The 57,671-nt window shown below is 60.8% G+C and carries 55 protein-coding genes (1 of these 55 running past the window's edge); 27 read left to right on the top strand and 28 right to left on the bottom strand.

Annotated elements, in window-relative coordinates:
- Nucleotides 1-263: the final stretch of a type 1 glutamine amidotransferase domain-containing protein gene (locus GR158_RS23360; protein WP_134651549.1), read on the top strand. Its footprint begins 307 nt before the window's first position; 263 of the gene's 570 nt are visible here — the last part of the coding sequence; its start codon lies off the left edge, out of view; it ends in the stop codon at nt 261-263.
- A 158-nt stretch (nt 264-421) separates the two neighbouring features.
- Here the strand turns inward: GR158_RS23360 and GR158_RS23355 are convergent, their stop codons facing one another.
- Nucleotides 422-1,453, bottom strand: a complete 1,032-nt coding sequence (locus tag GR158_RS23355; RefSeq protein WP_160872797.1) for an alcohol dehydrogenase catalytic domain-containing protein — start codon at nt 1,451-1,453, stop codon at nt 422-424.
- Between the two features lie 5 nt (nt 1,454-1,458).
- Nucleotides 1,459-2,409, bottom strand: a complete 951-nt coding sequence (choX, locus tag GR158_RS23350; protein ID WP_371731779.1) for a choline ABC transporter substrate-binding protein — start codon at nt 2,407-2,409, stop codon at nt 1,459-1,461.
- A 103-nt stretch (nt 2,410-2,512) separates the two neighbouring features.
- On the opposite strand from choX, the gene betI reads away from it, so the two are divergent.
- Nucleotides 2,513-3,139: a transcriptional regulator BetI gene (gene betI, locus GR158_RS23345; RefSeq protein ID WP_134651553.1), complete on the top strand. Its 627-nt coding sequence runs from the start codon at nt 2,513-2,515 to the stop codon at nt 3,137-3,139.
- A gap of 54 nt (nt 3,140-3,193) precedes the next feature.
- Here the strand turns inward: betI and GR158_RS23340 are convergent, their stop codons facing one another.
- Together GR158_RS23340 and GR158_RS23335 are read right to left on the bottom strand one after the other, a co-directional pair.
- Nucleotides 3,194-3,820 carry a hypothetical protein gene (locus tag GR158_RS23340; RefSeq protein WP_160872796.1) on the bottom strand — a complete coding sequence of 209 codons (627 nt, stop codon included), beginning with the start codon at nt 3,818-3,820 and terminating at the stop codon, nt 3,194-3,196.
- A gap of 171 nt (nt 3,821-3,991) precedes the next feature.
- On the bottom strand, nt 3,992-4,429 hold the full coding sequence (locus GR158_RS23335) for an Lrp/AsnC family transcriptional regulator (RefSeq protein ID WP_160872795.1): 438 nt from the start codon (nt 4,427-4,429) through the stop codon (nt 3,992-3,994).
- Nucleotides 4,430-4,563: 134 nt separating this feature from the next.
- Between GR158_RS23335 and GR158_RS23330 the strand changes: the two genes are divergently transcribed.
- Nucleotides 4,564-5,613, top strand: a complete 1,050-nt coding sequence (locus tag GR158_RS23330; protein WP_160872794.1) for an ornithine cyclodeaminase — start codon at nt 4,564-4,566, stop codon at nt 5,611-5,613.
- 8 nt (nt 5,614-5,621) lie between these two features.
- Nucleotides 5,622-6,542: a citrulline utilization hydrolase CtlX gene (ctlX, locus tag GR158_RS23325; protein ID WP_246665767.1), complete on the top strand. Its 921-nt coding sequence runs from the start codon at nt 5,622-5,624 to the stop codon at nt 6,540-6,542.
- Nucleotides 6,543-6,599: 57 nt separating this feature from the next.
- Here ctlX and GR158_RS23320 read toward each other — a convergent pair whose 3' ends face one another.
- The 8 genes from GR158_RS23320 to GR158_RS23285 all read right to left on the bottom strand — a co-directional run bounded on the left by GR158_RS23320 (nt 6,600) and on the right by GR158_RS23285 (nt 14,521).
- Entirely contained in the window at nt 6,600-7,562 is a 963-nt protein-coding gene (locus GR158_RS23320) for an arginase family protein (RefSeq protein WP_160872793.1), read from the bottom strand.
- A gap of 55 nt (nt 7,563-7,617) precedes the next feature.
- Nucleotides 7,618-8,310 (bottom strand): ABC transporter permease, encoded by a 693-nt coding sequence (locus GR158_RS23315; RefSeq protein WP_160872792.1) that lies wholly within the window; start codon nt 8,308-8,310, stop codon nt 7,618-7,620.
- Entirely contained in the window at nt 8,307-8,996 is a 690-nt protein-coding gene (locus tag GR158_RS23310; RefSeq protein ID WP_160872791.1) for an ABC transporter permease, read from the bottom strand. The genes GR158_RS23315 and GR158_RS23310 overlap by 4 nt, the downstream gene beginning before the upstream one ends.
- 4 nt (nt 8,997-9,000) lie before the next feature.
- Nucleotides 9,001-9,798, bottom strand: a complete 798-nt coding sequence (locus GR158_RS23305) for a transporter substrate-binding domain-containing protein (protein ID WP_202402416.1) — start codon at nt 9,796-9,798, stop codon at nt 9,001-9,003.
- Between the two features lie 23 nt (nt 9,799-9,821).
- Nucleotides 9,822-10,592 carry an ABC transporter ATP-binding protein gene (locus GR158_RS23300; protein WP_371731778.1) on the bottom strand — a complete coding sequence of 257 codons (771 nt, stop codon included), beginning with the start codon at nt 10,590-10,592 and terminating at the stop codon, nt 9,822-9,824.
- A gap of 190 nt (nt 10,593-10,782) precedes the next feature.
- Nucleotides 10,783-11,703, bottom strand: a complete 921-nt coding sequence (locus tag GR158_RS23295; RefSeq protein ID WP_160872789.1) for a LysR substrate-binding domain-containing protein — start codon at nt 11,701-11,703, stop codon at nt 10,783-10,785.
- A gap of 316 nt (nt 11,704-12,019) precedes the next feature.
- Complete coding sequence (locus GR158_RS23290) at nt 12,020-13,030, bottom strand: Gfo/Idh/MocA family protein (protein WP_160872788.1); 1,011 nt, start codon at nt 13,028-13,030, stop codon at nt 12,020-12,022.
- Nucleotides 13,031-13,057: 27 nt separating this feature from the next.
- Nucleotides 13,058-14,521 (bottom strand): aldehyde dehydrogenase, encoded by a 1,464-nt coding sequence (locus GR158_RS23285; RefSeq protein WP_160872787.1) that lies wholly within the window; start codon nt 14,519-14,521, stop codon nt 13,058-13,060.
- A gap of 295 nt (nt 14,522-14,816) precedes the next feature.
- On the opposite strand from GR158_RS23285, the gene GR158_RS23280 reads away from it, so the two are divergent.
- The 12 genes from GR158_RS23280 (at nt 14,817) to GR158_RS23225 (ending at nt 27,051) form a co-directional block, all read left to right on the top strand.
- A complete protein-coding gene (locus GR158_RS23280) occupies nt 14,817-15,911 on the top strand; it encodes a substrate-binding domain-containing protein (protein ID WP_160872786.1) in 1,095 nt (364 codons plus the stop codon).
- A 63-nt stretch (nt 15,912-15,974) separates the two neighbouring features.
- Nucleotides 15,975-17,525: a sugar ABC transporter ATP-binding protein gene (locus GR158_RS23275; protein ID WP_160872785.1), complete on the top strand. Its 1,551-nt coding sequence runs from the start codon at nt 15,975-15,977 to the stop codon at nt 17,523-17,525.
- 41 nt (nt 17,526-17,566) lie between these two features.
- Nucleotides 17,567-18,487, top strand: coding sequence for an ABC transporter permease (locus tag GR158_RS23270; protein ID WP_160872784.1), 921 nt, complete (start codon nt 17,567-17,569; stop codon nt 18,485-18,487).
- A 26-nt stretch (nt 18,488-18,513) separates the two neighbouring features.
- Nucleotides 18,514-19,452 (top strand): ABC transporter permease, encoded by a 939-nt coding sequence (locus GR158_RS23265; RefSeq protein WP_371731777.1) that lies wholly within the window; start codon nt 18,514-18,516, stop codon nt 19,450-19,452.
- Between the two features lie 65 nt (nt 19,453-19,517).
- Nucleotides 19,518-20,084, top strand: a complete 567-nt coding sequence (locus GR158_RS23260; protein ID WP_202402419.1) for a DUF1349 domain-containing protein — start codon at nt 19,518-19,520, stop codon at nt 20,082-20,084.
- Between the two features lie 311 nt (nt 20,085-20,395).
- On the top strand, nt 20,396-21,535 hold the full coding sequence (locus GR158_RS23255) for a PotD/PotF family extracellular solute-binding protein (RefSeq protein WP_160872781.1): 1,140 nt from the start codon (nt 20,396-20,398) through the stop codon (nt 21,533-21,535).
- A 116-nt stretch (nt 21,536-21,651) separates the two neighbouring features.
- The gene (locus tag GR158_RS23250; protein ID WP_246665766.1) at nt 21,652-22,527 is read left to right on the top strand and encodes an ABC transporter permease; all 876 of its coding nucleotides are present in this window, start codon (nt 21,652-21,654) and stop codon (nt 22,525-22,527) included.
- A complete protein-coding gene (locus GR158_RS23245; RefSeq protein WP_160872780.1) occupies nt 22,528-23,316 on the top strand; it encodes an ABC transporter permease in 789 nt (262 codons plus the stop codon). It begins immediately after the preceding gene.
- 12 nt (nt 23,317-23,328) lie between these two features.
- Nucleotides 23,329-24,414 (top strand): ABC transporter ATP-binding protein, encoded by a 1,086-nt coding sequence (locus GR158_RS23240; protein WP_160872779.1) that lies wholly within the window; start codon nt 23,329-23,331, stop codon nt 24,412-24,414.
- A gap of 11 nt (nt 24,415-24,425) precedes the next feature.
- The gene (locus tag GR158_RS23235) at nt 24,426-25,106 is read left to right on the top strand and encodes a GntR family transcriptional regulator (RefSeq protein WP_160872778.1); all 681 of its coding nucleotides are present in this window, start codon (nt 24,426-24,428) and stop codon (nt 25,104-25,106) included.
- Nucleotides 25,107-25,176: 70 nt separating this feature from the next.
- Nucleotides 25,177-26,205, top strand: coding sequence for a proline racemase family protein (locus tag GR158_RS23230; protein ID WP_160872777.1), 1,029 nt, complete (start codon nt 25,177-25,179; stop codon nt 26,203-26,205).
- A gap of 66 nt (nt 26,206-26,271) precedes the next feature.
- Entirely contained in the window at nt 26,272-27,051 is a 780-nt protein-coding gene (locus tag GR158_RS23225) for a GntR family transcriptional regulator (RefSeq protein ID WP_371731776.1), read from the top strand.
- A 58-nt stretch (nt 27,052-27,109) separates the two neighbouring features.
- Here the strand turns inward: GR158_RS23225 and GR158_RS23220 are convergent, their stop codons facing one another.
- A complete protein-coding gene (locus GR158_RS23220; protein WP_160872776.1) occupies nt 27,110-28,756 on the bottom strand; it encodes a choline dehydrogenase in 1,647 nt (548 codons plus the stop codon).
- A 318-nt stretch (nt 28,757-29,074) separates the two neighbouring features.
- On the opposite strand from GR158_RS23220, the gene GR158_RS23215 reads away from it, so the two are divergent.
- Entirely contained in the window at nt 29,075-29,983 is a 909-nt protein-coding gene (locus GR158_RS23215; RefSeq protein WP_160872775.1) for a dihydrodipicolinate synthase family protein, read from the top strand.
- A 210-nt stretch (nt 29,984-30,193) separates the two neighbouring features.
- On the opposite strand, the gene GR158_RS23210 is transcribed toward GR158_RS23215, so the two are convergent.
- From GR158_RS23210 to GR158_RS23165, 10 genes are all read right to left on the bottom strand, one after another.
- Nucleotides 30,194-31,177, bottom strand: a complete 984-nt coding sequence (locus tag GR158_RS23210; protein ID WP_160872774.1) for an ROK family protein — start codon at nt 31,175-31,177, stop codon at nt 30,194-30,196.
- On the bottom strand, nt 31,174-31,827 hold the full coding sequence (locus GR158_RS23205) for a ribulose-phosphate 3-epimerase (RefSeq protein ID WP_246665765.1): 654 nt from the start codon (nt 31,825-31,827) through the stop codon (nt 31,174-31,176). Before GR158_RS23205 ends, GR158_RS23210 begins: the two co-directional genes overlap by 4 nt.
- A 49-nt stretch (nt 31,828-31,876) precedes the next feature.
- A complete protein-coding gene (locus tag GR158_RS23200) occupies nt 31,877-32,680 on the bottom strand; it encodes an alpha/beta fold hydrolase (protein ID WP_160872773.1) in 804 nt (267 codons plus the stop codon).
- Nucleotides 32,677-33,516: a sugar phosphate isomerase/epimerase gene (locus GR158_RS23195; protein ID WP_160872772.1), complete on the bottom strand. Its 840-nt coding sequence runs from the start codon at nt 33,514-33,516 to the stop codon at nt 32,677-32,679. The genes GR158_RS23200 and GR158_RS23195 overlap by 4 nt, the downstream gene beginning before the upstream one ends.
- A complete protein-coding gene (locus tag GR158_RS23190) occupies nt 33,516-34,589 on the bottom strand; it encodes a Gfo/Idh/MocA family protein (protein ID WP_160872771.1) in 1,074 nt (357 codons plus the stop codon). Before GR158_RS23190 ends, GR158_RS23195 begins: the two co-directional genes overlap by 1 nt.
- Before the next feature lie 50 nt (nt 34,590-34,639).
- Complete coding sequence (locus GR158_RS23185) at nt 34,640-35,515, bottom strand: NAD(P)-dependent oxidoreductase (RefSeq protein ID WP_202402415.1); 876 nt, start codon at nt 35,513-35,515, stop codon at nt 34,640-34,642.
- Between the two features lie 165 nt (nt 35,516-35,680).
- The gene (locus tag GR158_RS23180) at nt 35,681-36,805 is read right to left on the bottom strand and encodes a Gfo/Idh/MocA family protein (protein WP_202402414.1); all 1,125 of its coding nucleotides are present in this window, start codon (nt 36,803-36,805) and stop codon (nt 35,681-35,683) included.
- Nucleotides 36,806-36,869: 64 nt separating this feature from the next.
- On the bottom strand, nt 36,870-37,886 hold the full coding sequence (locus tag GR158_RS23175; RefSeq protein ID WP_160872769.1) for a sugar-binding protein: 1,017 nt from the start codon (nt 37,884-37,886) through the stop codon (nt 36,870-36,872).
- Between the two features lie 90 nt (nt 37,887-37,976).
- Entirely contained in the window at nt 37,977-38,957 is a 981-nt protein-coding gene (locus tag GR158_RS23170) for an ABC transporter permease (protein WP_160872802.1), read from the bottom strand.
- Between the two features lie 37 nt (nt 38,958-38,994).
- Nucleotides 38,995-39,738: an ATP-binding cassette domain-containing protein gene (locus tag GR158_RS23165; protein WP_160872768.1), complete on the bottom strand. Its 744-nt coding sequence runs from the start codon at nt 39,736-39,738 to the stop codon at nt 38,995-38,997.
- Between the two features lie 283 nt (nt 39,739-40,021).
- On the opposite strand from GR158_RS23165, the gene GR158_RS23160 reads away from it, so the two are divergent.
- Both GR158_RS23160 and GR158_RS23150 read left to right on the top strand, forming a co-directional pair.
- Nucleotides 40,022-41,245 (top strand): ROK family transcriptional regulator, encoded by a 1,224-nt coding sequence (locus GR158_RS23160; protein WP_202402413.1) that lies wholly within the window; start codon nt 40,022-40,024, stop codon nt 41,243-41,245.
- A 184-nt stretch (nt 41,246-41,429) separates the two neighbouring features.
- Nucleotides 41,430-42,014 (top strand): hypothetical protein, encoded by a 585-nt coding sequence (locus GR158_RS23150; protein ID WP_202402412.1) that lies wholly within the window; start codon nt 41,430-41,432, stop codon nt 42,012-42,014.
- A gap of 50 nt (nt 42,015-42,064) precedes the next feature.
- On the opposite strand, the gene GR158_RS23145 is transcribed toward GR158_RS23150, so the two are convergent.
- The 5 genes from GR158_RS23145 to GR158_RS23125 all read right to left on the bottom strand — a co-directional run bounded on the left by GR158_RS23145 (nt 42,065) and on the right by GR158_RS23125 (nt 47,931).
- Nucleotides 42,065-43,096, bottom strand: a complete 1,032-nt coding sequence (locus tag GR158_RS23145; RefSeq protein ID WP_160872767.1) for a zinc-binding dehydrogenase — start codon at nt 43,094-43,096, stop codon at nt 42,065-42,067.
- Between the two features lie 193 nt (nt 43,097-43,289).
- The gene (locus GR158_RS23140) at nt 43,290-44,213 is read right to left on the bottom strand and encodes an ABC transporter permease (protein WP_160872766.1); all 924 of its coding nucleotides are present in this window, start codon (nt 44,211-44,213) and stop codon (nt 43,290-43,292) included.
- A 13-nt stretch (nt 44,214-44,226) separates the two neighbouring features.
- A complete protein-coding gene (locus GR158_RS23135) occupies nt 44,227-45,282 on the bottom strand; it encodes an ABC transporter permease (protein WP_160872765.1) in 1,056 nt (351 codons plus the stop codon).
- On the bottom strand, nt 45,275-46,828 hold the full coding sequence (locus GR158_RS23130; protein ID WP_160872764.1) for an ABC transporter ATP-binding protein: 1,554 nt from the start codon (nt 46,826-46,828) through the stop codon (nt 45,275-45,277). Before GR158_RS23130 ends, GR158_RS23135 begins: the two co-directional genes overlap by 8 nt.
- Nucleotides 46,825-47,931 (bottom strand): BMP family ABC transporter substrate-binding protein, encoded by a 1,107-nt coding sequence (locus GR158_RS23125; protein WP_160872763.1) that lies wholly within the window; start codon nt 47,929-47,931, stop codon nt 46,825-46,827. The genes GR158_RS23130 and GR158_RS23125 overlap by 4 nt, the downstream gene beginning before the upstream one ends.
- A 222-nt stretch (nt 47,932-48,153) precedes the next feature.
- Here GR158_RS23125 and GR158_RS23120 point away from each other — a divergent pair, with 222 nt between their 5' ends.
- From GR158_RS23120 to GR158_RS23085, 8 genes are all read left to right on the top strand, one after another.
- Nucleotides 48,154-49,113, top strand: coding sequence for a LysR family transcriptional regulator (locus GR158_RS23120; RefSeq protein ID WP_160872762.1), 960 nt, complete (start codon nt 48,154-48,156; stop codon nt 49,111-49,113).
- Entirely contained in the window at nt 49,110-50,165 is a 1,056-nt protein-coding gene (locus GR158_RS23115; protein WP_160872761.1) for an isopenicillin N synthase family oxygenase, read from the top strand. The genes GR158_RS23120 and GR158_RS23115 overlap by 4 nt, the downstream gene beginning before the upstream one ends.
- Nucleotides 50,166-50,353: 188 nt before the next feature.
- Nucleotides 50,354-51,340, top strand: a complete 987-nt coding sequence (locus tag GR158_RS23110; RefSeq protein WP_134651597.1) for a BMP family protein — start codon at nt 50,354-50,356, stop codon at nt 51,338-51,340.
- An 8-nt stretch (nt 51,341-51,348) separates the two neighbouring features.
- Complete coding sequence (locus GR158_RS23105) at nt 51,349-52,752, top strand: amidase (protein ID WP_160872760.1); 1,404 nt, start codon at nt 51,349-51,351, stop codon at nt 52,750-52,752.
- Complete coding sequence (locus GR158_RS23100; RefSeq protein ID WP_160872759.1) at nt 52,749-54,269, top strand: ABC transporter ATP-binding protein; 1,521 nt, start codon at nt 52,749-52,751, stop codon at nt 54,267-54,269. Before GR158_RS23105 ends, GR158_RS23100 begins: the two co-directional genes overlap by 4 nt.
- Nucleotides 54,259-55,308 (top strand): ABC transporter permease, encoded by a 1,050-nt coding sequence (locus tag GR158_RS23095; protein WP_160872758.1) that lies wholly within the window; start codon nt 54,259-54,261, stop codon nt 55,306-55,308. Before GR158_RS23100 ends, GR158_RS23095 begins: the two co-directional genes overlap by 11 nt.
- Nucleotides 55,305-56,249, top strand: a complete 945-nt coding sequence (locus tag GR158_RS23090) for an ABC transporter permease (RefSeq protein WP_160872757.1) — start codon at nt 55,305-55,307, stop codon at nt 56,247-56,249. Before GR158_RS23095 ends, GR158_RS23090 begins: the two co-directional genes overlap by 4 nt.
- A gap of 15 nt (nt 56,250-56,264) precedes the next feature.
- Nucleotides 56,265-57,560: an amidohydrolase family protein gene (locus GR158_RS23085; RefSeq protein ID WP_160872756.1), complete on the top strand. Its 1,296-nt coding sequence runs from the start codon at nt 56,265-56,267 to the stop codon at nt 57,558-57,560.
- Nucleotides 57,561-57,671: the final 111 nt, after the last annotated feature.

Below are 57,671 nucleotides of genomic sequence, written 5' to 3'. Positions count from 1 at the left end.
AACAGGCAAAGCCGGTCGGTGTGATCTGCCATGGCCCCTGGCTTCTCGTCGAAGCGGACGTTCTGAAAGGACGCACAGTCACCTCCTATCCGACCGTGAAAACGGACATCATCAATGCCGGCGGCAACTGGGTCGATAAAGAAGTGGTCGTTGACAAAGGATTGGTCACGAGCCGCAATCCAAAGGACCTGCCGGCTTTCTGCGCCAAGATCGTCGAAGAATTCGAGGAAGGGAAACATCCGCAGCAGGCCCGCAGCGCCTGATCGTGCTCAGGCTGAAGGCCGCCCCCTCCGTCGCCTTCCTGCGGCGGCCTCTCTCGCGGCGGCAACCGAAAGCTGGAACGCGTGCCAGAGCGGGTTGGGGCGGAAAAGACGAAGTACATTCTCTGTGCTTCCGAGATGCCCGCCCGGCTTCGGATGTCTCACCCGGCTCTAAACCGTATCACGAAGCGGCCGGGTGCTTTACCCGCTTCCAGCGCGACGAGGGCGTCGGTGGCACGGGATAGGTCAATCTCCTCAATCGGATTGAGAAGCGGCTGTTTGGCGTGCATGGCGACGACCTCGCGCATCTCCTGTCGTGTGCCGACACTGGTCCCGGTGATCGTAACGCCGGTTGCGGTCAGCCATTCCTGCACGAGCGGGACGGGATCGGAGACCAGTGCCGCCGCGACGATGCGGCCCCTCGGCCGGATCGACGCGACGATCGCCGACCAGGTCGCAGTTGTCGGCGCGAAATTGATTGCCGCGTGGAAGCCAGGATTTTCCGCCAGGCGTTGTTCGAGCCCCTCCCCTGCGACTTCCGTTTCGGCCGCACCATAACGCCGGGCATGTTCCAGCTTCGCCGGATCGCGATCGACGGCCACGACGTGAACGCCCATGCGGGCTGCGATCTGCACCGCGTAGAGGCCAAGTCCGCCACAACCGAACACGGCCAATCGTTCACCGGCCGTCACACCCGCCCTGCGAATGGCACCGTAGGCGGTGACACCGGCACACATGACCGGCGCCGTCGCCAAGGGGTCGACATCAGACGGTAGCCGAACGGCGAAGGCAGCATCGACGGCGACATATTCGGCAAAGCCGCCGGGCACGTTCAATCCATGGGCCCGCTGGTGCTGGCAGAAGGCCTCGTAACCATCGCTACATTCATCGCATCGCAGACAGGTGTCGTGCAGCCAGGGAACCCCGATCGTTTCGCCGACCGCCCAGCCCTGCACACCTTCGCCAATCGCCGCGACGACACCGACACCCTCGTGACCGAGGATAAACGGCTCCGGCGCGTGAGGCGGCCGTACGTCGCCTTTCCAGATATGGACATCCGAATGGCAGATGCCGCATGCCTGCAATCGGACAAGCAGCTGGCCGCGTCCCGCTAAGGGCCGCGGTACAAGTTTGACCTGCAACGGCTTCCCATGTCCCGCCAACACGGCGGCACGCATCGACGTCGTCGCCATTGTCGTCACTGGATATCGAGCTCCGCCTTGACCGCGGCCAAGCCCGGCTTGCCGTCTAACGTCTGCACATCCTTGAGCCAGGCATCGAGCTTCTGCGGGTTGGCCTTCAGCATCTTAATCGCGGCGTCGCGCGCTTCCAGTCCGTCTGTCATGATCATGTTCATGCCGGCGTTCTCGTAATCGATGTCGAAGACGAGGTTGCTGAAAAGCTTCGTCACGTTGGGGCACTGTTCGGGATAGCCCTTTCGGACGATCGTGCGCACCGTCGCACCGCCGAAATCGGGTCCGAATTCCGCGTCACCGCCTGCCAGATAGGCCATGTCCATGGTGACATTCATCGGATGCGGCTGCCAGCCGAGGAAGACGATCCACGCGTTCGTTTCGACGGCGCGCTGCACTTGCGTCAGCATTGCCGCTTCGCTGGACTCCACGACCTCCCAAGTGCCATCCAGTCCGTGGGCCTTCTTTTCGACCATGTCGAGTAGCGGTTTGTTGGATCCGGGTTCGATGCCGTAAATCTTGTGATCAAGCCGGTCTGCAAACCGCTGCAAATCGTCGAACGACTTCAAGCCTGCGTCGTGGACATATCTGGGCACTGCCAGCGTGTATTTCGCTCCCGTCAGGTTTGTCGCGACGGGGATGACCGAGCCATCGTCGAAATAGGGCTTGTAGTCGATGTCCTGCACCGGCCTCCAGTTGCCTAAGAACACATCGATATCACCGCTCCGCAGGGAATCAAACGTGATATTGAGAGCGAGAAGCGTCTGGCTGGGCTCATAGCCTAAGGCGCCCAGAATGAGTTCGGCGGTGGTGTTGGTCAAGGCGATGTCCGTCCAGCCAAGGTCTGAGAGACGCACCGCCTTGCATGCCTCGGCCTCACCGGCAAACGCCATATGGGCCTGCATTGGACACGCCACGCCCGCAGCGATGATCATCGCGAAAACTTTCCTGTTCATCAGCGTTCCCCTTTTGGTTTTCCACGAGGATAGGAACGGATATTTTTAAGGCAAGCAAAATTTTGTTAAAGCGTACAAAAAATTGATCTGCTACGGAAAATCCATGCAGCAGAAGCCGAAGAGACCACGTACCCGCATCGAGGACATCAGACGCGTCGAGTTGATCGACGCGGCGCACCGCATCTTCCTCAAGGAAGGATTGCGCGGATTGACGAGCACGAAAATCTGTTCGGAAGCAGGTCTCTCCCAAGGCATCCTCACCTACTACTTCAAGGACAAGGAAGAGGTTCTCTTTGAGATGGTGCGGATGAACAACCGCATCCTGGCCAACGAAATCGTCCTGAACCTTCGTCGTGCGCATTCAGGCTGGGAGAGGCTGATGGCGCTCATCGATGGAAACTTCCCGGCGCAACGCTTCGACAAGCAGGCGGCGAGCGCCTGGGTTTCGCTTTATGCCGAAGCCTCGCATAACGAACGTTACGCCCGCCTGCTACGACCCTATTACCGCCGCCTTCGGTCAAATGTGTCCAGCATCCTGAGACCCTATCTTGAGCAGGACAAGATCGATCACTTCAACCTTGGCTTTGCTGCGATGATCGACGGGCTGTGGCTGCGTCGGGGGCATGCGGACATTGATCTGTCCTTGGCGCAGGCGAAGTCTGTTCTGATCGACTATGTCGAGAAGGCGCTGCCCCATGAGGTCATTCGACTGCTCTCTGAGCCGAATTGAAACGGCGCGGATCGCGCGACCGGAGGGCGCTTACGGGGATGCGCAGTCGACGAACTACCGAAGCAGGCCGTCGAGGTCGAAGTCCTCCCAGCCTCGAAGGGGTGGACTGGGATCGTCGGCGCTCTTGTCCACCGTCTTCGACCGTTTGTTCTTCTTGGACAGCCGCGTCAGCTTCGCCTGATAGGCCGCCTGTAGTCTTTTCTCTGCTTTCGCCTCGGCATCCTCGACCCGCCACTCATCGACCGCGCCACGATTGAGGAGTTCATCCACGACCTTCGGCTCAAAAACGTGGAAGGTAATCTGCCGGGCTCGCCCGGCCAGCCTGACGGTTCTCGTCCCCGCGCTACGAAGACGGCCGTCCGCGAGCCAGCGATGCCGCTCGCTGGTCTTCATGCCAAGGATGTCTTCAATCTCACGCGGGATGACGGGAAGAAACGGAGCATCATCCAGCGCCTTGGACACGACCAGGACCGCAACGTTGAAAACAGCCTTTTCTTCGGCTCGCATCGCCAGAGTAAGATCACTTCCGTCGAGCATGACCGCTTTTTTGGAGATGGCCGGCAGCCGCGCCTGAATCTCCTGTAGGATACCTTTCGCGCGAACGGATGACCCCATCGTCACCGCGACCGGCAAAGTCCATGTTCTAATCAACTCGACGGTGTTCTTCTCGTGTTTTGGCATGCCAACTACATGGTGCGCGCGATATGCGGGGTCAATGGACACAAGCCGGCACTCCATATGAAATGGATTCAGGAATAGCTTCCTTAATCTTCCTTCGCTGAAAGCACCTTCTGCCAAAGCACATGCCGCGCGTCGGTTAACCTCGCTGCGGAGCGATCGAGGAAAGCGCGCTCATACACTGCTTAAGAGCAAGCTCGTCTCGCTGTTGGCGACACCATCGATCATGCGGACCTCACGCAGAACGCGGTCGAAATCCGAGAGGCTTGCGGCACGGATGTTAGCGATGAGGTCCCAATTGCCATTTGTCGTGTGCAGGGAATAGACTTCGGGCAAGCCCCGCATCTTGCGGATGACTTGAGTGGTTGATTTCCCTACCACCTCGATCATCATGACGGCGTGCACAGTCTGCTCGTCATAGTCCTCGCGGACGCGGACGGTGAAGCCGAGCAGCGTTCCCGTTTGCATCAAGCGATCGAGGCGGTTCTGGACCGTGCCGCGCGCGACGCTCAGCGCGTCTGCAAGCTTTGCAAGAGACGCGCGACCGTCAGCGCGCAAATGCGCGATGAGACGCCGATCGAGATCGTCGGGGATGTATTTTGCGATGTTCACGTGACGATTGCCCTTTTTAACAATTCCCGTGGTAATTTTGCACAAAGCTTTACGTAAATTGACACTATTCTGCAATTTTCGCCAGCAAGTTTGACAGCTATCCTGATGTTCGATCACAAGTGAGAGGGTAGCCCATGTCCGCACCGCAACCATCCGCCAAGGCATTCGTGCCCTTTGTCAGCGTCGAAACCATGATGCGACTTGTCCACCATATCGGCATCGAGACGATGCTCGTCGAACTCGCCGGTGCCATTGAAGCGGACTTTCGGCGCTGGGACGTTTTCGACAAAACGCCCCGGATCGCCTCGCATTCCAATGACGGTGTCATCGAGTTGATGCCGACATCGGATGGCGAGATCTATGCGTTCAAGTATGTGAACGGACACCCCAAGAACATGGCGCAGGGCCTCCAGACGGTCACGGCCTTTGGGCTGCTCGCACAGGTTTCCACCGGTTATCCGCTCCTGCTGACCGAAATGACACTCCTGACGGCGCTTCGCACCGCTGCGACGTCTGCCATGGCGGCACGTCACCTGGCGCCGAAGGGCGTGACGACCATGGCAATGATTGGCAACGGCGCTCAAGCCGAATTCCAGGCACTTGCGATGAAGGCCCTGCTCGGCATCAAGACCGTTCGTCTGTATGACATTGATCCGCAGGCCACCGAGAAAACACGCCGCAATCTGACGGGAAGCGGGTTGGAGCTTATTACCTGCAACACCGCGCAGGCCGCAATTGAAGGCGCGGGCATCATCACCACCTGTACCGCTGACAAGCAGTACGCCACGATCCTGACCGATAACATGGTCGGCGCGGGGGTACATATCAACGCGATCGGCGGTGACTGCCCGGGCAAGACGGAGCTGCATAAAGATATCCTTCTGCGAGCCGACACCTTCGTGGAATATTCTCCGCAGACACGCACCGAAGGCGAGATACAGCAGATGGCCGAGGACTATCCGGTGACCGAGCTATGGCAGGTTGTCTCCGGCGCGACGGCGGGCCGGCGTGATCAGAACCAGATCACACTCTTCGACAGCGTCGGCTTCGCCGTCGAGGACTTCTCCGCACTGCGCTACGTCCACCAGAAACTCAGCGGCACCGGGTTATCGCAGGATCTCGACATCATCGCCGATCCGGACGATCCGCGGGACCTCTTCGGCATGCTCCAGCGCGCGAAGTGAGCTCCAGCATGCGCCATTCCATCCAAGCCCCCGCAGCCGTCGTCATGGTTCGCCCCCACCATTTCACCGTCAACACCGAAACGGCGGCAGACAACAGCTTCCAGACTATCTCCGATCGCGGTGAGGATCTGGCCTTGAGAGCTTATGCCGAGATCACCGCCGCTGCGGCGACCCTGGAAAGCCATGGGGTCAAGGTCCATCTCTTCGAGGACGAAGGTACGTCAACTCCGGATTCCGTCTTTCCGAACAATTGGTTTTCCACCCATGCGGGCGGTCATGTCGCGATCTATCCGATGAAGGCTGAAAGCCGGCGTCGGGAGCGGCGATCCGATATTATCGAGATGCTGAAAACGGAATACCGGGTTCAGGATGTCATAGATTATTCCGGACTCGAGCCGGACGCCCTGTTCCTCGAGGGCACCGGCGCCATGGTGCTCGATCACATCGACCGCGTCGCCTATGCCGTTCGCTCGGACCGAACCAATCCGATCGCGCTGGAGCGGTTCTCGACCCACTTCAACTTCGAGCCCATGGCCTTCGAGGCCTGCGACAGCAAGGGTATGCCGATCTATCATACCAATGTGCTGATGTGCATCGGCACGGATTTCGCTGTCATCGGAACCGGGATGATCAGCGATAGACGGCGCCGCGAAGAGGTTGTGGGGCGCCTCGCACGCTTCGGTCGCCGGATCATCGATTTGAGCGAAGAGCAGATCGGTCGCTTCGCGGGCAATGCGCTGGAGTTGCAGGGAACCGAAGGCCGCATCCTCGCCCTCTCCTCGACAGCACTCGATGCGCTCGACGCTGGCCAGCGCGCGGCCATCGAGGAAAGTGTTCGTATTGTCGCGCTCGATATCCCGACTATCGAGCGGGCGGGCGGCTCTGTTCGCTGCACGCTGGCGGGCATCCATCTGACCCCGCGGCACTGATCGCAAGAACAAAAAGGCCCGCCTCTCGCGGGCCTTTCGCTTGTTAGGCGTTTGAACTCAGTCGGCCTGGCGCACAAGGACGCCCAGAGCCGTCGTGATCAGCCGTGCGAAGGTCAACGCACCGATGCCATCGACGTCACGCTCGGGCATGAACTCGACGAAATCCATTGCCGCGATCCGGCCCCGCGTCGCCGCGCCCTTAATGAGATCGACGGCCTGATAATAGCTGAGGCCACCCGGCGCACGGCCGATCACGCCCGGGATAAGGGCCGGGTCGAGCGCATCCGCATCGATGCAGATAATGATGTTGCTGCCGTTGGGAATACGCTCGAGCACCGCTTCGACGCCGTTCTTGTGCACGTCATAGGCCGGGAAAAACTCGGCACCCCATGCCACCGCGTCCTCGTAATCACTGGTCGCGGCCGAGCCGATGCCACGAGCACCGACCTGAATGATGCGCTCGATATGCGGCATTTCGGACGCGCGGCGCATCGTCGAGGAAAGGCCGAGCCGCTCACCCATATGGACCTCACGCCAGTCGATATGTGCATCGATCTGCAGGATGGTGAATTTCGCGCCGTTCGCCTGCGCACCGATTGCCTCAATCATCGGGATAGGGATGGAATCGTCGCCGCCGAGAAGCACCGGCACCGCCCCGCGTTTCAGGAAGGTCGAAACCGCGTCGGCGATCTTCTGCCGGTTTGCCGCGCTGTCCGCCTCATCGAAGGTGAGATTGCCGCAATCGACCGGCCGTAGCTTGGCGCTTGGGAAGACGGGGCCGCCGTGATCGAAATCGTGCCGATCCACATTGGCGGTCAACGAACCGGTCGCCTGGCGCAGGGCGTCCGGCCCGTTGCGGCAATAGGCGCCGACGGCGGCATAGGGCGTCGCGCAGGGCGCGCCGAGGATGGCGACCGGCGCGGTCATCGTCTCAAAATCGGCGCAGGCTTCCAGCCCCAGGAATGTCTTCGTTTCGGCCGCAGCGCCAAACAGCGCGCCGAGATCTGCCTTATTGTCCATGAACGTCTCCTCTGCCCGGCCGAACCGGGTCTCTCACTTTCGGATGGGTGAAGGGTCAGCCGATGCGGCTTTCGAGATAACCGGCCCACCGCCGCTGCACGAGCTGGAAGGCAGACACAAGGGCGAAGGTCAGCACCAGATAGATTGCGGCGGCCGTCACATAAGGCTCGAACTGAATGTAGTAGTTCAGCGTGATGTTGCGCGCCACGCCCGTGACCTCAAGGAGAGTGACCGTGCTTGCAAGCGAAGTGGCATGCAGCATCATGATCATCTCGTTGCCGTAGAGCGGCAGCGAACGGGTCAGCATGGCGGGAATGAGGATGCGGCGGGCTTGTACGAGGCCGGACATGCCATAGGCCCTCGCTGCCTCGATCTCGCCCACCGGGATATGGCGCAGGCCGCCTGCGAAGATTTCGGTGGAATAGGCTGTCGTATTGAGCACGAATGCCGCGATGACGCAGACCATCGGGCTGGAAAGCCATGGCCAGAGCACACTTTCGCGCACCAGACCGAACTGGGCGAGGCCAAAGTAGATCAGGAACAGCTGGACGAGAAGCGGCGTCCCGCGGAATACGAGGGTATAGGCCATAACGGTGTAGCGAAAGGCCGCGTTCTCGCTGTTTCGCAAGAAGGCGAGTGGAATAGCGAGGAAGAAGGAGATGCCGAGCGACGCGAAGGCAAGGATGAGCGTCAGCTTGGCGCCTTCGAGATAGAGCGGCAGGTTTTCGACTATCACATCCCAGTTCATGACAAGACCTTTCGGGTGCCGACGTCGAAGCGGCGCGCGACGAGGAAGAGCAGCAACATGGAGACAAGTGTCACGGCAAGATAGAAGCCGGCGGCGATAAGGTAGAAGGTGAACGGCATGGCGGTGGCTTCCGCCGCCCCCTTTGCGCGGAACATGACGTCCTGCAGGCCGATCAGCGAGACCAGTGCCGTGCCTTTCGCCAGAACCAGCCAGTTGTTTGTGAAGCCTGGAAGAGCGAGACGGACGAGCTGCGGCAGGATGATATGGGTGAACATGCGGCGGCGTGTCAGTCCATAGGCGACTGCCGCTTCGATTTGCCCGCGCGGAATGTTTTGCAACGCCGTTTTGAACGTCTCCGTCATATAGGCGCCAAAGATGACACCGAGCGTCGCGATGCCCGCGACGGTCGGAGAGAACTCGACGCGGAAATCCCAGCCAAGCATCTCTATCCACTGGTTCAAAAGCGCCGGCAGGCTATAGAAGACCAGCAGCATGATGACGAGATCCGGGATTCCGCGCACGACAAACGTATAGATGCCGGCAACCGCGCGAAGGCCGGAACTTGCCGAGAGTTTTGCAAAGGCGGCCGTGAGGCCGAGAAAGGTCGCCACCAGCAGCGACAGGACGGCAACCAGCAGGGTCGTGGACCCTGCTGACAGAATTGCCGCGGCGTAGTCGGCGACCATGCGCTTATTCGCCGAAATACTTGGCGTTGAGCGCGTCGAGCTTGCCGCTTTCACGGACGGCCGCTAGACCCTTGTTGATCTCTTCAACGAGTGCAACATTCTTCTTGTTGATCGCGATCGCGACCCCCTCACCGAACTCCTTGGCGTCCTTACCGGTCAGCTGTGGGCCAACGAGCTCGAAATCCTTGCCGGAATCGCTTTTCAGGAAGCTGTGAATGATCTGTGCTTGATAGCTGATGTGCAGATCCGCGCGGCCCGCTGAGAGTTCGAGATAAGGCGCACTGCCGCTGTCGTAGCGCTTGATGGTCGCCTGGGGGAAGTGGGCCGTGACATAGGCGTCCATCGGAGTGCCGGTCTGCACCGCGATGATCTTACCCGCGAGGCCCTCCGGTGTGATGTCGAGGCCCGCACCCTTTTTGGCGACGAAGCGGAAGGTCGGATGACTATAGATGTCACTGAAGGCAATGACCTGGCGGCGCTTGTCCGTTACGGTCAACTGTGAGATCAACGCGTCATATTTGCCGTCGATGAGACCGGGGATCATGCCGTCCCAAGCGGCATTGAAAATGTTGCAATCGAGCTTTGCGGCTTCGCAGATCGCCTCCATCAGCTCGACGTCGTAGCCTACGACTTTGCCGCCGGCATCGACGGATTCAAATGGTGGAAACGTCGCGTCGGTGGCGATCTTGATCTGATCGGCATGGGCCGGGTTCAGCATCGTGCCCGTGGCAATCAGGGTTGCGAATAGGGAGATGGCTGGCAGTCGCATGGTAGCTCCTCTGGAGTTGTTGTTGTTGGCCAAGATTGAGAGGGTGGGTGCGAAGGCTAGTGCTTGAGGCGCCCGGCAAGGAATTGCTGCAGTCGCGCGCTCTTCGCATCCTGGAAAATTGCGTCCGGCGTCCCTTCCTCCTCGACACGACCCTCATGAAGAAAGAGCACGCGGCTTGACGCGTGGCGCGCAAAGCCCATTTCGTGGGTCACGACGACCATCGTGCGCCCCTCCTCCGCGAGAACCTGCATGACCTTGAGCACTTCGCTGACAAGTTCGGGATCGAGCGCTGACGTCGGCTCGTCAAACAGCATAACGTCCGGATTCATGCTAAGTGCACGGGCGATCGCGACGCGCTGCTGTTGGCCGCCAGACAGATGCGCCGGATACTTGTCGAAAACGGCTTGGCCGAGACCGACCTTCGCAAGATTTGCCTTCGCACGCTCGGCTGCTTGCGCCTTCGAAAGACCGAGCACGCTCATCGGCGCTTCCATGACGTTGGAGAGCACGCTCATATGAGACCACAGGCAGAAGTTCTGGAAGACCATAGCGAGCTTCGAGCGGACCCGCCGCAGTTGGTGGCGATCCGCCGGCCGCAACGTACCATCGCGCTCCCTCACGGTGGCGAGCACCTCCCCATCGATTGCAATGGTACCCGCGCTAGGACGCTCCAGAAAATTGATGCAGCGAAGGAAGGTGCTCTTACCGGAACCGCTCGCGCCGATCACGCTGATGACGTCGCCGGCATTGGCGCTGAGTGAAACACCCTTCAGCACCTCATGGCCGCTATACGACTTGTGAATGTCCGTGGCGGTCAACATCGGCATCTTTCCACTCTAGGCTTTGCGCGTCTGCATAATTATTTGGCTATTTACGCGCTTGACGCAATTTTGCACAATTGATGAATCCTCACGCCAAAGATGACAAGGCATCATCTATCACGTATATATCTCGGCTTGTTCCGCGACACGCCAACAGAAAATGTGAAATTCTTTCATTGGTTTGAGATGTGCCCCGCTATGGAAGCGTCTCAAGCGCGATATCGCGGCCAAAAGCGGTCAAGAGCCAGCGAAGAAAAAGGCGTGCCCCGGCACGATGCATGCTCGCCGTGTTACACACGACGTGCCAACCACCAAAGGCATCGATCGAAAACGGGAAAGGCTTGATAAGAATACCGCGCCTGAAATCACCGCCCGACAAAGTGTCGCTGACAAGCGCCACGCCGGTTCCATGAACGGCGAGATCGATCGCCATGCCGAGATCGCTGCAATAGAGATGGCGCGCCTCCTGGTCGGCGCCCGGAGCCCCCGCCTCGAAGAACCACCGCCGCCATTCCGATCCATCGTCCCAGTGCAGCAGGGTAACGCGGTGAAGATCCGAAGGATGGCTGAGGCTCCCACCGATGCTGTCAAAGAGGACAGGGCTGCAAACCGGCGTGATGTTGACATGCGCAAGAAGCGTCGACCAGCGATCGGCCCATCCCCCCGCGCCGAAGGAGACGCCGACGTCTATATCGCTCAACTCATGCACCCTCTGGTTTTCAACCAGCCGTATGTGGCATTCGATTGCTGGGTGGTCGCGACAAAACTCGTGAATATTCTTGGCAAGCCAAGTGTTGGCGAACATGGGGGGACACGCGATATCGAGCCGCCCCTGAACCTGACCGGCATCCGATAGTCGAAGAGCTGCCCCAATGATATCTTGCATTGCGGCCGAGACCACCTTGGCAAAAATCCGTCCGGCATCGCTGAGCACGACGCTCCGTCCGGACTTTTCGAACAAGCTGCAACCCAGCGCTTCTTCCAGCCTGCGAATCTGGTGGCTGACAGCGCTATCCGTAAGAGCGAGTTCGGCAGCGGCTTTCGTAAAGCTCTGGTGGCGGGCGGCCGCCTCGAACGTTTTCAACGTAGGAAGCGGAAGGTTGCGCAAACTGTTCAACAAGGCTCCTCAGACAAGCGATCTTCCATTTTAGTCAGGCCGTTTGGGCTTACTGGAGACCACGTGACAACTGCGGCCCGCCGTTTGGCAGTCCGGCATCGTGTGTTACAGCGTCTCAGTTTCCGCTTGCAAGTTGTTTCGGGCAAGCCCAAAAAATCGATGGGGCGTGCCACCGCGCAAAGCAGCTCTCGATGGCCCTTGCCACCTGATGGAGCCCACCCTCCTCCACAAGACGCCCATCACCGCCGCCAGGGGAAGCCGTTTGCCTGATGTAGGATCAATCAAACCGCCGGAGCGAGATTAAGACGGAAGCTGACTACCCATTGATCCTGATACGTGTCCCTGTCGCCGCAGATTGCCTTACTGCGTCGAGCAGACGCATGCCGGAGACAGCATTCGAGATCGGCCAGAGCTGCTCGATTTCGCCGCGCACGGATTTTGCGAAAGTTCGGACCTCGTGCTCATACTGATTTGCGGGAGGAAAGCGTATCGTCTCGACACGCTGGTCATAAAGATCGTCGCGGCCGCGCAGGTGAATGACTGTTTCCTGTTGTGCAGACGGCCAAACGGCCACCGGCAACTCCATCCATCCCTCTGTGCCCGTTACCATGATCCAGTGCGACCATGCCTGGAGCAGCGCCCCTGAGAAAAGCAGATTCCGATGGCCCGGAAATTCCAGCATGCCGGCGACGGCGATATCGACGCCATCGTCGGGAGCCTTTTCGAAGGTTGCAGTCACAGCAAACGGCTCATCTTCAAACAGAAAGCGCGCAGCCGTAATGGGATAGATACCGACGTCACCAAGTGCGCCACCGCCCAGTTCCGGTCGGAAGCGGATGTCATCTGGATTGTCGTTCATCACGCTGTAGGTCGCGTGAATCTGGGTGACGCGACCGAGCCGACCGCTGCGGATAATGTCGCGTGCTGCAAGCCAGCGCGGATGGTAGCGCACCATGAAGGCCTCCGACACCTGCAAGCCCGTGGCCAGTTGGGCGGCCTGAAGACGTTCGGCCTCTTTCGCATTAAGACCAAGCGGCTTTTCGCAAAGCACATGCCGGCCCGCCTCCAGCGCCTCGATGGCTTCATCGACATGGCAATTATTGGGCGTCGGAATGTAGACGGCCTCGACGGCGTCATCGCACAGCATCTCGCTCAGCGACGCGTAGTGCCGCGGGATATCGAATGTGGACGCGACGGATGCCGCGCGCGCGGGGTCGCGCGAGGAAATTGCGACGACCTCGCATTCCTCAACCGCCTTCATGGCAGGGATAACCCAATCGCGCGCGATCTTCGCGGTCGAAAGTATGCCGAAACGAACTGGTTTCATTCTTTACGTCCTCAATATCGATGGTGCTTAATGGCCGGCGCGCAAGCGAATGAAGGTCGACTTGGTTTGCATGAACTCCAAGAGGCCTTCCGTGCCATTCTCGCGACCCAACCCGCTCGCCTTTACGCCACCGAAGGGCAGCTGAGGCACGGTTTCCAGATAGCAGTTGACGTAAACGAAGCCGCTCTCGAGCGCGGCGGATACATGCATGGCGCGATCGAGATCCTTCGTCCAGAGCCCGTTCGCAAGGCCATAGGGCGTGGCATTGGCGAGCGCGACCGCTTCCGCTTCGCTTTCGAAGGTGGTGACCCCGAGAACGGGACCGAAGACTTCCTCGTTGAAAATGGTCATTTCAGGCGTAATGCCGGTGAAGATCGTCGGCTCGACGAAGTAGCCTGAATCGAAGCGTGCATCGGAAGGGCGGCCGCCGCCCGTGACGAGCGTTGCCCCTTCCCGCTTCGATGCTTCGATGTAGGAGATGACCTTGGCGTGGTGCTGTTCGTGGATCATGGGGCCGATATCCGCTTCTGCATCCTTGGAGGTACCAAGCTTCAAAGCGCGGGCCTTGCTGGCGAGGCGTTCGACGAAATCGTCCGCAATCGACTTTTCAACGAGGAGACGGGCACCGGCACAGCATTCCTCTCCCTGATTGATCGTGAAGGCGGCAAGTGCGCCGTCGACGGCAGCTTCGAGATCGGCGTCGGCGAACACAATGTTGGCACCCTTGCCTCCAAGCTCCAGCGCGACCTTCTTGAGCGTTTGCCCGCACAGAGCGGCAATCTCCTTGCCGACGGTGGTCGATCCCGTGAACGAAATCATGTCGATATCCGGATGAAGGCAAAGCGTGCGCCCGACGTCGTCTCCGTTGCCTGGAAGGACGGAGATCACGCCATCGGGTATTCCAGCCTCCTTGGCGAGGCGGGCATATTCCAGCGTTGTTCCCGGCGTGAAGGTCGAGGGCTTGATCACCACGGAGCAGCCTGCAACCAAGGCGTAGGGCAGCTTCTGGAAAAGCGTGACAGTAGGGAAGTTCCAAGGGAGGATCATACCGACGACCGGTAATGCCTCGTGGGTTACGAGACCGAGTTTTTCGGCACCCTCGTGGTTGATAACCTTGCCCGGTATGTTCCACGCCAGTGTGGCCGCAAAGCGCGCGAGCTCCACCGACCATTCGATCTCGCCGCGGGCGGCGGCCGTGGTCTTGCCCGCTTCTTCGGCCTCGATGAGGCTGAGGTGATCGAGTTCAGCCACGATCAAGTCGGCAAAGCGCTGAATGATCTTACCACGTTCGATGGCCGGCATTTTTGACCAGACACCCGATTTGAACGTCGCTTTGGCGGAGGCGACTGCTCTTCCGACATCTTCAGGCGTGGCGAGGCAAACTTTTGCGACCGGTTCGCCGTTGGCGGGCGAATATCGGTCATGGCTCTGGTTTCCGTCAGGACGTTCCACCACGCCGTTGATCCAGAGCCCGTACTGACGATGAAACATTGCACTCACCTGTTTTCCTTCAAAAATTCGTTTGGTTTTCCGTCTGGCTACCATCACGTCATGGAACCGCAGCACGACAGTGGCAGAACACACATCCCTACAGATTGTATGATTGCATCCAATCTTCAGTCGCGCCGTGTGTCAAGCCATCGGCCTCCGATTTCGACTGTGCGAGCCGCTTGAGCGGTAGCTTGGCGAGAGTCGGTCAAGTCGTGATATCGTATATTGACATCAATATATTGGATACTATTTTGTTGATGTACGGCTAAGCCAACCAACAATAAGGAGCTTTCAGATGGGAAAAATTTGGAAATTGAAAACGGCCGCGCTGATGTTGGCGATGGGCCTTGGCGCATCCGGTGCCATGGCAGCGGAGAGCTACTTTCCGGAGTGCTTTGCACCTTGGGACGCCGATACCAAACAGCTGTCTGCCGTAACGCCGCGCGAAGGCCCGTACCGCATCGCGCTGGTCAACGGCTTTGCCGGCAACGATTGGCGCATCCAGATGATCCGCGCTGCGGAGTCCTACGTTAAGCGCCCGGAGATTGCAGCGAAGGTGAAGGAATTCACCGCCGTCAGCGTTGGCAACGACGTCGCGGCACAGATTGCGGCGATCGAGAATTACGTTGCTGCCGGCTACGATGCGGTGCTGTTCATCGCCGTCAACCCGGAGGCCTTCGATGCCGTGATCGGCCGCGCCAACCAGGCAGGAACACTTCTCGTTTCCTTCGACAATGTCGTCTTCAACGACAACCACCTCATCGTCGATATCGACCATGGTGAAATTGCTGCCAAGAAGGCGCAGGCCATCCTCGACGACCTGAAGGCGAAGAACATCACCGAGGGCAAGGTGCTCTGGGTGCGTGGCCTGCAGGGAAATGCAACGGAGAAGCAGCAGACGGAAAGCTTCAAGAAGGTATTCGAGGGGACGTCCTTTGAGGTGGTCGAAGTCGTCGGGAACTGGGATGTCGGCACATCGCAGCGCGTGACTGCGGAGGCGGTTGCGGCGCATGGCAAATTTGTTGGCGTTGCCAATGCCTATGGCAGCATGGGGTCGATCCAGGCCCTGCTCGACGCCAAGCATCCCGCCGTGCCTTTCGGTTCGGACACGATGAACGGCGCCGTGCGCATGCTCGCCGAAAACGGCTTCACCGGCGTTGCGATCGGATCCTCACCGTCGGTTTCGGCAGTGGCCATTCTCGCCGCCCTCTCAAGCTTCGAGGGAAAACAGATGCCACAGCGCATCAAGCTCCCACCACCGTCGCTGCCGTCGACGGACTGGAAGGACGGCATTGCCTATTTCTCGCAACTGCCGGCTTCCTTCGACACCGCGACGGGCTTCAAGGAATGCAACCTTCTCTTCACTGCGAATGAACTGACCGCCAAGTGAGCGGCGCCGGCGGGCCGCACTGAGGCCCGCCGGGTTTGCCCAAACCGACGAGAAGGGACAGCGATGACGGTGAATGCCATACGATTAAGAGGTATCGGCAAATCCTACGGGCCGACCAGAGCACTTTCCGACGTGAGTCTCGATATCGAGGCGGGAACGGTGCATGCGGTTCTCGGGGAAAACGGGGCGGGCAAGAGCACGCTCATCAAAATTCTGACCGGGGTCCTTGCTCCCGATACCGGCACCGTCGATCTCTTCGACGAGCGTCTCGACCATAACGGCCCGCAAGCTGCCGAGAGACTTGGCCTTGCGACCGTATTTCAAGAGCTTTCCCTCGTTCCGCATCTCTCGGTCGAGGACAATCTCTTTCTTTCCAAGCCGCCGCGATCGAAATTCGGCTGGATCGACCTGCGTCGACAGCGTGCGGAATCGCGCCGTTGGCTCGACCTGGTCGGCTTGGGCGACGTTCATCCAGGCACCCATGCAGGTCAGCTGTCGCTCACCCAGAAACAGCTGCTGGAAATCGCCAAGGGATTTGCCAAGACGCCGCGGATCCTGCTCCTCGACGAAGCGACGGCATCCCTGCCCGGTAACGATGTTGATCGGCTCTTCAAGATCATCGCCGACGCGCGGCGCGAAGGCCTTACCATCATCTACATCTCGCATAGAATGAGCGAGATAGAGCGTATCGCCGACCGATGCAGCGTGCTGCGAAATGGTCAGCTAATAGAGACATTCCCCACGCATTCGCGTTCGCACGGCGAGATTTGCCGAATGCTCGCCGGCCGTGAGATTTCGCAGGTTTTCCCGCCCCGGCATGCGCTGCCGACCGATGCGCCCGTCGTTCTGAGCGTCTCGGGGCTCTCGGCAGTCGACAAGGTGAAAGACGTCTCGTTTGCGATCCGGCGTGGCGAAGTGCTCGGGATCGGCGGCCTCGAAGGCCAAGGCCAAAAGGAGCTTCTTCAAACTCTCTACGGCGCCGTTCGCACGGCGGCAGGTTCGGTGACGCTCGACGGCAAGCCATTCAACCCGACCGGTCCGGCGGCGGCCATTGCCGGGGAGCGACCTGTGATGCTCCTTCCGGAAGATCGCAAGACGGAAGGCCTGCTGCTGGCGGAATCAATCCGTGACAACATGCTGCTCTCCGTAAGAGGAAAGCTCAGTCGATATGGTTTGCGTAATCAGTTTGCCGAGGTCGCGCGCAGCGGTGACATGATACGCAAACTGGCCATCAAGATTGCCTCGCCCGAGGCGCCGGTTTCCTCCCTCTCCGGCGGCAACCAGCAAAAGGTCTTGCTGGCGCGGCTGCTGCTCAATGAGCCTGCAGTCTATATCCTCATGGATCCGACGCGTGGCATCGACGTGGGTACCAAGCAGGAAATCTATGCGCTCATTCGCGACCTTGCGGATCGTGGTGCGGCCGTCCTCTTCCTCACGACCGATTTCGAGGAACTCATCGGGATGTGTGACCGCGTCCTTGTTCTCTATGGCGGCGCCATCACGCGTGAACTTGGGGGCGAGGCGCTCAACGAGGTCAACGTCATGGAAGCATCGCTCAACATGACACGCCCCGAGACCATCCGAAACCCTGCCGAAATGGAAATCCCGACATGAAAATCCTGACGTCGCGACACATGCCGGTCCTGCTCGGCGCGATGGTCTTCGTCATCGTGCTCGCCGTCTATCTCGCTGTGCATCCACGCGGAATTTCCAGTTTCGTCATCCAGTCCTACGCGAATTCGGCTGCCCCGCTTGCGCTTGCTGCTCTTGCCCAGACCTTTCCGGTCCTCACTGGCGGGCTCGATCTTTCGGTCGGCGGGATGGTGGCACTCACCAATGCACTCGCCTCGGAGCTGGTGCATGGCTCTCCCCTCGAGATTGCCTCTGGTGTCCTCATTGTGCTTTCCGTCGGCGCGCTCTGCGGCGCGTTGAACGGTGCGCTTATTGTGTATGGTCGCCTCCAGCCGATCATCGGCACGCTGGCCACAGGCGCTGTCTTCAGCGGCCTTGCCCTGTTCATCAGGCCTTTTCCCGGGGGCGAGGTGGACACCGGGTTTGCTTACGCGATGACGTCCATCCTTTTTGGCGTCCTACCGGTATCGACACTGATGATCGCAATCATCGCCGCCTGTACATGGGCTGCGATATCGCGGGCGTCTCTTGGGCGCGGAATATTCGCTGCCGGATCGGCGCCACAGGCTGCACGGCTGTCCGGCCTTCGCATCGAGCGATCCATCATCGCCGCTTATGTGCTTTCCGGGTTGTTTTCTGCCCTTGCGGGCTTGTATCTCGGCTTTCAGACCCTCTCGGGCGATGCGACGATCGGCGCGCCCTATACAATCAACTCCATCGCCGCAATTGTGATCGGCGGGTTGTCGCTGCGAGGAGGTGCAGGCTCACCACTCAGCGCGATCTTCGGGGCCTATGCGCTGCGCGCGATCGGCGCCGTTCTGCTTTTCACCGGCGCACCGCCACTTGCCCAGCCGCTTTTCGAGGGCATGGTGCTCGTCACCGCCGTTGCCGCAGCGTCCATCGCGCTGGTGCGCGATCCCAACCGCCTAAGGGCTTATCAATGATAAACTTGTTCTCCATGGCTCTCCGCGTGGAGCGGTCGATCTGGATCGCCTGCCTCTTCGTTCTCGCTCTGACCATCGTTATCGGCATCACGTATCCGGCGACGATCTCGGTAAACTATTACATGCAGCAGTTGCAGATCGCGGCATTCGTCGGGGTTCTTGCCAGCGGCGCCATGGTCGTTCTCCTGCTCGGCGAGATCGATCTCTCGATGCCCTGGACGGCAACGGCGGCGGGTATGCTCGCCTGCGGGGCTTTCAGCAGCGGGGCAGCCTGGGCCAATGACGGGACGGCTATTTCCGCGGCACTGTTGCTGGGCTTGGCGATTGGTGGTGTCAACGCCTTCGGCGTTGCCATCCTTCGTGCCCCATCCATGGTTTGGACACTTGGCGTCAACGCTATCCTGCTCGGTTTGACAGTGGTCTATGCCGGTGGCTACAGCCCCCAAACAAATGCCTCTCCCCTGATGCGCCACCTCGCCGTCGGACGCGTGTTCGACGTCGTTCCGGTGGCCGTATTGATCTGGTTGTTCGTCGGAAGTGTTCTTGTCCTCGTCCTGCGGCTAACGCCGCTTGGCGCGTGGATATACGCGATGGGCCGCAGCTCCCGCGTTGCCTATCTTGCCGGCGTCCCCACGCGTGTCGTGGTTCTGTTCGCCTTTCTATGGGCCGGACTTTGCTCGGCCGTCGGAGGGGTGCTGCTTTCGGGCTATTCCGGCCAGGCCTTTCAGGCCATGGGCGATCCCATGCTGCTACCAAGCATCGCCGCCGTCGTCGTCGGGGGCACGAAGGTGACCGGCGGCGAAGGCAGATACCTCGGCACCGTCATGGGTGTGCTTGCGCTCACGCTCCTCTCCAATGTCCTTTCCCTGATGCAGGCGCCCGAGGCGCTGCGACTGATCATATACGGCAGCACAATCATCTTGATGCTGCTCGTCAGCAGACGGCGATCACCGGCACATCATTAGAAAGTCCGGACCAAGCCATTTACCTGTCCCACAACACAAGGATAAGCCGCATGGATGCGTTTGGAATGAAGCTCGAATGGTACAGCGCACCCTCATCCTGCTCATACAAGGATGGGACTTTGGAGGTCGTGACGGGAGACAAGACCGATTACTGGCGTGAAACATTCTACGACTTCTGGCGAGACGATGGCCACTTCCTGTCGAGGGAGGTTGAGGGTGATTTCAGCACCGAGGTCACGGTTCAGGGCGACTATGAGGCTCTCTATGATCAGGCGGGGTTGATGATGCGCCTGAGCGAAAGCCACTGGATCAAGACGGGCATAGAATTCACCGATGGCCAGATGTTTTTCTCCGTCGTCGTTACCAACAACCAATCCGACTGGTCGTTGGTCCAGGTGCCCGTCGATACCGGTGGGATCCGCATCCGGCTGACGCGCCATCACGAGGCGATCCGCGTCCAGTATCTCAACAGCGAGAATGGCACATGGATACCCGTCCGCCTCGCCTATTTTCCGCCGACGAAGACAGTTCAAGTCGGCGTGATGTGCTGCTCGCCAGAGCGAGCGGGGTTCACCGCTCGTTTCAAGGATTTCGTTATCGGGCCTCCGATCGCACGCGAGCTGCACGACTGAATACATACGGTTCCGACCCTGCGGGATAAGCAAGACCGCGGGGTCTGGATATCGTGAGCTTGTATCCACCAATTCCGACCAACACTGATCTGGCGCCGAGCCATTTTGCGGGGCCAGTTGCGTTTCAGATTGCCTTATTATTATATCATATCCAATCTTCATTTTTATATGCTTAGGCGCTTAGCCTCGGTTTCCCAGCGCCTAGCGGGCGGCGATACGAAAGGACGAGGGGTAGCCTCTTCGCTAAAAACTATTGACATGCTAGATAATGTATCCAATATATTGTTTACTAAAAACAAGGGAACGCAGCTATGGGACCGAAATACGCAACTCCAACCTTTGATGAAACCCGCCGAGCCCTTCTGGTCGGTGGCGCAGCCGCGGGCCTCACGGTCAGTTTCGGAAGATTGTTTTCGACGCCTGCCTCAGCCGCAACGGGCGGCACTATTCAAGTCATGGCATGGGAGGGCTATGACCTGACGAACGAGTTGAAGGGATGGCGAGAGGCGAACGGTGTCACTGTCGAAACCACGTCGATCGCATCGCAGGATGATGTACATACCAAGTTCATTGCCGGCAACCCGCCGCCCCTTGATCTCGCCGAATACAATCAGGCCTATAGCGAGCTTTACATCGACCAACTCAAGATCGTCACGCCGCTCGATGTCTCGAAAATCCCGAATTATAACGCAGATAACCTGTTCAGCGTCTTTTTCGACAAGCCGACTTGGTTCAAGGACGGTACGCTTTATGGATCCCCCTACATCTGGGGCTTCAATACGCTCCTCTACAACTCGGCGGAAATGGACGAGCCGAAATCCTACAAGGATCTCTTGAAGCCGGAGCTCAAGGGCAAGATCGCCATCATGGACGATGCAACAGGCAATTGGCCGCTGATTGCCCGTTTGGCCGGTTTCGGCAAGAAGTACCCGTCCCTGACGAAGGATGAGCTGAAAACCGCGTTTGACGGTTTCGGCGCCTTCCGCGACCAAGCCCGACTGATCGCAATCAACCAGGGCGATGTCGCGAACTTCATCGCATCCAAGGAAGTGCTGGCCGTGGTCGTGGCGGATCCGCAGATCATTCAGCAGGTCACCGCTCAGGGCGTGCCGTTGAAGATGGCGGTTCCCGAAGAAGGGCCGGTTCTGTGGGTCGACGCATGGTTCATCCCCGTTTCGGCGGATAATGTTGAAACCGCGCATGATTTCATAAATCAGTCGCTTGACCCGCAGGTGCAGGCAAATGTCTGCATGAGCATTCATCAAGCCCCCGTCTCAAAGAAAGCGGTCGAGCTTTTGGATGAACCCGCCCGCCAGCGTATCGATTATTCCAAGATCGAAGAGATTTTCTCCGCGGGACTTCCCGGCATTCCGCCTGTCGAGGCGGAGGGTGAGATGGCAAACTACGACGACTGGATTCAGGCCTGGCAGCAGTTCAAGGCGGGCATGTAAGTGCATCGGCATTCCCGGCGGCGTCTTGGCGGCCGGGAATGTGCTGAGTTTTCTGCCGCATTGTCCGACGCCGAAGCGATGTCGTTTCGGCAAGAAATGCTCTAGGAGTTATCTCGTTGGTCAGCTCACAAAAAACGGGCAGTTTCCTGGCGGCTCCGGCAGTCACCTATATGGTGATTTTCTTCGTCGCCCCCAGCCTCCTTCTCTTTTCATATAGCTTCTGGACGGCAAGCTCGTTCCGTATCGTCCCGGATTTCGTCCTGACGAACTATCTCTCGTCGATAAAGTCCCTGCTGTTTCTCAAGGTCACGCTCAACGCACTCTTCATTGGCCTTGTCACCGCGACGATTTCCGTGCTGCTGTCGCTCCCGATCGCTTACTATCTGACCTACGTCACCCGCTCCAAGGTGATATTCTACCTTATCCTCGTCACCTGGTTCTCCAGCTATCTGGTGCGGATATATGCTTGGCGTACGTTGCTCGGCACCAACGGCCTTCTGAACGCGGCACTGCTGCAACTGGGCATAATCACGACACCCGTCGAGGCCTTTCTGTTCAGTCCCTTCGCCGTGGGTATCACTCTCGTGCACATCTATCTCCCCTTCGCCATCCTGATGGTGATCTCCGCGATGAGCGAAATCAAGAAAGAGCTTATCGAGGCGTCTCGCGACCTTGGAACGAGCCCGCTCGGTGCATTCGTACGGGTCGTTGCTCCCAATGCCGCACAGGGCCTGATCGGTGCATTCATGCTCACCTTTATTCTCGCGGCAAGCGACTATGTCACCCCGCAGATGGTGGGCGGCTCCTCCGGGCAGACCACCGGCCTGCTTATCGCTGATCAGTTCCGAAAAACCGGTAACTGGCCGCTCGGCGCGGCGCAGGCGTTCATCATGTTCGCACTATCGATCCTGGTCTACGTGATCATTACAGCACTTGCCCGCGCGGCAGGCCTCACCCGCCCTCGCAAAAGCATCTTACGACAGGAGAAATAGATGATCCTGCGTGTCACAGTTTATATGATCATGGCATTCCTTCTCGTCCCGCTCGCGCTGATCGTTCTGTTCAGCTTCAACGAAAGCCCGTCTTTCACCTTCCCCATAACGGGCTACAGCCTACGATGGTATGCGCAAATCTTCTCGGACCCGCAGCTCGCCTCGGCCCTGTGGAAGAGCTTCTGGATTGCGACGTTGACCGCGATCATCACCTTCATTCTTGGTGCGGCAGCGTCACTGGCCTGGTTGCGCCTGGGGCGCAACGGTCGCACCGTTCTCGAAGTGCTTTGCATCACCCCGATCGCGCTTCCGGGTCTGTTCTTCGGCGTGTCGCTGCTGGTGCTTGCATCTCAGGTCGGCGTTCAGCTCTCGATGATCACCATCGTCATCTCCCACGTGGTGCTTGCACTTCCGATGCTGATGATTGCCATGCGAGCGCGGCTCGTCTTGTTCGATCCGAACCTCGAGGAAGCATCGCGCGACCTGGGGGCCTCCCAGGTCCTTACGTTTCGCCGGGTGACGCTCCCTCTCATAGCGCCGACGCTCATTTCCTGTGCCGTGCTCAGTTTCGCGCTTTCGTTCGACGAGTTCGTCGTCACGGCCTTCGTATCGGGCACCGAGACGACGCTGCCGATGTACATCTGGTCGATGATGCGCCGCACGGTCACACCGCTCATCAACGCGATCTCCACGCTCGCGATGGTCTTTACCATCGCCATCATTTCCATCGCTCTTGCGACCGCCGCGATGAAGCGTGCGACAAATCTCTCCAGCCGCGACGCTGCTTGAAGGAAAATGCCCATGCCCCCAATCATTGAAATCACGGATGGCAACAAGGCCTTTAGCGGGTTCAAGGCGCTTCAGAACATCAATCTTTCCATCGCTCAAGGCGAGATCGTCACGCTGCTTGGCCCGAGTGGCTGCGGCAAGACGACGTTGATGCGCATTTTCGCCGGCTTTGAAAGCCTCACGAGCGGGTCGCTCAAGATCGACGGAAAAGATGTCTCCAGTCTTCCGCCGGAAAAGCGGCCGGTCAACATGGTGTTCCAACGCTATGCCCTCTTCCCGCACCTCGACGTGTTCGAAAATGTTGCCTACGGCCTCAAAGTAAAGGGCATCGGCAAGGATGAGGTTCGGGAACGGGTCCGCAACATGCTGCGCATCGTGCAGATGGATCACCTTCAGCAGCGCTTTATCACCGAGCTTAGCGGCGGCCAGTGCCAGCGTGTTGCGCTCGCGCGCGCGCTCGTTAACGGTCCGAAGGTTTTGCTTCTCGACGAGCCGCTTGCCGCACTCGATCTGAAAATCCGGCAGCATATGCTGACGGAAATGAAGCGCATTCATGCCGAAACCGGGGCGACCTTCATCTATGTGACGCACGACCAGGATGAGGCGATGATCCTTTCGGACCGCGTGGTGCTAATCGACCGTGGGCAAATCGTGCAGGTCGATACGCCACAAGATATGTACAACAAGCCCAATTGTCTTTTCTCGGCCAAGTTCCTTGGTGAGACCAATATCCTGCATGGAACGATCGTCGAAGACGCGTCTGGCAGAAGGGCGTTCAGGTCGTCTGAAGGTAGCTTCCATTATCGGCCGACAAACGAGATCGCCTCAAAAAGTGCTGCCATCATGTCGGTGCGTCCGGAAGCGATTTCGCTGTACGCCGAAAACCCCGTACGGGACAATGCGATCCCGGCGACCGTGACCGACGTGCTCTTCACAGGCAGCCGGTCCTTCTATCATCTTGTCAGCGACGGTGGAGAAACACTTCGCGCGCAGGTTCAGAACATGCCGGGCCTGAGCCGGCCGAATGTGGGCGACCGTGTGCATGTCTGCTGGCCTCACGACGGGTCCGTCGTCCTGCCGGCCTCCCCCGGCCACTGAGCGTTGAAGATATGAACCCCAGTTCTCCCGTCATAAAGCGCCACACAGTTACCGCCAGCGTGCTAGAAATGATCCGGAATCGCATTGTCGAAGGACTCTATGCAGGCGGGCAGCAGATCCGTCAGGAGGCCATTGCCGAGGAATTCGGCGTGTCGCGCATTCCTATCCGTGAGGCTCTCGTCCAACTGGAGGCGGAGGGCTTCGTGCAGATCCACACGCACAAGGGCGCAATCGTCGCCCAACTGACCGTCGAAGACGCCATCGACATCTTCGAGGCGCGCCTCATCCTGGAGCCGAGCATTCTTCGTCAAGCTGTGACGAAGGCAACGCCGGAAGACATCAGCCGGGTGCAGAAAGCGCTGCAGGGCTACGAGCGCGGGGTCGCCAACGACGCGTCACCGGCGCAACTCAGCCAATTGAACTGGGCGTTTCACAATGCGCTTTCCAGCCCGTCCGGGCGCTGGCGGTCGCTTGCCGTCCTATCCTCTCTCTATAGATCGGCGGACCGGTATCTGCGCTTGCAAATCGACAATACCGAGGCTCGGCAAAGCGCGCTCGAAGATCACCGGGCGATCGCAGCCGCATTCGTGCAGCACGATGCGGCACTGGCGCAACGCCTGCTGGCCCGGCATATTTCTGCAGCACGAGACGATGTTACAAAGAGCTTGAATATCTTGAACAAGGGCCCATGAGCCGCGCTTGGGCTCGCACCGCCCAACGGTTCCACACGCCGGCGGCGTTCATTTTTGATAGAGGAAAAACATGCAACTTGATCGGGTTATTACAGTCGTAGGCGCCCATGCGGAGGGCGAAGTGGGCCGGGTGATCACCGGCGGCGTCTTGCCTCCCAAGGGCAAGACGATGTTCGAGAGGATGCAAAATCTCGAACGCGACGGCGCCTGGCTTCGAAACATGCTGCTTTTCGATCCTCGCGGAAGTGTCAATGCCGCAGTCAACCTGATCACGCCGCCGTGCCGCGACGACGCGGATATCGGGATGATCGTGATGGAATCCGATTATTTCGTCCCGATGTCCGGCTCGAATTTAATCTGCACCGTGACGGTGGCGCTCGAAGCCGGCATGATCCCGATGACCGAGCCACAGACGATCGTCCGTGTTGATACGCCGGCAGGGCTTGTGGAAGTTGTGGCGGAATGCAGGAACGGCAAGTGCAAGCGCATCACGTTCCGCAACATCCCGTCTTTCGTAATGCATCGCGATGCAACCATCGAAGTCCCGGACCTCGGGACCCTGCGCGTGGATGTCGCTTATGGCGGCATGATCTACTGTATCGTGGACGCCGAGGACCTGAACCTGACGCTTGATCGGACCGAAGCCCGTCTGCTGGTGGAGGTGGGTGAAAAGATCAAGGCGGCAGCGGCAAACCAGTTGCCGTCCGTCCATCCTGAAAACCCGCAGATCCACACGATAAACCAGGTCGAATTCGCTGGTCCGCTCCGGGTTGTGGACGGGGTTAAAACGTCGAAGAATGCCGTGGTGGTGTCGCCGGGTCGGCTCGATCGCTGCCCGTGCGGAACCGGTACATCGGCCCGTATGGCACTGCTTCATGCCCGTGGAGACCTGGAAGTTGGCGAGGCGTTCCGTCACCTGTCGATCCTCGATACGGTATTCGACTGCAAAATACTGGAGACTGGAACCGCCGGCCCGATCCCCGCCGTCACGCCACAGGTCTCAGGGCGGGCATGGCTTACGGGTGTGAGCCACTACGGGGTCGATCCCGAGGATCCGTTCCCGGAAGGATATCGACTTTCAGACACGTGGTTTGCCTGAAGCTACGCGCCGTCGCGAAGCAGACCCGTCTGGACTTCTTTGCATTTTTTGCGTGTGGATCGTATAGTGAAATCGATCTATCCGCTAAATTGCGCGTGTCAGTTGCTTGCCCAGCGAGGGTTTTGTATTCAATATACGGTCCAGCACATAAATGAGTCCGTGATGAAACCCTCCCCTTCTATCAAGCGCCGAACCGTTACATCCTCTGTCCTCGATCTGCTTCGTGACCGGATTATATCCGGCTACTATGAAGGCGGTCATCAGATACGCCAGGAGGCGATTGCCGAGGAAGTTGGAGTCAGTCGCATTCCGGTGCGTGAAGCGCTGGTCCAGTTGGAGGCTGAAGGGCTTGTCGTCATTCATACGCATAAGGGTGCGGTCGTGGCGAAGCTCACCCCTGAAGACGCCGTCGACATATTCGAGGCGCGCCTGATCTTCGAACCCTTCATCCTCGCAAAAGCGATGGAAAAGGCAACGTCCGAAGATGTCGAGCGCGTCCAGGGCGCCTATCGCGATTATGAGAAGGCGCTTCTGGCAGGAGAAAGCCCCGCGGTCCTCAGCCAGTTGAACTGGGCCTTCCATATCGCACTTTCTTACGCAGCTGACAGGCCACGGTCTCTGTCGGTGCTTTCCTCGCTTTACAATTCCGCTGATCGATATCTACGGCTCCAGATCGACGCCAAGACAGCACAGACGAAGGCGCTGGAGGAGCATAGCGCGCTCGCGCAATTCTTTGCGGACGGCAACAGCAGCGCCGCGCAAAAGCTTCTCAAGAAGCACATCGCCGATGCTCGTGATGATGTTATCCGCGGCCTTCGACACCGCGGCGCAAAGGTCACGTCCTAATTCATTTTCACGGCCGGTGCCCGCGCCATGTGCGCAGGCACTCTTCGGTCGGAGCCGATCAGGCAGCTTCCTTCTGGCCCTCATAGGAGATGGGCTGCGGCGCAAGGGCCGGAACGCCCTTGATGCGGTCCGAAATCTTTTCGGCGATCATCATCGTCGGGCAATGCAGGTTGCCGTTTGTGATCCGCGGCAGAATGGACGCATCGACAACGCGAAGGCCATCAAGCCCATGTACACGTCCTTCGTCGTCAACCACGGCGAGGTCATCGTTACCCATACGGCAGCTTGAGCACGGGTGATATTGTGTGCCCATGTTTTCCTGCAACCATGCGAACACGTCTTCGTCGCTCCAATTGCGCAGACCCGGGAAAATTGCCTCCCCCCTGATCTTGTCCCAGCCACGCTGCTGGATGATCTCATCCGTATGCCGGACACCATCAATCAGGTTGCGGCGATCTTCGGCGTGCGAGAGATAGTTGAGCACGATCGACGGGTGCTTGCGTGGATCTCCATTCACAAGCGTGACCGCACCTTTGCTCTTCGGCCGACCGAGGCAGACTTGGTATTGAAACCCCTCCTCGATATTGACCTTACCGTGCATGAGCTCGCCAAGCATCGGCAAGAACTCGTGCTGGATGTTCGCATAGTCGACGTGATCGCTGCTCTTGAAGAAGGAGCCGACCTCCCAGAGGTTTGTCGTGCCAAGGCCGCTGCGCAGGAACATCCATTGAGCGCCGATGAGGGCCATCTTGAACAGGTTCATGTCCACGGCCGGCGAAACGCCCCTACGCGACGCCCTGTACTTGATGGACACAGCAACATGATCCTGGAGGCTCTTGCCAACGCCCGGCAAGTCTGAGACGACCATTATGCCGTGTTCGGCGAGTTCATGAGCGGGACCGATACCAGACAGAAGGAGCAATTGCGGGGAGTTGAAAGCGCCTCCCGCAAGGATAACCTCACGGGCCGCCCGTGCTTCAAGAATCTGTCCCTTTTGTTCATACCGTACGCCGACCGCCCGCTTGCCCTCGAACAGCACCTTATGCACCAGCGCGCCAAGTTGCAGTTCCACGTTTCCGCGTTTGATCGCCGGCCGAAGATAAGCGCGCCCCCCGCTTGCGCGGATTCCATTGTCGATGTTCGCCTGGTACGCATGCACGCCTTCCTGACGAAAGGCATTGTAGTCTGGATTGAATGCGTGGCCAGCTTGTTGCCCGGCCTCGAGAAATGCCTGGAAGGGCTCAAGTTGCGCCTTCAGCGTCGTGATGGCGATTGGCCCTTCTCCACCGCGATACTGGTTCGCCCCGCCGTCATAGGTCTCGAGCTTTTTGAAATACGGCAGGCAATGTGCATAGGACCAATTTGTTAGGCCGTCCTCGGCCCAACGATCGAAATCTCGCGGATTGCCGCGAACATACACCATTCCGTTAAGCGACCCCGAACCGCCCAGCATCTTTCCGCGGATATGGGGCACCATCCGGCCATTCAATGCGGCCTCCGGCCCTGTATCGAATTCCCAAGTGCGGGCCTTGTCCGTCAGCGGATAGGACATGGCCGCCGGCATGCGTACATAAATCGAATTGTCGTGAGGACCCGCCTCGAGAACAAGAATGCTCAGATTGCGGTCCTCGCCGAGCCGAGCGGCAACAACCGACCCGGCAGCGCCTGAACCGACTATGATGTAATCGTATGTTTTCGTTGGCATTTCACGTCCTCAACTAGAATTCCGATCAGACTGGCAGCGGTCGGCATGACCGTTTGTCGTAAGGTTACCCCATGCGGGTTTCGCCAATGCAGAACCAAACTGAGGAAAACGCCTATGCCATTATTGTATCCAATCTATTATATTCGAAAGGCTGCGTCTAGTATCGACTCGGGCAAATCACCACGAGCACGGTCATATCAGACAGGCGAGCGCAAATGGGCGCCGAAAAAGTTTCCCGAGGAGAGTGGACAGCACAGTTGTTTGATTGTAGATTGGATCCAATCTTACCTTAAGATCAACATGACAGGATGAGTGGATATGACGAAGTGGACAGGCGTATTTCCGGCAGTGACGACAAAACTGACGCAGGACGGCAACGTCGATATCGAACAAACCAAAGCAAGCATTGACCGCCTGGTGAAATCGGGTGTGTCGGGCATTATCGTTCTCCCGATGCTCGGTGAAAATGCATCGATGAACATGGATGAGCGGGAAGCTGTCATTCGGGCCGCTGTCGACGTGGTCGACGGTCGTATCCCTGTGCTTTCGGGCCTTGCTGAAATCACGCTTGAAAATGCGAAGAAGAACGCGAAGCTCTATGAATCCTTCGGAGCGCAGGGGCTCATGGTGTTCCCAAGTCTTGGCTACAAGACTGACAACCGTGAAACTGTCGCTTGGTACAAGGGCATCGCCAGCGCCTCATCACTGCCGATCATGATCTATAACAACCCGATCGCTTACGGCGTCGATTGCACCGTTGACGTTCTGAAGGATCTTGTCGATGTGCCCGAAATCGTATGCGTAAAGGAAGAGACTGGCGATATTCGCCGCGTAACGGACATGTACGTGGCCTTCGGTGATCGCTTCAGCATTTTTTGTGGTGTCGATGACCTCATCGTCGAGAGCTCAGCGCTTGGCGTTACCGGTTGGGTTTCCGGCATGACGAATGTCTGGCCCGTCGAATGTGTCGAGCTCTTCAACCTCTGCGCTGAAGATCGTTACGCTGAAGCCCGCGCGCTTTACAGGATTCTCACGCCGTCCTTCCATCTTGATACGCATGTCAAGCTTGTCCAGTACATCAAGCTTGCCGAGAGCCTCGTCTACGGCGCTCCGGAATGGACCCGTGCTCCCCGGTTGCCGCTTGTCGGCGCCGAGCGTGATTTCGTTGTGTCGACCATAAAGCATGCAATCTCCGCACTCGCGGCCCGCAACAAGAAGGCCGCTTGATTTCATCCGCACAAACCCCTCGTCCGCCGTCAAACAGGCGAGGGTTTTGTGTCCACCTAGTCTGCGAAATGGTACCGGATGTCGATGAAGCCACCGGCCTGTTGACCACTCTAGAAAATGCGTCGCGGCGGCAAAAAAGCGACTCCGGCTTGACGTTCAAACGGAGTTCTGGCGACGCTGATTCACCCGGCTGGATGCCGGAGCATCGTGCTACGTTTTCGATGTCCGGCCATGGAGGCTGCCCGCTGTGCGTTGCTGGAGAACAGCCAGCTCGGCCACACCGACCAAGCCGGCGTCGTCGCCAAGTTTTGCCTTTACGACCGGCACCTCTCGAAAGGGAGCCATGGCATCACGGCGGATACGCGCACGGATACCGGGTTCAAGCAAATCAAATGCGACAGACACGCCACCGCCCATCACGAGCATCTGCGGGCTGTAGAGATGCAATAAACTGGCGAAGCCGGAGCCAAGCCAATCAGCCTCCTCAGCAATGAGGGCAAGGCAAGCAGCGTCGCCCGCCCGCGCGCCCTCGACCGCATGGCGCCCCTCGATTATCCCTTTCTCGGCCATCCTGCCTAAAAAGGAGGTCGGGTTTTCGTTCGCTGCCGCGCGGACCCGCTTACCGAACGCCGTACCGGCGGCAACCGCTTCGAAGCAACCGACACGCCCGCAGGAGCAGGTCGGCCCCTCCGCAGCAAGCGTGAAATGCCCCACATGGCCGGCCATTCCCCGCGCACCATGCATCAGGCGCCCATCGACAACGACACCGCCACCGATGCCGGTGCTCACCGTGACGTAGACCGTATGGTCCAGCCCGCGCGCGGCCCCGTATTGCCATTCGCCGAAGGCCGCGGCGATGCCGTCATTCTCGACGATCGCAGGTATCCCGAATATCGCCGACAGGCGGTCGCGCAGAGGAAACTGTTCCCAGCCAGGGAGGGTTGGAATGTGGTCGATAACCCCGCTCACGGTGTCGAGCGGCCCGGGGGCACACATACCGATCGCGCGGATTGGAGCGCTGCCTGCCGCATGCGACACCTCCGCAACAAGCGCGCGGAACTGCCGCATTACTTCTTCTGGTCCACTCACATCGGTGCGCGCCGCCGTGCGCGCCAAGACTTTTCCCGCGCGCACCAGCGCCGCGCGAACCTGCGTGCCGCCAAGGTCGAGGCCGATGGTGAAATCGTCGTTCATGCAAGACCTCGCTCCACCGGTTGCGCATGGATCCACGCCATGCGTTCTGCGAGGTTCTCCGACCCGAAGGCGAGCGACCCCATGACGACGGTCCTGGCACCTGCCTTGGCGAGATCAGGCACTGTATTCTCGCGGATGCCGCCATCGGCGCAGAGAACGATGGGGCCTGGCGTCGTCCGTTTCGCCTCGCGAAGCCTGTCTGCGGCCTGGGCGTCCAGCGCCTGCCCCTTGACGCCGATCCGCGTGCCGAGCAGCGTCAGCAGTCCGATGCGATCTAAAAAGGCGTCTGCGGCCGCGACGGGTGTCTGCACTTGCAGCACGATGCCGGCGACGAGTCCGAGGCTGTCGATGAGATCGAGACAAACCTCCAGATTTTGGTTTTCGGCGTGGATGCTGATTGCGTCCGCGCCAGCATCGGCGAATTGACGGATCTGCGCCTCGAGGATCACATCAGATGCCATCAAGTGGACATGCAAAGGCTTTGCCGTGCTTCGGCGACAGACTGCGACGAGATCCGGAAAGAACAGCAATGCCGGGGCAAAGTGGCCGTCTGCGACGTCGATATGATAGAGGTCGGCGAAGGGATCGGTCCGGGCGATCTCCGCACCGAGCCTGGCGAGGTCGGCCGACCAGAGCGACATCTCGGCCATCAGCCGTTCCTTGGGCAGGCTTTCGAGCCAATCGGGCGAAGGCCGCATCTCAGAGCTCCCTAAGAAAGGACGATAAGGCAGCGCGGAAATCGGCGCGATACGCATCGGCGTCATCGGCTTTCGGCGTGATCTCCACCAGCCGCGCGGCAGGGATCATCCCGGCAAGCGCCCGGGCATGACCAATCGGGTGAACGAGATCGCGCCCGTGGCCGATCACGAGCGTCGGCACCGTTATGGCAGAGACCTCTGCCTCGGTTACGTCAGGGCCATCCGTCGAGATTGCCCGGAGCAGCGCTGCCGTAACGTCGATCGGTTCGCGATTGAAGAAACCGCGGATCGAGGCGAGATTGTCCGGCGCATCTCGTTCCAGTTCCTTCACCAGGGGCAAGGCCTCAAATCGCCGGCGCGCCTCTTGTATCGGATAGTGGTCCAGAAGTTCGCCGACGATGCGGTTTGGCGCCATGTTTGCGGGCTTGGCGTCACATATCCAGGCGGGTCGGGCAATAACCAGTGCCCGAACCCGTTCGGGTTGGCGCACGGCAAGCCGCAGCGCAATCGCCGCTCCCATGGAGATCCCGCCCACGACGGCCGGTCCCGAGCCCTGTCTCGCAAGATAATCGGCAATGTCGGCGGAGAAGGTGGCGATCGACAACGCCACCTTGGGACCCACCTCCGAAACGCCGTGGCCGCGGCACTCCACGGTAATGCGCCTGAAGCCGACATCAGCCGGAAAGACCTGACCCGGCTGAGCCTGGTCCCCGCAAAGGCCGTGCTGGAAAACGAAAGGCATGCCTTCGCCTTCCTCGTAGACCGCGAGGCTCGCCCCTTCGACGGGATGGCGCGAATGCTTCATGTGTCGGGCCCTTCCGACGCGACGAGCGGACCAAGGAAGGCGGCGACGCCCGGCGCTTCCACCGCGGAAAGTCCATGGGTGATCACGTCGCCATCGAACCCCGCTTTCCGCAGCGAGGCCACATAGCGCGGATAGTCGATGACGCCCTTGCCCGCGGCGGCGAAGGAGCCGTCGTCATTGCGATCCTTGGCATGCGCGATAGCGATCCGATCTTTCAGCAGGTCGATGGCCTCATCGATGATGCGGCCGCGTGCCTCGGCATCCTCGCTCTCGAAGAGATTGGCCGGATCCAGCACGATGCGGATACGCTCGCTCGCCATCACGTCGATCAGGCGCCGCGCCTTTGCAGCAGAGTTGATCACATTGGCGAGCTCCGGCTCGACGCCGATGAAGATGTCGTGTTGTTCCGCGACAGCCAGCAGATGGCCGAACTCGGCAACCATGTCCTGCCATGCCTCGACGCCCTGGTTGTCCGGATGGTCGCGCCATTGGTCGGCCGCATCCCGGCTTCCCGTGCACACCGTGAGAAGGGTCGCACCCGCCGGACGTGCCGCTGCGGCGATCGCGGCGAAACTGCGACGGCCGGCCTCTCGCACGGCGCTATCCGGATGAATCATGTTGTAGGTGGCGGAGAACGCAGCGATGGCGACGCCGGTTCGTTCCGAGGCTTCACGGATCGCCGTGACGGCAGCGATCGGGATTGTCTGCGGCAAGGCACCAAGGCCGGAGCAGGCGAAATTGTACTGCACCGACGCGTAGCCAGCGTTGCTCGCGGCCGCGAGCACGACGTCCGGCGTCATGCCTGCAAAGGTCTTGGCGAAGATACCGACACGCATTAGACGCCCCCGTGCGCGTCGGCGAGCTTCACCGGCGTTTTTTCGCGAACCGACTGCATCACCGCCGCCATGCCGCGCACCGATGCGATACCATCCTCGATTCCGGCGCCGGTCAGCGGTCCGCCCTGGAGAACGGTATCCGCAAAGCCCTCCAGCTGGCGCCGGTAAAAATGGCCGTCCGCTCCCAGCACACGGCTGGTCGCGCCTGTCTTCTCGCTGAAGATGTCCACCTCGCTGCTCTTGAACAGCCATGGATTATAGGTCTTGCCGAGAATGCTGCCGTATTCGCCGTAGATCTGGAAGCCTTCGTGCCAATCCATCCGCACAGCGACCGTCAGATCGAGATGGCCCATGACGCCGTTTTCGAACTCGACATCGATGAACCAAGAGTATGCACCGAACCTCCGGCGCAGACGCGCATCGACGGCGCGGATGGGACCGGCAAAATAACGGGCGGTATCCAGCAGGTGGCTGCCATGGGCGAGCATGAAATACTGCTCGAGATCGGCCTTTGGATTTCGCGATGGCTTCTTCGCATCGGCGCTACGGATCATGTAGGGCTGGACCGCGTCGGTCACCGCATAGCGGTGGGTGGAATCGCAATACCAGGCCTTCAACGCGAGCATCTCGCCCATGTCCGTATCGATGAAGTGCTTGGCGCTCTGAAGGCCGGCGTCATAGCGCTTCATATGGCCGACCTGGAAGACCTTCCCGCTTTTCTCGACGACGGGCCGCAGGCCTTCGACCTCCTCGACGGTCATGCCGAGCGGCTTTTCGCAGAGCACATGCTTGCCGGCCTCGAGCGCGCGGGCTGCGGCGGCGACGTGGAAGGCGTCCGCCGTCGCGATGATGACCGCATCGACATCCGGATCGGCCAGCATGACATCGTAATCGGAGAAAGCCCTTTTCGGCGCATGGGTCGCGGCCATGCGGGCACGCAGGTCGTCCGCGACGTCGCAGATGGCGTAAAGCTCTGCATTGCGCGCTTTCACGGCACTTTCGAAATGACCGGCCTGTGAGATCGGCCCGCAACCGAGAATGCCAACCTTCAGCAGCGGCTTTCCCTCATTCATCCCATTGTCCTTTCCGTGGTGGACGTGCTTTCAAGACCGCCCCGTGTTCTTCAGCTCTTCGATACAGGCATGCTGCGGAAGCGCGTGGCGGTCTCCGGCTGCGCCACCTTGCAGACGGCGGGCGGAAGACCGCGGGCGATCAGCTCGATATCGGCGGTGATCGACGCGCCCATGGCGTTGAGCGTCGCTTCCATGGCGCCGGCCTGATGGGGCGAAAGAATGATGTTCGGCGTCCGGCGCACCGGGTCATCGGGAGCGACTGGTTCGACGGGGAAGACGTCGGTCGCAACACGGATGCGGCCGGATGCGGCCGCATCCAGCATGTCGGAAAAGTTGACCACCGCTGCACGGCTCAGAAGCAGCAGGCATGCTCCCATTTTCATCGAATCGAATGCACGCTTGTCAAGGAAACCGGTGTTTTCGGAGGTCACGCCCGCGAGCACAAAGATGAAATCGCTATGGGTGAGGATAGAATCCAATGTCACTGGCCGGCATCCGGCCTGCTCGATCAGAAGGGCCGGCACCCATGGATCGTACACCTCGATCGCAGAGGTGAACGGCTTCAACAGGGGCAGCAGGGCGCGGGCAAGATCGCCGAAGCCGATCAGTCCGACCCGGGCACGCATCAACGGCTGTGCTGTGCGGTTCGCCGCAAATCCGTATTCTTCTTTGCCCTCGCGCATCAACCGGTCAGCCTCGGTAATGCCGCGGCCGAGGTCGATTGCCATGGCCAGCCCGATTTCTGCGACCGGTTCGGCAAAGACATGGCTTGCCGACAACACGCGGATGCCGTGCTCGAAGCAATGACGGTAGTCGATATTAGGCAGAAAGTTTCCCTCGCTGTTAACGAAGGCCTTGAGATTTCGACAACGCGCCAACCGCTCGGCCGGCATGTCGAAAATGCCCATCGCGATATCGGCCGGCACGACGTGTCGTTCGAAATCCTCATCCGTCAGGACGTCACCCTCGTGGATGACGAGGTCGCCAAGCGCACGCAGACGCGCCAGATGGGCCTCTGTGAAGACATCTTCCACGAGGCGCGGATGCGCCATGATGAAGGTACGGAACCGTGTGGTCATGAACATTTCCCTTCAGATATCTGTCCAGCGGCCATCTTCGGCACCCGAGCGAAGCGCGGCATCGACGAAACGCAAGCCGCGCACGCCATCGTGAATGCCCGGCAGCAGCAAGGCATCCCCCGCCGGGGCGCGGCCGCCGCGGTGCGCGTCGATCTGGTCGGCCATGTCGAGATAGAGCCGCGCGAGCGCCTCGATGAAGCCCTGGGGATGACCAGGCGGCATTGTCCCCTTGAAAGCCGTTCCGTGCGAGGCACGGTCGATCACCATGCGCCGGCCGCCAAGCGGCGCGAAGGTCAGCCGGTTCGCCGCCTCGACCGTCCAGCCGAGTGAACCCTTGTCGCCATGCACATCGATCCTGAGCCCGTTTGTCTCGCCGATCGCCACCTGGCTTGCCCAGAGCATTCCCTTGGCGCCACCGGCAAAACGCAGCTTCGCCGTCACGTTGTCGTCGACACGGCGGCCCGGGACGAAGGTATCGACTTCCGCTGAGAGAGCGGTCGCCGAAAGGCCCGTGACAAATTCCGCAAGGTGGAAGGCGTGGGTGCCGATATCGCCAAGGCTACCGGCACCGCTTCTTGCCGGATCGGTACGCCATTCGGCTTGCTTGTTGCCGGTCGTCTCGGCGGCGGTCGCCAGCCATTCCTGCGGAAAGATGACACGAACCAGGCGCACCCTCCCGATTTCGCCCGCCGCCACCATCGAGCGTGCTTCGCGCACCATGTCGAAGCCGGCATTGGTATAGGCGACACCGAATAGAGATGAACTGCCGGCCGCCGCCGTCTGGAGTGCGAGCGCGTCAGCCAACGTGGCGGTCAACGGCTTGTCGCAGAGAATGTTGATACCGGCGCCAAGGAAGGCGTGGCAGGCGGGCGCGTGCAGGTGGTTCGGCGTCACCACGGCGACGAGGTCGATACCGTCGTCGCCTGCCTCACGCTTCGCCATCGTCTCGAAGTCGCCATAGCAGCGTTCCGGTGCCAGACCGAGAGCGTGTCCGCTTTCGCGCGCGCGAACCGGATCGCTCGAGAAGGCGCCCGCGACCAGCGAAAAGCGTCCCGTCATCGCAGCGGCGGCACGATGGGCGGCGCCGAAGAACGCACCAATCCCGCCGCCGACCATACCCAGTTTCAGCGTTCCCATGTCCTGTCCTGTCTGGAATGAGACGGGCCGACGGTTTCGCCGGCCCGTCCCTCTGGAGGCGATTTTACTTGGCGGCGACCTTGCCGCAGGTCGTCAGTGCGTCGGCCGGGGTGCAGGTCTCCGTGCCCGTCTGGATGAACGGTTCGAGCTTCTCGCCTTTGGTGAGCTTGTCGAGAGCCATGATCGTCTCGTAGCCCATGTCATAGGGGCGCTGGCCAATATTGTAGTGGCTCAGGCCCTCAGCGAGCAGCGGAAGCTGCGGGCCAAAGTTGTCACCGAAGACCACGACGAGGTCCTTTTTGTCGAGGCGTTCCTTCAGCGGTTCCATTGCTTGCTTGTAGGCCTGCGGAGCATACTGCGCCCAACCACCGACGGCGACGAAGGCGGAGAGATCCGGATGGTTGGTCATGACGTCACGAACCTGCTGGGCCGCAAGCGCGATGTCGTCGTTGTTGTAAACCGGGCAGCCGGCCGGCTCCGTCCAGCCGTTCTGGCCCGTGAGCGTGGCGACCGGCTGGTCCTTCGAAGCACCGGCGAGGGTGTCGCGAATACCCTGGACGCGGGCCTTCAGGTTTTCAGAGGCCGGCGCACCGGACTGAATGCAGACCGTGCCGCCTTCTTTTTTATTCTCCAGGACCTTCTTGGCGAGTTCCACGCCGAAGGAGTAGTTGTCGGTACCGATATAGGTGGCGCGCAGGCCCGCGTCTTCCGGCAGCACGTCGGTGTCGAAGGTGACGACCGGGATACCCTTGTCGTTCGCCATCTTGAGAATGCGCGCCATGGCCTTCGGGTTGCCGGCGGAAATGCCGAGCCCGTCGACGCCGCGCGTGATCATGTCCTGTGCAAGCTGCACCTGCTTGGCTTCGTCATACTCGGTCGGGCCAATATAGGTGCAGGTGACATCACCGAGCTTTTTGGCAGCATCCTTGCAGCCGGCATCGATCGGTGGGCTGAAGGCGTTGTTGAGCACCTTGAAGACCAGTGCGAATTCCCGGTCTGCGGCATTGGCCGTCGCGCCAAAGGCGCAAAGCGCAATTGCCGCGGATGACAGGGTAAATTTCAGGCTTCCTGACAGCGACATGGTATCTCCTCCTTGGTTCGCTGTTAAAGACATTCATTTCACGGCGCGGCGGCACTCCTCCCCCGCTCCCTGACTTTGGTGGACACGGCGTCAGCGACGCAGTGACCGAATGCGTTCGAGAAGGACGGCAGCGAGGATGAAACCGCCGACGAACGTGCCCTGCCAGAACGGATTGACGCCGGCGATGAGAAGCGCATTGCGGATCACCTCGATCAGGATCGAGCCGATCGCTGCGCCAAGCGCTGTGCCGAAACCGCCCGTCAGGGACGCACCGCCGATGACCGTCGAGGCGATAGTCTGCAATTCGTAGCCCGTGCCGATAGCGTTCGTGACCGCACCCAGCCAGCCGACGAGGAAGATCGCGCTGATGGCGGCCATCAGGCCACTGAAGGCATAGGCCGAGATCTTGATGGCATCGACGGAGATGCCAGCGAGACGCGCAGCGCTCTCGTTGCCACCGATCGCGAAGATGTATCGGCCCCAGCGCGTCATGGTCAGCAGGCAATGCAGCAAGATGACGAAGACCACGAGCGCATAAACGACATTGGGAACGCCAAGCGTATAGCCGCCACCGAGCGCCAGGATCGATTCCGTCGCCGTGCCGAATTCGTAGAACACCTGGTTGTCGCTGACCACGAGCGCAAGGCTGCGCCCGATCGACAAGGTCGCCAGTGTCACGATAAACGGCGGCAACTTGGCGAGCGTGATGACGGCGCCGTTGAGACCGCCGAAAACGAGGCCGACGGCAAGCGTGCCGGCAATGCCGACCGGCAATGGCGCGCCGGCATTCAGCAAGACGCCAAGGGTCACGCCGCTCAACCCGAGGATCGAGCCGACGGAAATGTCGATCCCGCCGCTGATCAGCACCGGCGTCATGCCGAGCGCCATCAGGCCGATAAAGCAGGCATTCTGCAGCACGTTCATGAGATTGCCTGATGTGGCGAACTTGCCGGAGATCATTGAGACGGCAAGGCCAAGGACGACGATTGCGATCGCGATCCACATTTCCTGTGTGAGCATCAGCCGGCGCAGAAGCGATCGGTCATGGCGTTTCAGGAGGTCGACATTCATGTCGGAGACGTCTTGCTGGGACATGGTTCCTCCCGTCTCAGGCGGTCTGGATGGCGCCGGTGATGAGGCCGGTGACCTCTTCCGGGCTGGATTGATTTATCGGCTTGTCAGCGACCTTGCTGCCGCGCCTCATGACCACGACACGATCGCACACATCGAAGACATCGGGCATACGATGGCTGATAAGGATGACCGAGAGGCCCTGCTCCTTCATCCGCCGGATCAGCGCCAGAACCTCGGCCACCTGTCGGACGCTGATGGCTGCCGTTGGTTCGTCCATCAGTACCAGCTTGGAGTTGGAAAGCCGCGTGCGGGCGATCGCGACCGCCTGCCTCTGGCCGCCGGACATGCGGTCAACCAGATCGGCCGGCCGTGTCTCGGATTTCAGCTCCCGGAAGATTTCGGCCGAGCGCGTGTTCATCAGCTTCTTGTCGAGCACCCGGAATGGCCCGACCTGCCGCATCGGCTCTCGGCCGAGGAAGACGTTGGCTGCAGCCGTGAGGTTATTGCAAAGCGCCAGGTCTTGATAAACCACTTCGATACCGTGCCGGCGGGCATCGGCTGGGCCCGAGAAACGGACATCCTGATCCTCGAAGACATAGCGGCCGGAGGTCGGCTGGAAATTGCCGGCAATGGTCTTCACAAGTGTCGACTTGCCCGCACCGTTGTCACCCATCAAGCCGAGCACTTCGCCGCGGTTGATGTCGATGGACACGCCGTCGAGTGCGCGGATGGCGCCAAATTCCATGACTATGTTTTCGAGACTGGCAAGCTTGCTCATCCAACCTCCTCCCTGAGCTTGGATAGATATCTTTCTTAAAGTAAGAAATAGAACGTATCTCTCTTTGTCAATGAAGAATGTTTTTTGCCAAAACCACGAAAATTACGTCAGTAGGCCTGACATGGTTCCTTTAAGCCATCATCATCTCAGCATTTTTTCTGAATTCCATAGTTTGAGCGGCAAATCTCTCACGAAACGGAATGACATTTTTTTACAAAAGATATAAATCCGGCTATGCCGGATACGAAACGCGGATCGCAAATGAAAGGTGGCGGATCTCGACATGGCGGATCAGACCCTTGCCAAGGAAGTCAACGAGCGGCAGATCCTTCGTTTCCTGCGGCTCTTCGGGTCGGCTAGCAGGGCCGATATCGCCCGCCATCTAAAAGTGACACCGGCCTCTGTGACGCGCCTTGTCAACGGGCTAACGATGCGCGGGCTGGTACGCGAGGTTCAACCTGGAGCAAAAAGGGGGAGAACTGCGCGTGACGCCGGCCGGCCCGGTGTGGCACTCGCTTTGAATCCGAATGCTGTCTTCTTTCTCGGTGTCGAGATCGGCATCGGCATTCTGCGCTATGCACTCATTGATCTGACTGCAAACAGCGTTGCCACGTCGGATGTACATGTCAGTCGCACGATTACCCCCGAGGAAGTCGTCGATGCGATCGCCGCACATATTGCTATGCTGGAGCACGACGTCCGTTACGCCGGCCGCGTGCACAGCGTCGGCGTCACTGTACCGGGTGTGGTCAATCTTGAAGGTTTCGTCATCAACCTGCCGATCCTGGGCTGGAAAGGGGTCGATCTCCTGACACCATTGCAGGCCGCCGTAGACCGGCCCTGCTTCGTGGAAAACGATGCAGGCGCAGCAGCGTTCGGCTCGGTCTATACCATGCCGGAACTCCAGACCGGCTGTTCTGTCTTTCTTGTTATGGGCCGGGGCTGTGGCGGGGCTGCGGTCATGAATGGCCGGCTCTTGCGCGGCGCGAGCGGTGCCACAGGGGAACTCGGCCACATGCGGATCGCCCGCGATGGTGCAGTTTGCAGCTGTGGGCATCGTGGCTGCTTTGAAAGCCGTGTCGGGCTGGATGCACTTGCCCGATCCTACTGGGGAACAGACGATCTCGCAGAGGCGCAATTCGAGGTCTTATCTGCCGAGGTCGCAGAGCGTTTCAGTTCCGGCGATCCGGCCGCCATTGCCTCAGTGGCAGATCTTACGGACTGGCTCAAATTGGGTGTCGTCAGCCTCGCCAACATCTTCAATCCGTCCACGATCTTCCTCGGCGGCGCGCTGGGTCCCGTCCTTTCCCTCATTATCGAGGACATCCGCCAGGATGTGGCCCGTGGCATCGTGCCGGGACTGCCAGCACCCGAGATCCGCCTTTTCAGCCTTGAACCATACGAATGCGCCATAGGCGTCGCCGCAATCGCCCATCAACGCTGCTTTGATAGCTCTGGCTACGGCCCGTATGCTCCCGGCCAATCCCCACGGAGACGATGGTTGTAGACGACACAATTATCATATTTTACGGACCTTTGTCCGTCCGAGGGAGAGGGCGCGACGACCGTCTTCGTGACCTATCCTCACTGGGCTGAAGCCTACAATAATGATAGCGAGGAGACTGAAGTACGCACGGAGTTGGGATTTTCACCATAAAAGGGAGTGGCTTCCGCCGGAGTTTTGATTGCCAGTGTGCGCTGATATTGCCCTGAAAAGGCCATGGCGATCGTGGATTTTTACGTCGATGATTTATAGTGTCCGCATCCTCATCAACATGGAAAGAATCATGCGCCTTCTTGCCAATATCCTTGCCGTCTCGCTCCTGGCTGCCCTGCCCGCGGCTGCCGAAGTTCTGGTCAGCAACCAGCCCAATGTCGATCAGGATGGCACGCTGGTCGTGAACCTGCCCCAAGGCGCACTTGACATCACCATGAACACGGTCGAGGGCACGGGATTGTTCGTCCATGCAGGCGGCAGTCACGAGGTGCTGCTCGAAAGCGCCTATATGCCGCGCCTGCTCAAAATTCATGGCAACAGTGCGCTGCTCGAACTTTATACGGGCGGCAATGCCTGCCCTATCCTCTTTGCCTGGGTGAGTTATGACGAAACCGGGCTGCGCGCCAGCGAGGAATTCGGCACTTGCGCCGAACAGGCTTCCTTCGAGGAAAGTGCGAAAGGCCCGGTCGTGACGATGGATGACATCGAAGCAGGCTCAGGCACGAAGAGTTACCTGTACGACGAGAAAGCTGCAAAAGTGTCGGAAATCCAGCGCTGAAATCGCTGCGCTGGACTTCATTTCGGTTCGCAGACTTCGGCTACGAAGTGTCACTCGCCCTTAAACCGGATCAGATATTTGGGCCTGCTCCGATCTGGCTTGCTCATGTCGGCGAACATGCTGCCCGCCTCTTCCACACCGCCTATGCGCGCGACCAGTTTTCTCGTATCGAGCTTTCCGGTCGCAAGCAGGTCCAGCGTCAAGCCGTAGTAGTCGATGCCGTGCAGGATTCCATGAACGCTGATGTCCTTGAGAACCAGTGATCCCTGACTGACCTCCGGCGATGTGGATCCCGGGATACCGACAAGCGCGATGCGTCCTCCCAGGTCGCAAAGATCTATGGCGAGCTGCATGGAAGATCGCACGCCCGACGCCTCGATCACGACATCATAGGCGTCGCGGGCGGCCTCCTCCGGCCGAAGGACCCGCGTGGCACCCAGTTCCAGCGCGTAGTCCATTTCCGATTGCGCAACACCGATCACGTCGACCGAGCGCGCCGTCAATTTCGCGATCATGAGGCTGAGCATACCGAGCGTGCCTGTGCCGATCACCGCAACGCGATCGGCCTTTCCGACACCAGTCCGCTCACAGGCGTGATAGGCCGTGACAGCCGGCTCCACGAGCGTTGCCGCCTCAAGGGAGACATTGTCGGGCACGATCGAGACCGCAGTTTCAGGAACCACCACATATTCGGCTGCGGCGCCCGGGATGAAGCGTAGTCCAACCTCCCTGAGACTGCGACATAGATTGCGGCGACCGCGCTGGCAATTGTCGCAGCTGTTGCACGGCACCATGCAGTGACCCACCACGCGGCTACCGACACCGACTCTTTCCGCACCAGCACCCCTGGAAACGACCGTCCCCGTATATTCGTGGCCGAAGATGAAAGGATGCTTCAGAAAGCCGTTGTCGATATAGAAGCTCTTGCCATGATGAAGGTGGACATCCGTTCCGCAGATGCCGAGAAACGCTGTTCGAATGACGATTTCATGGGGACCCGCCTTAGGTACCGGCAGTTGCCGGATTTGCAACTCGTCGGCTCCGGTCATCAACAGGGCGGTCATCGATTGGGGTTGATCCATCTTTTCCTCCGATAGCGGTCACGGTCCTGCAACCATGAGCCAAATGCATTTGTCGTGTCCGGCGAGGAACTGTGGATCAGCGGCTAGAGAACAGATGGGCGATCCCGATACGACCTCCGATCTCGGTCAAGGCAATCGTTTCCCTCCAGGAACGACGCAGGCATCTTTAGCGTCCGCGCGATCGGCGCGCCAGTCAATGTTTGTCCTGTCTCAAGTAGACGCGCCCGAGGAAACCTGGCTCGCCCGATGTCTTTCCGCGAAGCGAGCTCAGGACCAGCACGCCCAGCGTCAGAATATACGGCGCGGTCATCGTCAGGTAGACCGGAAAGTCCGCACCGATCGCCTGGAGGCGGGGTACCAGGGCATCGGCGGCCCCGAAGAGAAGCGCTCCAAGAAGGGCGCGCGCGGGATTCCAGCGGGCGAAAATGACGAGAGCGATGGCGACCCAGCCGCGTGCTGCGACCATGCCTTCCACCCAGACATGGCTGGTCGCGACGGAAAGATAGGCACCCGCCAGACCGCACAGCACACCGGAAGCCAGGACGGCTGCAAGCTGTGTGAGCTGGATATCGATGCCGGCCACATCCGCGGCGGCAGGGTTTTCGCCGACCGCCGTCAGCCGGAGACCGCTGCGGGTTTTCTGCAGCCACCACCACAGAGCGAAGACGATCAGCGGTAGGGCGATCGTCACCGGATCCTGAACGGCCACGATCCGGCCAAACACCGAGCCGCGATCGATGCCGAAGAGATCACCCAGGGTCTCAATTCCCGGGAAGGTCTTTTGCACGTAAGGCCGCCCCAGAACACCGGTCACCCCGAGACCGATCGCCACGATGGCAAGGCCTGAAAGCGTGTGGTCAGCGCGCTTGACGACGGTGGCGAGGCCGAAAAGCAAGGCGAGCGCCGCCGCTGCTATGGCACCGCCGCCGAGCGCCGCCCACGGATTGCCACCCGACAGCACGATGATCGCCCCGGTCATCGCGCCGACGGCCATCATGCCTTCGGCGCCGAGGTTCAGGACACCGGCACGCTCGCAGATGATGAGGCCCAGGCTCGCAAGCAGAAGCGGCGTCGCATAGCTTGGAATGATGGCAAGCCAACCGATCAGGAAATCCATGACGACCCTTTCTTCAGCTCGGCCGGCTGAGCGCGTAGGTACTGAAGAACTGTGCCATCAGGATCGAGATGAGCACGGTTCCCTGCACGAGCACGATCATGCCTTCCGATATGGAGTAGAACACCTTCAGAACGTTGCCGGCGGTGAAGACCGCGCCGAGTGCGAGCGCCACGACGAGCACCCAGACCGGCTTGGCGCGGGCGAGATAGGCGACGACGATGGCGCTGAACAGATAGCCGTTGCCGACCACCTGGCTCAGCCGATGCTCCGTGCCGGCAATGACGGTCACGCCGGCGAGGCCAGAAAGCGCGCCGGAAAGCAGCACCAATCCGGTGATCGTTGCTCCAACCGGCAATCCCGCCGCCCGCGCGGTCTTGATATTGTGGCCGACGGCATCGGCGTAGAAGCCGACCCTCGTATAGTCGAGCAGGTACCACAGCGCCGCCGTGACTGCGCCGACGAGCAGGAAACCGTAATGCAGTTGGCCCCAACCCGTGGCGGCAAAGCGGGATGCCTCGGGAAAAGCCGCCGTTACCGGGAAATTCGTCGCCGGATCGCGCCAGACGCCGAACAGCAGGTGCTGCACGAAAAGAAAGGCGATGCTTCCCAGCAGCAGCGTCGAGATGACTTCGTTGACACCCCACTTGAGCTTGAGCCAGAGCGGCAGCGCAATCCAGGCGGCGCCGACCACGGCCCCCAGGACCAGCATCAGCGGCAACCGCAGCGGCTCCGGGCCGATCCCGCCCAGTGCCACCCAGGTGGCGGCGACCGCGCCGAGCCAGAGTTGGCCCTCGATGCCGATATTCCAAAACCGCACCCGCATGGCGACCGCCGAGGCCAGGCCGACGAGGACGAGCGGCAGGGCCGCGGTCAGCGTTTGGGAAAGACCATCCGACGTCAGAAAGGTCGCGACAAGAAACTCGTCGACAAGCGCATCGGCCGGCACGCCGGCCTGCACGAGAAGGATAGCGGAAATGGCAAGGCCGACGAACAGCCCGCCCGCGTAGCATGCACCGGAAAGCAGCGGGCCCGGCGCTTGCCGGCGAACAAGAAACGCAGCATCAAACATGGCCGGCGAGCAGCGCTCCAATCCATTCGGGGGTAACGTCGCCGATCGCACGACAGTCGGCGATGGATCCCCTGTTCATGACGGCGACACGATGGGACAGCGACAGGACCTCGTTGAGATCCTCGCTGATCAGAAGACAGGCCGCGCCGCCTTCGACGGCCTGCTTGATGGCATTGCGGACGAAGAGCGTGGCCTTCATGTCGAGGCCCCGCGAAGGGGAGTGTGCGACCAGCACCTTCATCCCGGCGTCGAGTTCGCGCGCCAGCAGAACCTTCTGCGCGTTGCCGCCCGACAGCAGCGCTGCAGCGCGCTCCGGCGAGGCGCCTCTGATATCAAAGCTCTGGATCGCTGCGGTGGCAGCATGCCGCATACCCTTGCGGCTCAGAAAAAATGGCCCGCCGAAATCCCCCTTCGCGACCTGCGTCAGGGCAAGGTTTTCGGCAATGGACAGCTCGCGAACAAGGCCGGCCTCGAAGCGGTCGGACGGGATAATGCGCAGACCGGCCTTTCGCCGATCATGGGGCGACGCACGCGAAAGATCACGACCGCCGAGACGGATGGAGCCTTGATCCTGTCTCGACAGTCCGGTCAGGCAGGCCACCAGTTCTTCCTGCCCATTGCCGCCGACGCCTGCGATGCCGAGCACTTCGCCGGCGTGCAGTTCGAAATTGAGCGCGTTCAAGCCCTGTCCGAACCGGTCGGGTTTCTGCGTCAGGCCCGATACACTGAGATTGACGGCACCCGGACTTGACAGAGGGCGTTCGCTCACGGCCAGCGCCTCGCCGACCATCAGCCGCGCGACCTCGCCCTCGTCGATATCGGCAACCGGCGCCCCGGCCATCACCGTCTTGCCGTGCCGCATGACGGTGATACGGTCGCAGAAGCCGGCGACCTCGCGGAACTTGTGCGTGATCAGCACGACGGCGTGGCCCTGCCGCGCCAGACGCCGGACGAAGGAGAGCAGCATCTTTGCTTCCTCCTCGCTCAGCACCGCGGTCGGTTCATCGAGAATGAGGATGCGGGCGCCCAGCAACAGGACGCGTACGATCTCGACGCGTTGACGCTCGGCTGTCGAGAGGTCCGCAACGGCCCTGGCAGGGTCCACGGGCAGGCCGACTTCAGCGGCCTTTGCGGCGATGGCCGCCGCGGCCTGTGCCGGCGTGCGAATCCTGCTGTCGCGCCCAAGGCTCAGGAGCATGTTTTGAGAAACGGTGAAACTCTGCACGAGCCGGAAATGCTGGTGCACCATGCCGAGGCCGGCCGCTGTGGCCTCCATCGGACTGCGCGGGCTCCTGGCTTCCCCATCAATCGTCTGTTCTCCGCCGTCGGCCGCATAGACGCCGGCGGCGACATTCATCAATGTCGACTTGCCCGCACCGTTCTCGCCGACGATCGCATGCACTTCCCCCCATTCGAGGCGGAAGGATGCATCGACCAGCGCCGGCTTGCCGTCGAAGGCCTTGTCTATGCCCTTGAGGTCAAGCGCCGGCGGCGCGCCGGGGAACAGGGTTCCCCGGCCATCCGATTGATGCAGCGTGTCGATCATTGCTTCGCCGGCATCGTGCCGGTGATGCCCTCGACGAAGTAATCCATCGACCACAAGGCACCGTCGTCCAGCTTGCTCCCGGCTTCGACAAGCACGGAGCCATCCTGCTTGTTGATCGGGCCTTGGAACGGATCGAGCGTGCCGGCAATGATCTGCTGCTTGGCAGCCTCGATCTTCGCCTTGGTTTCGTCCGAGACGCCGGGGCCGAACGGCGCGAGATCGACCACGCCCTTGTCCATGCCCTCGAAGGCGCCGTATTCCTCGGGCTTCCAGCTGCCGTCGATGATTTCCTTGATCGTCGGCACGAGATATTTCTCCCAGCGGAAGACGACCGAGGTCTGGATGGTCTTCGGCGCGGCGTGCGACATGTCGAGTTGGAAGCCGAACGAAGGCGTGCCCGCCTTTTCCGCGACGTCGAGCGGAGAGGTCGCGGAGAGGTTGGTCGCCAGCACGTCGGCCTTCTGGTCGAGAATCGCCTGGGCCACCTGGCCTTCCTTCACCGGATCCCACCAGGAGTTCGTGAACACCGCGATGGTTTGGATGTCGGGATCGACCGAGCGGGCGCCAAGAGCGAAACTGTTGATGTCCCAGTTGACCACGCCGACCGGGAAGCCGGCCAGGATGCCGATCTTCTTGGTCTTGGTGGCCTGGGCGGCGGCGATGCCGGCGAGATACCAGCCCTGGTAGGTGCGGGCGTAGAAGCTTTCCATGTTCGGGCCGTTTTCGGTGCCCGACGCGCTCAGGAACGCGACGTTCGGATAGGCCTTCGCGGCTTCGGCCATCGGAGCGCTGTAGCCGTAGGTGGTGCCGACGATGATGTTGAAACCGCGCTTCACATAGAGGTCGATCGCCGCGCGAAGCTTGGTCGCTTCTTCCGGGATGTTCTCGGTGACGGCGACTTCGATCTGGAGCTGTTCTTCGACAGCCTTGCGGCCGGCTTCGAGTGCCTCGTTCCAACCGCCGTCCAATGCTGCACTGCCATATATGAAGGCGACCTTCGGCGGACCTTCGAGCGTAAAGCCCCAGGCCGTGGACCAGGCCAGAAGCGACATCGCAGCAGCGAGATAGGCCGCCCGGGCCTTCGGAAATTTGGTGTCTGTCATGTCGGTTCCCCTTGTTTTTGCCGACGTCGGTTCGTTCTGGACACACGTTTCCCGGCGGGCGAAGGCCCGTTCGAGCAACGTCGTCGCTGACGTTCATTCCGGATTTTCAAAAGCGGTCTTGGCTCTTGTGCAGTGCATAAAATCCCATTACGGTCGTTCATGCAATAAAAATAATCATGCCCAATTTTTTGGCATTTTGTTCAGAATTATGGACGATCAGACGTGAACACCGAGGCATTGGCTTCATTCGTCAAGATTGCGGAACTGCGCTCGCTGTCGGCCGCAGCGAAGCTTTACGGCCTGCCGAAGTCGACGCTCAGCCTGCGGATCAAGCAGCTTGAAGCGGATTTGAACGTTGCGCTTTTCGAACGTTCGGGACGTAACCTGCTTTTGACGGAAGAGGGCCAGACCCTGCTCGTGCACGCCCGTCAGATCCTGCAAAGCTGCGACACGGCGAGAGCCGCCGTCACCGAACCGTCGGACGATGTCGCCGGGACTTTGCGCATCGGCGCAACGGGCGAGTTCGGCACGGCCTTCTATGCGCAGATGCTGATCGTGTTCCGCAGGCTCTATCCGAATGTCGATATCGAGCTGACATTCTTCTCGCCCCATGTCCTCTATGCCGCCGAAAGCCTCGACATGCTGGATGCGGTGGTATCCTGGGACGATGGGGAGGCAGACGGCGAAACGCTCTCCACCGCGACTTTCGCTCTTTTCGCCAGTCAGAGCTATATCGATCGCATGGGCATGCCGGCATCGCCCGCCGATCTGGCCGAGCACCTGGGTATCCTTTACCGCACGCCTCGCGGCCTTCAGCACTGGCGGCTGCAGAAGGGCAGCGCGCAGGAAAGCATCCTGCCGCGCTCAAGCCTGATCGCCAACGATTTCTGGACGATCAAGTATTTCGCGGTGGCGGGAGAAGGCATCGGCTACCTTCCGCACTTCTTTACCGACATCGAGTGCGAGCGTGGCCATCTTGTCCCGCTCCTGCCCGATTGGACCTCGGCGGAACGGCGCGTGAGCATACGCGTCACCCGGCCTCACGCCCGTTCACGCAAGATGGCGGCATTCATGGATGTCTGCCGCCGCTACTTCTCGCCCGGCTTCATCTTTGTCGGGCCGCGCTACTACGTGGAAGCGATCCACGATCCAAGCCAACAGAAAGAGGGAACAGAACCATGAAAGCAGTGGAGACCGGAAACGGCGTTCGCGTCATGAAGAATGGCGGGCTGGACCCGCAGCGCGTCAGCTTCGACAAGATCCCGATCATCGACCTCGAGCCGATGTTCAGCGGTGACGCCGCCGCCAAGGAGAGGCTGGCGGAAGAGTTGCGCAAGGCCTGTACGGAAGTAGGCTTCCTGTACATCAAGAACCACCACGTCCCGCAGGATGTCATCCAGAAGACGTTTGATGTGGCCGAGGATTATTTCGCGTTGCCCGACGACGTGAAGATGCAGAACCACGTCTCGAAGTCCAGGAACAATCGCGGCTATGCGGCAATGCTGGAGGAAAACACCGACCCCACCGCCCGCGGCGACCTGCACCAGTCCTTCGATATCGCGCTCGACGTTCCGGCGGACGATCCCGACGTGCTGGCCGGAAAAGTCCTCTACGGCCCGAACCAGTGGCCTGCGGATCAGCCGGAATTCCGCGCCGCGCTCGAAGCCTATCACGTCGAGATGCTGAAGCTCAGCGGCCACCTGTTGCATGCCTTCGCACTGTCGCTCGGGCTCGAGGAAACCTATTTCGACTCCATGGTCAACAAGCCGCTTGCGACCCTGCGTGTCCTGCACTATCCGCCGCAGTTCGGCGAGATCGACGATCGCCAGATCGGCATCGGTGCGCATTCGGACTATGAGTGCTTCACCATTCTCGCCCAGAAGGAAGGCATTTCGGCTCTCCAGGTCCTGAACGCTTCGGGCGAATGGATTGCCGCCGATCCGATCCCGGGCTGCTTTGTCGTCAATATCGGCGACCAGATGGCGCGCTGGACCAACGATCTGTTCGCCTCGACGGTGCACCGGGCGATCAACCGCTCCGGCAAGGAACGCTATTCCATCCCGTTCTTCTTCGGCCCCAATTACGACACGGTGCTGGAGGCGTTGCCGAGCTGCGTCGATGAAGATCACCCGGCAAAATACGAGCCGGTGACATCGGGCGATTATGTCAATGGCCGGTTCGCCGCGACGTTCGCCCATTATGCCGAGGCGCAGAAGCAGGACGCCACCGTTTGATCTTATCGGGCGCGACCACCTTTCCAAAATGGACAGGGGTCGCGCCAGCTTGCTCTGGCCACGACAGCCCGCGCACGCCCGTAAATGGAATGAGGATATGCCTATTTAGAAGCCACCTTGTTTTCTTGACTTCAAAATGTGCAGTCGCTATCGATTTATCAATTGGTAAAAAACCGGGGAACTCATCGATGATCGACAAACTGCTTATCTCCCGCCGTGGCGTGCTTGCCTCCGGCCTCGCTCTAAGTGCCTCCGCGTTCATACCCTCCGCACGAGCTGCCGCGGCGGTCAAGGTCGCCGGCATCCATGGCTCACCGGTGGAAAACGCTTGGAATTCGGTGCTGCACAAGGCGCTCCAGGACGCCGCGGCGGAAGGTGCGATCGAGTACGTCTTCTCTGAAGGCGTCTCCGGTACCGACTATCCGCGCGCGATGCGCGAATATGCCGAACAGGGCGCGAAGCTCATCATCGGCGAGACCTTCCCCGTGGAGAAGCAGGCGCGCGAAGTGGCCGCCGACTATCCGGAGACGGCCTTCGTCATGGGATCGAGCGGCAAGGAAGCCGGCGATAATTTCGGCGTGTTCGGCACCTGGAACTTCGACGGCGCCTATCTCGCCGGCATGCTGGCCGGAAAGATGACGAAGTCGAACGTCGTGGGCTCCGTCGGCGCCATGCCGATCCCGGAAGTGAACATGCTGATCAATGCCTTCGGTGCGGGCGTCAAGGCCGTCAATCCGGATGCCAAGCACCTCGTCACCTTCATCGGTACCTTCTTCGACCCGCCGAAGGCGCGCGAAGCCGGCTTGGCCCAGATCGACGCCGGAGCCGACATCCTGTTCGGCGAGCGCATCGGCACCGCCGACGCCGCCAAGGAGCGCGGCATCAAGTCAGTCGGGTCGCTGATCGACTACACGCCGCGCTATCCCGACACCGTCTTCGCAAATGCATTGTGGAACTTCCGCCCGATCCTGAACGCGGCGCTCGCCGACGTGGCCGCCGGCAAGCCGACCGGCCGCGACTACACCGCCTACGGCCTGATGAAGGAAGGCGGCAGCGACATCGTCTTCGTCAAGGGTGTGGCACCTGCCGAAGCGGAAGCTGCGATGGAGGCCAAGCGCGCCGAGATCAAGGCGGGCACCTTCGAAGTCCCGCGCATCATGGACGAACCGAAGTAAACGGTTCGATGCAGGCGGATGCAACAGCGCTGGCGCAGGCTATTGCCGGCGGCCGGACCACCAGCCGGGAGGCCATGCAGGCCTCCCTTTCAGCGTCTTCGGCCTGGGAAAGCCTGGGCGCCGTCGCCTATCAGGACGCAGATAAGGGTCTGACGGCCGCCGACGCCATTGATGTTTTGCCGGGGGATGTCCGCCACACACTGCCCTTCTCCGGCGTACCGACGCTTGGCAAAGACCTCGGCGGGCCGTTCACCGGTTTTCCAACAACCGCGGGATCGCGCCTGATGGCGCGGCGCGGCGGATTGGTGGATTCCGACCTTGCCAAGCGTTTCCGTGCCGCTGGCCTCTGTCTTTTCGGCCTCACCACAAGTCCCGAATTCGGCCTGTCGCTCGCCAGCGAACCGGCAATCGGCCCGATCGCGCGCAATCCGCTGGCGCCTGACCTTTCGGCCGGAGGCTCCTCAGGCGGCGCTGCGGCCGCCGTTGCGGCCGGCATCGTCGCAATCGCCCACGCCACCGACGCCGGCGGCTCCATCCGCGTTCCGGCCGCCTGTTGCGGGCTCGTCGGTCTCAAGCCCAGCCGTGGACTGATGCCGGCGGGGCCGCATTTCGGCAATCACCTGGGCGGTATCGCCGCCGAACTGGTCGTGACGCGCTCCGTGCGCGATACCGCAGCGGCACTGGCAGCGCTTTCCGGCAACGCGCGCGGCCCGTTTCCGCCGGTTGAAATGCAGAAGCAGCGGGATGGGCGGCTACGGATCGGCGTTCTGACAGACACCGGCGCCGACCATCCGACGGACGCCACGCGACAAGCGGTCATCGAGGAGGCCGCCCGCGCACTGGAGGCTACCGGCCACCAGCTCGTCCCCATCTCCTTCGAGGCCGTGCAAGGTATGGCATCGGCAAGCCGCCGCGCCTTCGTCGACATCGTCTGCCTCAATCTCGCCGACACGATCGCTCGCTTTGATCTGGATGCCGGCAAGACCGAACCATTGACGCAGGCCGTCATCGAGCGCGGCTTGTCCCTGCCGGCGCGAGGCCTGTGGCAAAGCCTCAACGCGATGGTGCTGGTCAGCCGCGACCTGTGGCGGCTTTTCGACGACATCGACTGCCTCATCAGCCCGATCCTGTCTTCGGCACCGTGCCCCGTAGGCTCCTTCCCAAGCGATCACCGGGACACAGACCTTCATTTCGAGCGGATGGCGGCCTTTGCGCCGCTAGCGGCGATCGCCAATGCCTCCGGCTTCCCGGCGCTTACCCTGCCCTTCGGCACCGATGCCGCGGGCCTGCCGTTGCCGGTCCAGTTGATGGCGCCGATGGGCGCCGACGCCCTGCTCTTGCAGCTTGCCGGCCTTCTGGAGCAGGATGGCCGCTGGCAACACCGGTTTCCAATCGCAGGATGGCCCGCATGAGTACACCGGTTCTCCAGATCGAGAACGTCAGCAAGCGTTTCGGCCAGACCCTTGCCAACGACAATATCTCCCTGTCGCTGGACAAGGGCGAAATCGTCGCCCTGCTGGGTGAGAACGGTGCGGGCAAGACGACGCTGATGAGCATCCTCTTCGGCCACTACGTTCCCGACAGCGGCCGCGTCATGGTGGACGGACAGGAACTGCCGGCAGGTCGGCCGCGCGCAGCCATCCGCGCGGGCATCGGCATGGTGCACCAGCATTTTGCGCTGGCACCCAACCTGACCGTGCTGGAAAACGTCACGACGGGCACCGAAAGCCTGTGGTCGCCGCGCTCCCGCCGCCGTGAGGCGCGGGCGAAGCTGCTGGCGATCTCGGAACGGTTCGGGCTGAAAGTTGATCCGGACGCGCGGCTTGGCGACCTGTCGGTTGGCGAGCAGCAGCGCGTCGAAATCCTGAAGGCGCTTTACAACGAGGCCCGCATCCTCGTTCTCGACGAGCCGACGGCGGTCCTGACGCAGATCGAAGCCGAGCGCCTGTTTGCTACATTGAAGGACATGGCGGCGCAGGGCCTGTCGCTGATCTTCATTTCCCACAAGCTGGACGAGGTGATGTCGACCGCGGACCGGATCGTCGTCCTGCGCGGCGGACGCCACGTTGCAGAGCGCCGCGCATCCGAGACCAGCAAGCCGGAACTGGCCGAACTGATGGTCGGCCGTGCGGTGTCACGACCGGTGCGCGAGCCATCGGACCCCGGCGACGTGGTACTGGAGGCCGCCGCGGTCACTGTCAGGATCGGCGGGGTCGATCGCCTGAAGGCCGTCGACTTTCGGCTTCGTGCTGGCGAAGTGCTTGGCATCATCGGCGTGTCTGGCAACGGCCAGGCGGCACTGGCACAGCTGCTGTCGGGCACCGCCGCCATGGCGAGCGGCGACCTGCTTCTGTTCGGCCAGCCTGTCGACGCGTTGAGCGTCAAGGACGCGGTCACCGCGGGAATCGGCCGGATCCCGGAAGACCGCAACAAGGACGGCGCCATCGGCGAGATGGCCATTTGGGAAAATGCCATTCTGGAACGTCTGTCGAGCTTCTCGCGCCACGGGCTGGTGGATCGCCAGGCTGGCATGGCTTTCGCGCAGACGATCATTGACACGTTCGACGTGCGCGGCGGATCACCGGCAAGCCGCATCCGGCTGCTCTCCGGTGGCAACATGCAGAAGCTGATCCTGGGACGAAACCTGGTCGACAGGCCGCGCATCCTTATCGCCGCCCAGCCCGCCCGCGGGCTGGACGAAGGCGCGGTGGCCGCGGTCCACGAACGCATCCTCGACGCGCGGCGGCAGGGCACGGCGGTGCTGCTGATTTCGGAAGACCTCGACGAGGTGATGGCACTCGCCGACCGTATCCAGGCCATCGTCGGCGGCAGGCTCTCCCCGCCGATACCGGCGGAAGAGGCTTCTACGCGCAGACTGGGCCTGATGATGGCCGGCGAATGGGAAGGCGAGACGGCACATGCGGTTTGAAAGACGCGAACACAGGCCGGTCGCGCTGGTCATCGCGACACCGCTGATTGCGGTCGTTGCCGCGCTGGCGATTGCAGGCATCCTCATCGCGATTGCCGGTGCACCGGTTTTCGAAGCCTACTGGAATATTCTGAAGGGTGCCTACGGCTCGCGTCTCTCGGCGACGGAAACGCTGACCCGCGCCACGCCCCTGATCCTGACCGGCCTTGCGGCCGCCGTCGCCTTTCGCGCGCGGTTATGGAACATCGGCGGCGAAGGACAACTCTATCTCGGCGCGATCACCGTCGCTTGGGCGAGCTCGCACTTCATCGGCACCTGGCCGTCCGCCTTGCAGATCCCGGCGCTGCTGATCATGGGCGCGGTCGCGGGCATGATCCTGCTTCTGGTGCCGCTGTGGCTGAGGCTGCGCTTTTCGGTCGATGAGGTGGTCACGACGCTGCTTCTCAACTTCGTCGCCGTCCTCTTCGTGTCCATGCTCATCGACACCGTCCTGAAGGACCCGACGGCGTTCGGCTGGCCGCAATCACAATCGGTGGCCGACGCCGCGATGCTGCCGAAGCTTCTCGCCCGCTCGCGCCTCAATCTCGGCCTCGTCATCGCCGTGGTGTTGGCTCTCGTACTGGCCTTCGTCCAGTCGCGCACGGTATTCGGCATACAGTCACGCGCCGCCGGCCTTAACCCGCAGGGCGCGGTGTTCGCCGGCGTTCCGCTCGGCCGCACGCTTGTGGTCGTCGCCTGCGTGTCCGGAGGACTGGCGGGACTTGCGGGCGCCGTCGAGGTCATGGGCGTCAAGGGCTATGTGACGACCGACCTGTCGCCGGGTTACGGCTATTCCGGTATTGTCGTGGCGATGCTGGCCAACCTCAACCCGCTCGGGGTCGTCGTTGCCGGCCTCTTCACCGCCACCATGTTCGTTGGTGCGGATGGCATGAGCCGCGCCATGGGCATTCCGAGCTATATCGCCGATGTCATCGTCGCCCTCTCGCTCCTGACGATGCTGATCGCCGTCTTCTTCACCCAGTACAGGATCCGCCGATGAGCGCCGTCTTCGACATCATCGCCTCCGCCGGCTTGTGGGCGGCCGTCCTGCGCATCGCGACACCGCTGATCCTGGGCACGCTCGGCGCGCTCTTATGCGAGCGGGCCGGTGTCCTCAATCTCGGCATAGAGGGCATCATGACCTTCGGCGCGATGATCGGCTGGCTGGCGGTCTACAACGGCGCGGACCTTTGGACGGGCTTCCTCATCGCCGCGCTCGCCGGAGGGCTGTTCGGCGTGCTGCATGCGGCATTGACCGTCACGCTTGGCCTGTCGCAGCATGTCTCCGGTCTCGGTGTCACACTCTTTGCCTCGAGCTTCAGCTATTATGTCTTCCGCCTTCTCGTGCCGGTCGCCGGCACGCCCCCGACGATCACACCCTTCCAGCCCATTCATATTCCCGGCTTGAGCGACCTCCCCTTCCTTGGCCAGGCCGTCTTCAGCCAGACCCCGCCGACCTATGCCGCGATCCTGATTGCTTTGGCGCTCGCCTATCTCGTGTTCCGCACGCCGCTGGGCCTTGCGATCCGCATGACCGGTGAAAATCCGCATGCTGCCGAGGCGCAGGGTATCAGTCCCATGGTGGTTCGCTACGGGGCGGTGATTGCCGGCAGCGCGCTGATGGGCATGGCCGGCGCCTTCCTGACGCTGTCGGCCTTCAACAGCTTCTTTCCGACCATGGTCCAGGGGCGCGGGTGGATCTGCATCGCGCTCGTCGTCTTCGCCTCCTGGCGGCCACAGCGTGCCCTGCTCGGCGCCCTGCTCTTCGCCTTCTTCGATGGCTTCCAACTGCGGCTCCAGACAGTTCTGGGCGGTGTGGTTCCCTACCAGCTCTTCCTGATGATCCCATACGTCCTGTCGATCGCGGCGCTGGCTGTCATGGCCAGACGCGCCCGCGTGCCGCAGGCCCTCATGCAACCCTATCGGCGCGGCGAGCGCTGAACGGAGGATAACACCATGTTCGATCTCATCATCCGCAACGCCAACCTGCCCGACGGCCGCCAAGGGTTCGACATCGGCCTCAAGGACGGCATCATCGCGACCGTCGAAAAGCGGATCGATGCCGTCGCGGACGAGGAGATCGATGCGACAGGAAGGCTGGCAAGCCCGCCCTTCTGCGATCCGCATTTTCACATGGACGCGACGCTGTCGCTCGGCATGCCGCGCATGAACGTTTCCGGCACGCTGCTCGAGGGCATCGCGCTATGGGGCGAATTGCGGCCGCTCCTGACCAAGGAAGCGCTGGTCGAGCGCGCGCTGCGCTACTGCGATCTCGCCGTCAGCCAGGGCCTGCTCTTCATCCGCAGCCATGTCGACACGTCCGACCCGCGCCTCGTCACCGCCGAGGCCCTGATCGAGGTCCGTGAACGGGTGGCGCCCTACATCACGCTGCAGCTCGTCGCCTTTCCGCAGGACGGCTACTACCGTGCGCCCGAAGGCGAGGCATCGCTGAAGCGCGCACTCGACATGGGGCTCGACATCGTCGGCGGCATTCCGCATTTCGAGCGCACGATGGACGATGGACGACGCTCGCTCGAAGCGCTGTGCCGGATCGCGGCGGAGCGCGGTTTGCCGGTGGATATCCACTGCGACGAGACCGATGATCCGATGTCCCGCCACATCGAGACGCTGGCGGCGGAAACCGTGCGCCATGGCCTGCAGGGACGCGTGGCAGGCTCCCACCTCACCTCCATGCACTCCATGGACAATTACTACGTCTCGAAGCTCATCCCGCTGATGGCGGAAGCCGAGATCAACGTCATCCCTAACCCGCTGATCAACATCATGCTGCAGGGCCGGCACGACACCTATCCGAAGCGGCGCGGCATGACGCGGGTGCGCGAACTGATGGCCGCCGGGCTCAACGTGTCCTTCGGCCAGGACTGCACCATGGATCCCTGGTATTCGATGGGCTCTGCCGACATGCTCGAAGTCGGTCACATGGCGATCCATGTGGCGCAGATGGGCGGGATCGAGGACAAGAAGAAGATCTTCGATGCATTGACTGTCAATTCGGCAAGGACCATGGGTCTTGAAGGCTACGGTATCGAGGTGGGCTGCAAGGCGGACCTGATCGTGCTCCAGGCCGCCGACGTCATCGAGGCGCTGCGGCTGAAGCCGATCCGCCTGGCCGTGGTCAAGGGCGGCAAGGTGATCTCACGCAGCGCGCCGCGGATCGGCGAACTCTTCCTCGACGGCCGGCCGGCGAGCATCGATCCCGGCCGCGACTACGTGCCCAAGGAGCCATCGTGACAGAAGGCCCGCGGGATCATAGGCTGACGCAGGGTAGCTTCGTCAAACCATAATCGTCTTATGACAAGCGAGACATCTGGATGAGCGGCCGACACCCAGCCGACTAGTCTC

The organism is Shinella sp. AETb1-6, from assembly GCF_009826875.1.
Lineage (GTDB): Bacteria > Pseudomonadota > Alphaproteobacteria > Rhizobiales > Rhizobiaceae > Shinella > Shinella sumterensis.
The sequence above is the reverse complement of the archived record's forward strand: the minus strand, read 5'-3'. Positions and strand labels throughout refer to the sequence as shown.

Bases quoted from the DNA above. Each gene is read 5' to 3' on its own strand.
- GR158_RS23355 (WP_160872797.1), bottom strand. From the start codon at position 1,453: ATGGCGACGACGTCGATGCGTGCCGCCGTGTTGGCGGGACATGGGAAG.
- choX (WP_371731779.1), bottom strand. From the start codon at position 2,409: ATGAACAGGAAAGTTTTCGCGATGATCATCGCTGCGGGCGTGGCGTGT.
- betI (WP_134651553.1), top strand. From the start codon at position 2,513: ATGCAGCAGAAGCCGAAGAGACCACGTACCCGCATCGAGGACATCAGA.
- GR158_RS23340 (WP_160872796.1), bottom strand. From the start codon at position 3,820: ATGCCAAAACACGAGAAGAACACCGTCGAGTTGATTAGAACATGGACT.
- GR158_RS23330 (WP_160872794.1), top strand. From the start codon at position 4,564: ATGTCCGCACCGCAACCATCCGCCAAGGCATTCGTGCCCTTTGTCAGC.
- ctlX (WP_246665767.1), top strand. From the start codon at position 5,622: ATGCGCCATTCCATCCAAGCCCCCGCAGCCGTCGTCATGGTTCGCCCC.
- GR158_RS23320 (WP_160872793.1), bottom strand. From the start codon at position 7,562: ATGGACAATAAGGCAGATCTCGGCGCGCTGTTTGGCGCTGCGGCCGAA.
- GR158_RS23315 (WP_160872792.1), bottom strand. From the start codon at position 8,310: ATGAACTGGGATGTGATAGTCGAAAACCTGCCGCTCTATCTCGAAGGC.
- GR158_RS23310 (WP_160872791.1), bottom strand. From the start codon at position 8,996: ATGGTCGCCGACTACGCCGCGGCAATTCTGTCAGCAGGGTCCACGACC.
- GR158_RS23300 (WP_371731778.1), bottom strand. From the start codon at position 10,592: ATGCCGATGTTGACCGCCACGGACATTCACAAGTCGTATAGCGGCCAT.
- GR158_RS23290 (WP_160872788.1), bottom strand. From the start codon at position 13,030: ATGAAACCAGTTCGTTTCGGCATACTTTCGACCGCGAAGATCGCGCGC.
- GR158_RS23285 (WP_160872787.1), bottom strand. From the start codon at position 14,521: ATGTTTCATCGTCAGTACGGGCTCTGGATCAACGGCGTGGTGGAACGT.
- GR158_RS23280 (WP_160872786.1), top strand. From the start codon at position 14,817: ATGGGAAAAATTTGGAAATTGAAAACGGCCGCGCTGATGTTGGCGATG.
- GR158_RS23275 (WP_160872785.1), top strand. From the start codon at position 15,975: ATGACGGTGAATGCCATACGATTAAGAGGTATCGGCAAATCCTACGGG.
- GR158_RS23270 (WP_160872784.1), top strand. From the start codon at position 17,567: ATGGTCTTCGTCATCGTGCTCGCCGTCTATCTCGCTGTGCATCCACGC.
- GR158_RS23260 (WP_202402419.1), top strand. From the start codon at position 19,518: ATGAAGCTCGAATGGTACAGCGCACCCTCATCCTGCTCATACAAGGAT.
- GR158_RS23255 (WP_160872781.1), top strand. From the start codon at position 20,396: ATGGGACCGAAATACGCAACTCCAACCTTTGATGAAACCCGCCGAGCC.
- GR158_RS23245 (WP_160872780.1), top strand. From the start codon at position 22,528: ATGATCCTGCGTGTCACAGTTTATATGATCATGGCATTCCTTCTCGTC.
- GR158_RS23240 (WP_160872779.1), top strand. From the start codon at position 23,329: ATGCCCCCAATCATTGAAATCACGGATGGCAACAAGGCCTTTAGCGGG.
- GR158_RS23235 (WP_160872778.1), top strand. From the start codon at position 24,426: ATGAACCCCAGTTCTCCCGTCATAAAGCGCCACACAGTTACCGCCAGC.
- GR158_RS23230 (WP_160872777.1), top strand. From the start codon at position 25,177: ATGCAACTTGATCGGGTTATTACAGTCGTAGGCGCCCATGCGGAGGGC.
- GR158_RS23220 (WP_160872776.1), bottom strand. From the start codon at position 28,756: ATGCCAACGAAAACATACGATTACATCATAGTCGGTTCAGGCGCTGCC.
- GR158_RS23215 (WP_160872775.1), top strand. From the start codon at position 29,075: ATGACGAAGTGGACAGGCGTATTTCCGGCAGTGACGACAAAACTGACG.
- GR158_RS23210 (WP_160872774.1), bottom strand. From the start codon at position 31,177: ATGAACGACGATTTCACCATCGGCCTCGACCTTGGCGGCACGCAGGTT.
- GR158_RS23205 (WP_246665765.1), bottom strand. From the start codon at position 31,827: ATGGCCGAGATGTCGCTCTGGTCGGCCGACCTCGCCAGGCTCGGTGCG.
- GR158_RS23200 (WP_160872773.1), bottom strand. From the start codon at position 32,680: ATGAAGCATTCGCGCCATCCCGTCGAAGGGGCGAGCCTCGCGGTCTAC.
- GR158_RS23195 (WP_160872772.1), bottom strand. From the start codon at position 33,516: ATGCGTGTCGGTATCTTCGCCAAGACCTTTGCAGGCATGACGCCGGAC.
- GR158_RS23190 (WP_160872771.1), bottom strand. From the start codon at position 34,589: ATGAATGAGGGAAAGCCGCTGCTGAAGGTTGGCATTCTCGGTTGCGGG.
- GR158_RS23180 (WP_202402414.1), bottom strand. From the start codon at position 36,805: ATGGGAACGCTGAAACTGGGTATGGTCGGCGGCGGGATTGGTGCGTTC.
- GR158_RS23175 (WP_160872769.1), bottom strand. From the start codon at position 37,886: ATGTCGCTGTCAGGAAGCCTGAAATTTACCCTGTCATCCGCGGCAATT.
- GR158_RS23170 (WP_160872802.1), bottom strand. From the start codon at position 38,957: ATGAATGTCGACCTCCTGAAACGCCATGACCGATCGCTTCTGCGCCGG.
- GR158_RS23165 (WP_160872768.1), bottom strand. From the start codon at position 39,738: ATGAGCAAGCTTGCCAGTCTCGAAAACATAGTCATGGAATTTGGCGCC.
- GR158_RS23160 (WP_202402413.1), top strand. From the start codon at position 40,022: ATGGCGGATCAGACCCTTGCCAAGGAAGTCAACGAGCGGCAGATCCTT.
- GR158_RS23145 (WP_160872767.1), bottom strand. From the start codon at position 43,096: ATGGATCAACCCCAATCGATGACCGCCCTGTTGATGACCGGAGCCGAC.
- GR158_RS23140 (WP_160872766.1), bottom strand. From the start codon at position 44,213: ATGGATTTCCTGATCGGTTGGCTTGCCATCATTCCAAGCTATGCGACG.
- GR158_RS23135 (WP_160872765.1), bottom strand. From the start codon at position 45,282: ATGTTTGATGCTGCGTTTCTTGTTCGCCGGCAAGCGCCGGGCCCGCTG.
- GR158_RS23130 (WP_160872764.1), bottom strand. From the start codon at position 46,828: ATGATCGACACGCTGCATCAATCGGATGGCCGGGGAACCCTGTTCCCC.
- GR158_RS23125 (WP_160872763.1), bottom strand. From the start codon at position 47,931: ATGACAGACACCAAATTTCCGAAGGCCCGGGCGGCCTATCTCGCTGCT.
- GR158_RS23115 (WP_160872761.1), top strand. From the start codon at position 49,110: ATGAAAGCAGTGGAGACCGGAAACGGCGTTCGCGTCATGAAGAATGGC.
- GR158_RS23110 (WP_134651597.1), top strand. From the start codon at position 50,354: ATGATCGACAAACTGCTTATCTCCCGCCGTGGCGTGCTTGCCTCCGGC.
- GR158_RS23105 (WP_160872760.1), top strand. From the start codon at position 51,349: ATGCAGGCGGATGCAACAGCGCTGGCGCAGGCTATTGCCGGCGGCCGG.
- GR158_RS23100 (WP_160872759.1), top strand. From the start codon at position 52,749: ATGAGTACACCGGTTCTCCAGATCGAGAACGTCAGCAAGCGTTTCGGC.
- GR158_RS23095 (WP_160872758.1), top strand. From the start codon at position 54,259: ATGCGGTTTGAAAGACGCGAACACAGGCCGGTCGCGCTGGTCATCGCG.
- GR158_RS23090 (WP_160872757.1), top strand. From the start codon at position 55,305: ATGAGCGCCGTCTTCGACATCATCGCCTCCGCCGGCTTGTGGGCGGCC.
- GR158_RS23085 (WP_160872756.1), top strand. From the start codon at position 56,265: ATGTTCGATCTCATCATCCGCAACGCCAACCTGCCCGACGGCCGCCAA.